The organism is Alkalibacterium kapii (assembly GCF_007988865.1).
Lineage (GTDB): Bacteria > Bacillota > Bacilli > Lactobacillales > Carnobacteriaceae_A > Alkalibacterium > Alkalibacterium kapii.
Window position 1 is genome coordinate 1 of sequence record NZ_BJUY01000011.1, and the last position, 57,671, is coordinate 57,671.

The window sequence follows — 57,671 nt, forward strand, 5'->3', positions numbered from 1 at the left end:
CCATTAAAGGAGGATGGCTTTTTTATATTTAATATTTTTTTACGAGACTAAATTGAAGATAAGGCTTGTTCCAACTCGTCAAGTCTATTCTTGAATACTTTCATCGCTCTTTCTAAATAGTCTTTATTTGTCATATCAACGCCAGCTTTTTTCATTACTTCAATAGGGTAATCGCTGCTGCCGGCTTTTAGATAGGATAAATATTTATCTAATGCTCCTTCTTCTTCATTTGAAATCTTGTCGGCTAAAGCAGTCGCTGCGCAGAAGCCTGTCGAGTACTGATAAACATAATAGTTATAATAAAAATGTGGAATCCGGGCCCATTCATATTGAATAGCCTCATCATCCTCTACAGACTCACCATAATATTTATTGTTTAGTTTTCTGTAACTCTCGCTTAAATAATCAGCCGTTAATGGTTTCCCTTTTGCAGCTTCTTCATGCATAAAATGTTCAAATTCCGCAAATTGTGTTTGGCGGAAAACAGTCCCTTTAAACCCATCAAGGTAGTGATTCAAAACATAAGCTCTGGCTTTAGGATCTTTGGTTTTTTCCAGAAGATAGTCTGTCAAGAGGTTTTCGTTTGTTGTTGAAGCTATTTCAGCCAGGAATATAGAATAATTCCCATAAACATATGGCTGGTTTTTTCGGGTAAAGTAACTATGTGCACTGTGTCCCAGCTCATGAACTAGTGTATAGAGATGATTGAGTGAATCATGCCAATTCAGTAAGATATATGGATTGGTATCGTACATACCTGAAGAATAGGCTCCACTTCGCTTACCTTTGTTTTCAACAATATCTATCCAGCGACTATTGAACGCCTGGTCAAGGACTGCTTTATACTCAGGACCTAGTGCATCAAGGCCTTCGAAGGTTTTCTCCTTAGCTTCTTCATAAGTGAACTTCAGACTGGCTTCGCCTGTGATAGGTGTATACAGATCATACATATGCAGTTTATCGAGTTTTAAAACTTTTTTTCTAAGCGCCATATATCTATGAAGTAATGGTAAATGTGCATTGACGACCTCAATGAGTGTATCGTGCACAGATTCTGGAATATGATTAGCTGATAACGCGCTTTCTCTTGCTGATTCATAATGATGAACATTGGCTTGATAATTATGATGTTTGACATTTGCAGATAATGTACTGGCAAACGTATTTTTGAAATTTTCATAAACGGCATACATTTTCATAAAAGCTTCTTTTCTTACTTCTCTATCAGTACTTTTGAGCAGTTCCCCGTATAGTCCATGAGACAACTGGACGTCTTTACCGTCTTCTCCTTTTACCATAGGAAATTCTAAATCGGCATTGTTCAGTACACTGAATGTCTGGCTCGAAGAGGTCAAGACATCACTCGCGGCTGCCAGTAGTGACTCCATTTCTGCTGATAGAATATGTTTTTTATTCGCAGTAAGCTGAGTGATATAGTGTCTGTACAGCTTTAAATCATTCTGTTCCTGGAAATAACGATTCAGTTGTTCTTCGGATAAAGCTATCAGCTCAGGTTCAAACCAAGATGTTGCCTCTTGTGATAAGACGGTCAGGTAGCGTGCCCGATCATTCATAGCCTGATATGTACTGTTACCCGTATCCTGGTCATTCTTTAAATGAGCATAGACATACAGTGCGCTTACTTTTCTTGATAAATCTAGAATTTTAGTCAACGCTTCTAAAAAAGCAGCACTGCCTGTTCCTAATTTCCCCTGGTATGCTTTAACTTCTTTCACTGATTTTTCTACTTGTTTATAATCTTCTTCCCATTTTTCATCAGATTTATATATAACAGTCAGATCCCACGTCTGTTCTGCAGGTATTTCTTCTCTTAGCGGCAATCGTTTTGTTTCAGCCATTAGTCATCCTCCTTGAATTTATCAATAAATTAATGATAACACAATTTGAAAAATAATAGAATGTCTTTCGCTTTATTAATTTAACACACGCTTTACTCATCAAATATTAATAGTTATATTTTTATGAGTCCTTACCCATCTGCAATCTCCTAAATCAGTCAAATACCCTTTACGGGTCAATATATTTAAAAATGTCATAAAGGGTAATAGTGTATCGATTTTTTCTAATTCAGGTAATGAATGAAAGGTGATATCGGTTTGTTTTTTCCATTCAGTTATTTTACGACTCAATCTATTTGGTGTAATTATTTCATTATACGGGATGTTTTTGACCCATAAATAAAGTAACAGTTTCCACTGATAAGAGAAAGTTCGGATCATCCACTCAGTTGAAACAGTGCAAAATACTACATCGGGTAAACTTTGAATTGATATTTTATTAAGGTACAGTAATTCAAAAAAACGTCTCGTCCTTTCATCTTTATAAAAGGATAACTGATACAATTTTTTTGTTTCCACAGTTTTAAGTTTCTTTACAGTATGATTCTGATCACACTGTAAAGAAAATATTTTCTCTACAGACTTTCTGTCACTATTGAAAGATAATCTGACCTTTTTGAAGTCAATGCTCTTATATAAGCTTCGTATATTTGTGATTATCATGATCTCTTTTTCTTTTTCATCTAGCTGCAGTAGATTGTACTGCCCGTGTTGGTTTAATGACAGATAATCATAATGACGCGTCGATAATTTTCGATCGACTTTCAACTTTTCCCCCAGTATCCACTTGACTTTTATATTATTTTCTATATAACCCTGTGTTCTCCTCCTGACTGTTTTCTTGGATATCGGACTACACTGAAATTCAATAGCCACAGTGGTCCCGTTATAGTCAATGAGTAAATCGGGACGCTGATTCATTCCAGGCAGAAACTTTTCCAACTCTACTTTTATCCCTTCTCTTTTAAACCATTCATATAGCAGAAGTTTCCCATTTATGTGTTCGCTTGACTCTCCTTCCGAAAACGAACAACACTCGCCCTCTTTCTTATGGGCAAAGTGAGACTGGATGGTCGATCCTTTTTTAAATATAACTTCTTCGTGACAGCCTGGACAGTAGCATTGTCCCTCTTTTTTAAAAGTTTTAGCTTTTACTAAGTGACCTTTTTTATCAATAGCTGTAAATATATTCCTTCCCCCCTTTTCTTCATATATTATATTTACATTTTAAAAATTTTTTCACGAAAAAAATGAAAAAAGACCTGCAGAAATATTATCCTACAGGTCTTTTATATTTTCTGAACTTACTTAAAATAATACCGCAATTGTTCCAGAGCAGTATTTTTCATGATGGTCCTAGCGTACTCACTTAAAACTTCAGGTGTTGTTTTTGTTTTTTCTCCAAATTCAAGCGCAACAGCCAGTTCTTCGTCGCTTGTATTTTGAGCCATTTCCTCTACAAAGAATACAATGTGAAGATAGTACGCATCCTTGTAGCTATAAAGCGTCGATATGCCACTTTCTAAATACAAATACTTGGATAAGGTTATCAATTTTTCAAAGCTATCAAAAGTGACGACTGAATCCTTTGTCTGACTGATCTCGTTTTGATAGTCTTCATCGTCATCTGTTAATTGCTGATCATGATTTTGATTCAGTTTATTTTTTAATGCATTGAGTGAATGGGTTTCTTCTTTAAAGTTTGCACCCTTGCTGATAAATAATTCGAGTCCATTATTATTGGGCATCACTTGAAAAGTAACAGCTTCAGATTCCTGAAATTCCTCATCGATATCAACTTCTTCTAATATGCTGTAAAAGAACTTTTCTATTTGCTTCTGGTTACCCAAAAGATCGAGAAAAGTCACACCACGTTCTTCTAAGTCAGTATTTTCGATAGTTACACGTATTGTATCTTCATTGATATGTTCTATTTCCATTATTCCACACCTCACATTTCATTGGAATAACCCTTTTTATAGAATAAATTCATTCTTTGATCGTTAACTTAAATAGACTGCACTCTTACTATTATACAAAAGGTATATTACAAAAACAAGTCACAACTATTCAACAAAGATGAAAGTTTTAAAAAGTTTTAAATTTTCATAAAAAGAACCGACAAATAATTGCCGATTCTTTTTTACTTTTATTTGATTGAAACTAATCGTTGCGCTTTTTGAAGTTCTATTTCTCTAATTTCACGTGGTACAAATTGACGAATTTCATCTTCATTATAACCAATCTGCAGTCTTTTATCATCAAGTATTATCGGTCTTCTAATGAGTGTTGGATTTTCTTGAATCAGAACGAACAGTTCTTTTAATGATAATTCATCAAGATCGACGTTCAACTCTTTAAATGCTTTTGATCGAGTAGATATGATATCTTCTGTTCCGTCTTCAGTCAATCTCATGATTGCTTTGATTTCATTTATTTCCAAAGGAGTATGAGACATATTTTTTTCCGTATAAGAAATGTTGTACTCTTCTAACCAAGCTTTCGCTTTTCTACATGATGTACAGCTAGGTGTGGTGAATAATGTAACCATTATGTATTTCTCCCTTCGATATTTTATGATTTATTATTTCCTAATGAAGCTCTCTACAATTATTATACTAACTTAAATGTGACAGTAAGTAAAGTCCTTTTGTCATTTTTTTGTCAATTTTTGTTCTTATTTATAAAAACAAGAACAAAACCTTTATATACCGGCATTTTTTCATTTTACAGTTAATGAAAAAACAGTCTAATTTATAATGATTATAAATTAGACTGTTTTTGATTATGATGTAACCATATTTTTAATAGAGAAGCTCGATCAGTTCATCCGCATCCATATTACCGAAATATTTTTTTATGTCGATAGTATTTACTGCTTCAGTTATTGCTTTTCGTGTATAAGGAATTCCCTTTAATTCATTTTCTACATCTTCGATTTCACCTAAGCCAAAGAAATCGCCATATATGCGAATATCGTCGATTCTTCCTTTTCTGACATTCATTTTCACTTCCACTGTACCGGCAGACAGTCTCTCGCTGCGTTCCATATCGAATTCAGGAGACTTTCCATAATTCCAATCCCAGTTAGCTGTATATTCATCAGCAAATGCTTCGATTTTTTCCCAATCATCTTCTGTAAGAACATACTCTTTCACATCTTCTTTCGTATCCGTATCGTAAAGATACAAGAGCAGCTTCTCTTTGAAGTCTTTAGCGTTCATCTGCTGGTAAGAGTCATCAAGGAAAGGTTTTATATTCGTAACTCTGCTGCGGATCGATTTGATGCCTTTGGATTCAAGCTTGTGTTTTTTGGGCTTCAACGCTTTGACTACGGCATCGATCTCTGAATCGAACATCAATGTTCCATGAGCAGTCATCCGTCCATTCTTCGAATACATGGCATTCCCTGAAAACTTTTTATCATTTATGACTAGGTCATTTCTACCTTTTAATTCAGCTCCTGAAACGCCCATTTGATGCAGAGCATCTATTACAGGAGAGGTAAATTTTTTGAAATCCCGGAACGAATTGCCATCATCTTCAGTTATGAAGCAGAAACATAAAACGCCCATATCGTGGTAGACGGCTCCGCCTCCTGAAAAGCGACGGACGACATCCACGCCATTTTCTTCAACATAGGCTGTATTGACCTCTTCATAGGTATTCTGATTGCGCCCGATAATGATTGCATTATCATTAATATAAAATAGAAGGATAGGCTCATCTAATTTAATCTCGTTCAATAAATAATACTCAATAGCTAAATTGATTTTGGGATCATGTATTTCTTTACCATTGCGTTCATTTTTTACATAATACATACGTTGTCTCCTCGCTTATATCGTTAGTGTCATTTCTTTTTGTGCTAATTCTACTTTAGCACTTGGGCATTCTTCTTTTGCATCTTTTACTAATTGTTTTGTATCACCATACTGCGGCAGATGTGTCAGCACCAGATGTTTCACATTGGCTTCGTTTGCAATTTTTCCGCATTCGCCCGCTGTCATATGCACGTGATGGTTTTCCTTACCTGCATAAAAATTACTATCTGCAAGAAGTAGATCAGTGTTTTCTGAAAAGGAGATAAGATCTTTCTTAAATCCAGTATCAGCAGTAAAAACAAAATTTTTACCTGTCTTTCTTTCCGTCACCCGAAAAGCATAGCAGGGAACTGGATGGATCGTCTTCATCTTTTCAATTTCAAACGGTCCGATCTGCAGCTCTGACATGTCCGTATAATCGATCCCCTGGCTGACATTCTCCAGTGTGAGTTTTGAAAAATACTCTTTGTCTTGTGAATGTCCATATATGGGCAGTATTTCTGGTTCTTCGTTCTGCTGATCTTTTTTTAATAGTCGTGTAAATTGAAGAACACCAAGATCAGCAACATGATCATGATGATAGTGAGAGATCAGAACGGCATCTAATTTCATCGGGTCGATATATTTTTCAAGCATAAGCAGACTACTGCTCCCCGCATCCAAGAGAAGATGAAACGCATCTGCCTCGATCAAGTAAGCGCTTGTTCCTACACCCTTCGTCGGATAGCCTCCATAATAACCAAGTATTGTTATTTTCATTATCCACGCCTTCTTTCCTTTTTGATTCATGTTAAAAAAATGCTCTATCATTTCAAGTAATCAATAGCTTTAAGGCTGATTTCGTTTGCCTGAGCTATACAATTGTTGATACCGAAACCTTTAATGCCATTCCCTGCGAGGTATAAACCCGGGTGTCTATCATTTAAAAATTTAAATAAATCTTTCCTTTTCTCTTCGTGCATCAAAGAAAACTGAGGAATCGCATTAGGCCATCGTTTGATTATTTTATAACTAGGAGGACTATTTACACCCAGCATGTCAGAGATATCACTTAGGATTTCAATTTCTATTTGTTTATTACTTAAAGACATTACTACACCATCCCCACTGCGTCCAAAATATACACCCAGCAGTTCTTCATCTTTATCCTTGAAGTGATTCCATTTTTTATTCAACCAGATTACGCTTTGAATATAAGAATTATTTCTTCTAACAGATAGCACACCATTCCCTATAGGTGGATTCGTTATAGAGCCTTTTGGAAAACTGAATAATAAAAACCCAATAGATCCCATTTTGATATCATTAAAATACTCACTGACTGCAATACTTTTGAATAATTCTTTATATGCATCAGGATCAGTTGCGACGATCACGGAATCAACTCTTAACTGTTCTTTTTTATTGACATCAAGTAAATAAGTGCCATTGATACTTTGCCTGATTTCAGTAACCTGCTTAGCATACTGTATGGCCGGGTTGACTTTTGCTGCCAATGCATTGGTTAAAACTTCTAATCCTTCGTTGAAAGTGGCATGCACCCCCTCTCCGTCCCATATCTCAGGATGATTTTCCAGCGCTTTAGACCAAGTCCCATGAGCACGTTCCAAGTGTACCAAAGGTTCATTAAAACCATGAATGCCAATTTCATCTATATCACTAGTATAAATTTTTGAAAAATAAGGTTCGGCTCCATACTCAGCCATTTCTTCACCAATACGCTGAGCCAGATATTCTTTAGTAGTGAGTTCTACTTTCGTATCTGAACCAGAAAAATATGTATTCTTCAAAAAAGCAAGTTTGCCCTGGAATGATATCAAGTCATATTTCCATATATCTGTACGTTTTACTGGAATCCCTTTATACGTTGGACAGTCAAAATTATAAAGTTTGTTGAAAGCAAAAATATCCTGCTTGCCGTTCTGGCTGAATTCAACCTTGTCCATAAGATTTAATTCTTCGATCAGTGCCAATGCTTCTGGGTGACGAGTATCGATCGATTCTGCTCCTAAATCAATAAAACCTTCACCAAATTTCATGGTATAAAATTTACCCCCCGGGCGAATGGATGACTCCAATACAATAAGTTCTAACGGGAGATTCTCTTTCTCGATCTGCTGCTGTAAGCGATACGCAATAGTAAGGCCAGTGATACCCGCCCCAATAATGGCAATTCTTTTTTTGTTTTTATCCACTAGACATACCCTCGCAAACTTTAATGTTATTTATAGACCAAGCTCATAAATTTTAAATAATATTCTATATTTGCCATAACTGCTTTTTCTATTTAAAGATTCAATCACCTTTATTATACCATGAAGAATAGACGCTTATTAAATTAATTTTCAACAATTACCCAATAATAACATAAGATAATAAAATAATAACAAATAGAATAAAAAAACCATATGGCAAAAGTTTTCACCTTCTGTCATATGGTTGATTTTCAATTACTTGTTTATTGCATCTTTAGCTTGATCAGTTAGTGTTGTGAATGCTTCAGCATCATTGACTGCCAAATCAGCCAGCATTTTACGGTTCATATCGATACCCGCCACTTTCAATCCATGCATGAATTTAGAATAGCTCAAACCATTCATACGTGCTGCGGCATTGATACGTGCGATCCATAGTTTACGGAAATTACGTTTGTTCTGTTTACGGTCTCTGTATGAATACATATATGATTTCATCACTTGCTGTTTTGCTACTTTGAACAAACGATGTTTAGCACCATAATATCCTTTAGCTAATTTTAATACGCGATTACGACGTCTGCGTGTCACGACGCCACCTTTTACTCGTGCCATTGTTTTTCCTCCTTCAATACAATCCTATTAAATCGAAATTTTTATTTCATGTAAGCTACTTGCTGTTTGATGCGTTTGTAGTCACTGTCAGAAACAAGTGCTGATTTACGTAATTTACGCTTTTGTTTCTGTGTTTTGTTTGCAAACATATGACTACGTTTTGCATGACTTCTTTTCAGTTTTCCAGATCCTGTTCTTTTGAAACGTTTTGCTGATCCTCTATGCGTTTTTTGCTTAGGCATTATATTTTCCTCCAATACTCTCGTCTATGATTTTAACCAGAGTCAATTATAGTCTGATTCTATTAGTTACTACTTCTCACTTTTTGGTGCGAGCATTAAGAACATGCTGCGTCCATCCATTTTAGCTTTAGATTCAACTTGTGAAACGTCGGATGTTTCTTCCGCCATACGTTCCAGTACGTCACGTCCAATTTCTTTATGAGTGATCGCTCTTCCTCGGAAACGAATAGAAACTTTTACTTTATCGCCTTTTTCCAAGAACTTTCGAGCGTTGCGCAATTTAGTGTTGAAATCGTGGTCATCAATCGTTGGGCTTAAACGAATCTCTTTAACGTTGATCACTTTTTGATTTTTTCTTGCTTCCCGTTCTTTTTTCTGTTGTTCATAGCGATATTTACCGTAATCCATGATACGAGCCACTGGGGGTTTAGCATTAGGAGAAACGAGCACTAAGTCCAAACTGGAATCTTCTGCTAATTTTAATGCTTTATTGCGTGAAATGACTCCTATCTGTTCACCGTCTTTACCTATCAATCGTACCTCTTTTGCGCGAATACGATCGTTGACAATCATGTCTTTAGCTATGGTGGTCACCTCCAAAGTATTTGCGAGAAAAACACAGAAAAAGGCGGATTTTCTATATCATATAGAAATCCCGCCTAATCTCCGCATAAAAACACAACTCATTGCGTTTAATTATATATACGTTCATATATGCCCAGAGACTAAAGTCACTTAGGCGAGAAGCGGGAGCTCCTGCTTTGTTTTCTCAACTTTTATATCTTAACATCAATTCAAGTTGATGTCAAACGTTTATTTGCTGATCTCTTTTTTCAGCATTTCAACAAACTCATTTATGTCTACCGTTTCTGTTTTCTTTTCCCCGTACTTGCGAACAGACACACTGTTATCTTCAATCTCACTATCCCCGATCACAAGCTGATAAGGGATTTTAAGTGTCTGGGCTTCCCTTATTTTATAACCCATTTTTTCATTCCGCATATCCACTTCTACTCTAAAGCCTTCTTTTGAAAGCTCTTCTTGCAAGTCTCTTGCATAGTCTCCATGGATGTCTAAATTAACAGGGATGATTTTAGCTTGGACTGGAGCAAGCCATGCTGGAAAAGCGCCTTTGTATCGTTCAATCAGATACGCAACAAATCTTTCCATGGTGGAAACGATTCCTCTGTGAATAACAACCGGCCGATGGTTGTCTTGACCATCTTCTCCTACATAGGTTAAGTCAAAACGTTCAGGCAGTAAAAAGTCCAGTTGTACTGTAGAGAGTGTTTCCTCTGTGCCTAGAGCTGTTTTCACCTGGACATCCAGTTTAGGTCCGTAGAAAGCCGCCTCACCCATCGCTTCAAAATATTCCAGTCCCATCTCGTCTAACGTTTCTTTCAGCATGCTCTCAGCTTTCAACCACATGGCATCGTCATCAAAATATTTTTCAGTATTTTCAGGATCGCGGTAGCTCAGGCGGAAACGGTAGTCTTTGATATCAAAATCTTCATAAACCGCCAGCATCAAGTTTACCACTCTTCTAAACTCTTGCTTGATCTGGTCTGGACGTACAAATACATGTGCATCGTTTAGTGTCATCTCGCGTACTCTCTGAAGTCCAGATAAGGCGCCACTTTTTTCATAGCGATGCATTTGACCAAGCTCAGCTATGCGAATAGGCAAATCACGATAACTTCGTATACCATTTTTATAAACCATCATGTGATGTGGACAATTCATTGGACGCAGGACCAGCATTTCTCCGTCTCCCATATCCATTGGTGGAAACATATCTTCATGATAATGATCCCAATGTCCTGATTTTTTATAAAAATCAACATTCGCCATTATTGGTGTATAAACATGTTCATAACCCAGTTTAATTTCTTTGTCAGTAATATAACGCTCAATGATCCGTCTGATCGTTGCTCCTTTAGGAAGCCAGAAAGGCAGCCCTGAACCCACTTCAGGATTAAGCATGAACAGATCAAGCTCTTTCCCTAGTTTACGGTGATCTCTCTGCTTTGCTTCCTCCCGCATTTTCAAATACTCTTTCAGGGATTTTTTATCAAAGAATGCTGTCCCGTAAATACGCTGCATCATTTTATTATTTGAATTACCTCGCCAATAGGCACCAGCAAGAGAGAGCAGTTTGAATACTTGTATGCGCCCGGTTGATGGGACATGGACGCCACGACAAAGATCTGCGAATTCACCTTGCTCATATATGGTAATCACTTCGTCTTCGGGTAAATCATTAATCAGTTCGATTTTATATGGATCGTTTTTAAAACGTTCCAAAGCATCTTCTCTACTGATTTCTTTTCTTATGATTGGAAAATTTTCTTTTACAATCGCCATCATTTCATTTTCAATTTTCCCTAAATCTTCATCGGTGATGGGATCGCTTGTATCTGTGTCATAATAGAACCCGTTTTCAATAGCCGGACCTACCCCAAATTTTGCATCAGGATACAACCGTTTAACTGCTTGAGCCATGAGATGTGCGGCTGAGTGCCTGAGTACAGACAAGGCATCTTCATGATCAGGTGTGATGATTTCAAGAAAGCCATCATTTTTTAAGGATCGGTTGTAATCTATCAATTCTCCGTTCCATTTTGCAGCTAATCCTTTTTTTTCCAGAGACTTAGCTATGCTTTTAGCCACTTCTTTGGGAGTCGCCCCTTGCTCAACTTCTTTGATTGTACCATCAGGTAAAGTCACTTTGATATAATCTGTCATTTTAATTCCTCCTTATATAACTAAAGACGTCCCATTGAATGAAAGAATTCATTCAATGGGACGTCTTTAGTTTACGTGGTTCCACCCAGTTTCATAGAAAGGGACAGAATCCCCAACTATCTTCGTTTCCCGTTAACGCCGGGAGTACGGCTATCTTTACTCATCGTTCAAAACAGCACTCAAAAGTGGTCTGTGACAGGTAATCTTGAGAATGTTCCAGCATTCATTCTCTCTCTGGAAAGATACATTGACACAGGTGTCTTTTTCTTCGTTTTATTTGTTTCGATAGTATCATAAGTTCACTGTCAACACAATACTTTCCGCTTATTTGTGTCTTCTGTTTTCCCCGGACATTTCAACTTCTTCTGTCAGAAATTTCACTCTTTCCATGATACGCTTGGCTTTCAATGGTTCATTTTCTCCGCGCTGTGATTGAGTTAAATGTTCATTTTCAAGTTGCTCCATATCAAAATTGGAAGTGAAAAATGTTGGAAGTTCCTGCTGCATACGGTATTGTAATATCACTCCAAGGATATCATCTCTGATCCATGATGACATGGAATCCGCTCCAATATCGTCGATCATCAGGATGGAGGCTCGTTTAAAACTGTCCAGTTTATCTTCTGTTGTGTTTTTACCTATTGAGTTCTTCATTTCAACAGCAAATGTTGGGAAATGAACGATTGTGGAAGGGTATCCCTGTTCAGATAATTCATGAGCAATCGCACCCAGTAAATAGGTTTTTCCCACTCCAAAGGCTCCGTATAGATATAAGCCTTTATGGAAAGTATTGGGAGAATCGAGGTAGCTTTCTACAAAGACCATGGCTTTTTCTAAAGCATGCTGCCTTCTTTTTGTGACATCGAAAGCTTCAAATGAGGCATTCTTCAAGTCTTTAGGCATAAAAACTGAGTGTATACGATTCTTTATTTTTTCTTCTGTTCTTTTATTGATCAGTTCAGTAGTTGGTTCATATACCACATCGATCCGGTGATTATTCAATATCAGCTTTGGGGTGTAGCCTGGAGCCAGTTCACCGGTCATTGTTTGAGACTTATGTTTTTCAGAAACAAATTCATAAAGTTTAGCCGCACTTCGTTCGATCGCATTCTTATCTAACACTTCTTTATGCATTGCTAAAAACTTTTTGACATCGGGATCACTGAAAACCTGATTTTTCATGATATCTCTAAATGTCTGATTCAGTTTCTTTGCATCCATCATTTTTTCTAATTGACTTTTTAGGCTCTCCATCATTTATCACCACTTTTCTGTTGCCGAATTTTTTTCAGTTTTTCTCTAAACGCTTCTTCCTCTTCCTGACTCAACCGTTCATCTTTTTCTTCAGACTCCATTGCCCATGAAGGCAGCGTTTCTCTTCGACTGGATACGTTGGATTTATAACTTTTTTTGGATCGGTACTGTTTTTTGCTGTTTTTTTCATTGACATCATCGTAAAACCCTTTAACCTTCAACATTGCATCTTCTGGTGATACAACATCACTCTGTGCCCAATCATTCGCAATTTTATTCGCTAAATTCTTTTCCAGCATCGGAGCATTTTTAACAATCAATATATAATTCATCAATATGTTGATGACACTTGTAGTCAGGGGCGAACGTTCAACTAATTCTTTTAATAACCATCTTTCATTAGAGGTGACATAACCGCCTTTTTGCTGTTTTATGGATTTCAGATACGCATACGGTTGAGTCTTTTCAGCGTGGAGTAGAATTTCGATTTCTTCTTGTTTAAACCCTTTTGCTTTTAATTGCCGGGCTCTTTTATCTTCGGATCGAGAGTGGTTCCGTTCATTTTTATGTTTTTTGGTTTCACCTAAAAATCGCTGATGAACGACACGCGTCAATTGTTTTTCGCTGATTTCTCCAGAAGTGATATCGGCTGATTCCAACACGATTTTCTGCATAGTCAATTCATTGATAGAATAAATCAGATGAAACGTTTCTATTAATTTTTTCACATCAGAAGTCAGTGATTGTGGGCTTATAAAATGCTTGTTGAGCCCTGCCAAAAAGAATTCCCAGTCAAAATCACTCTCTTTCAGCACATTATCCCCTAACGATGAAGGCTTATCTTGCTGATCACGTATATCAGTGGTTTTAAGGACATCGAAGTGATTCTCCATATTAAAATCGATCACTTCATGGAAGGACTTAGTGATTTCTTTGTACTTCTCAATATAATGACTCGTTTTTAAATACTTTGCTTTTAAATCTGAAACTAGTCGTTCGCCTAGTTTTTCAGTAAGCATCATTTTTAACATTGTATCATTGAAGAATTGTTTGGGTGTCAAAGGTGACTCGATGATGATTAAATATGCCTCTTCATTTTCTCTGTGTCTGTATACTTTAACAAGACCATAAGCTTCCAGTTTGATTCTTGCTTCATAATATTCTCTTATTCCTAGATCTATGTGTGAAAGAATATCTGAAAGAGGTAATTCTTTACTCTCAGATGCACTCAGGATCTCTTTGATTGCTAAATACAGACTAGCTGCCTTCAGACCCATCAGTGGCTGATATAAAGAGAGCACGGTCGATACGTCAAGATCAGATATAATCTCTGACCTCGTTAGTATGAGCGTATCTTTGGGACTTAAATTTTTCCACGGGTAACTCATTTATGCTTTTATCCTTTCACTCACTCTTTTTCCTTTTTTTTTCGAGTTCTTTCATCTCCTGCATGAAAACATCAATGTCTTTGAACTGACGATAGACGCTTGCAAAACGGATATAGGCAACGTCATCTAAATCAACAAGTTCTTCCATAACATATTCACCGATTTTTGTTGAAGGAACTTCGCTGACACCCAGGTCACGGAGTTTACGTTCCACTTTATTCACGATGTTCTCCTGGTCTTCTGCAGATACTGGCCGTTTCTCACATGCCCGGCGTATGCCCCGGAGTAGTTTTTCTCTACTGAATTCTTCACGGTTTCCATTCTTTTTAACAACTAAAATAGCACTTTGTTCGACCCTTTCAAATGTAGTAAATCTGAAAGAACAGTTGTCACACTCGCGTCTTCTTCTTATAGCCCGTCCATCTTCAGCAGGACGACTATCTATCACTCTGCTTCCATTGTGTCGGCATCTTGGACAATACATGTATTTCAGCCCTTTACTTTGGATTTCTTGTATCAATTATATCACATGACCAGAATCGTTACGACAGTCTATTTTTTTCAAGCCACTGATCTACCTGTTTTTTAGTCTGTTCTAAAGTGCTGTTATTATCTATTACGATGTCTGCTTTTTCTTTTTTTTCATTCAACGGCTGCTGGGATCTTATACGTTTCAGTGCATCTGCTTCTTTTAGTTCATCCCTTTTTTTTAATCGTTCCAACTGTGTGCTGCTGTCTGTGTAAACGACCATTACTTTATCAACGACTTTTTCATAACCCGCTTCATATAACAGAGGAATATCAACAACTATCAGCGAGTGATCCTTCTGCATCAATTCTTTTTTCTTTCTTATCAGTTCCTTGTAAATTTCTTTTTCGACAAGTTCATTTAAACGTTTAAGTTTATCCTGATCATTGAACACAATATCACCTAACCGTTTTCTATTGATTGATTTATCAGCGTCAAGTATTTCCTCACCAAAGTGCTCAATGACTTTTAAATAGGCAGGTTCTCCTGGTTCCAAAACTTTTCGGGCAATAATATCAGCATCTATAACAGGAAAACCCTGTTCACTAAAATATCGACTGACAGTAGACTTTCCACTTGCAATCCCACCAGTCAATCCTAAAATAAGCACGCGATATTCCCTCCTTACATCTTTTGACAATTCGGACAATAGTGTGTTCCCCGCTGGGCTACTTTAATTTTTTCTATTGTATTCCTGCAGCGGGAACATTTCTCGTTCGTTTTTCCATATACTGATAAATATGTTTGATAACTGCCTTCTGTTCCGTAGGCATTTGAATACGTTCGAATGGTCGTCCCACCATTTTCTACAGCACATCGTATTATTTTAATGATAGATTCTCTTAAGCGGCAGATTTCATCGTATTCAAGTTCCTTTCCTTTTTTCTCTGGATGGATATACGCATCATAAAGGATTTCATCAGCATAAATATTACCTATACCAGCTACGATCGTCTGATCGAGTAAACAGGCTTTAATCGGTCGTCCTGTCTTCTCCAAGGCCTTCACTAAATGACTGACAGTCAATGCCTCATCTGTGGGTTCCGGTCCAAGATTTATAATAGAAGGGTGATCTTTCAGCTTTCCTTTTTTTACTAAACTCATTTTTCCGAATTTCCTTACGTCAAGATACCTGAGTTCTTTTATGTTATCTAATTCAAAAACGACATGTGTGTGTTTTGTCAATGGTTCATCCCTATTTTCCAGTCGATACTTCCCTTCCATTCTTAAATGACTGATAAGAATATCACTGTCCAGTATAAACAGCAAAAATTTCCCCCGACGTTTTATATCAGTGATTATTTGTCCAGTTGTTCTGCGTTTAAACTCAGATACAGAAGGGTTTTTAATGATATTGTCCCAGTATACCCGGGTTTCAGTTATCGATTTGCCGACAACTAATTGCTTTAGTCCATTTTTTACACTTTCTACTTCGGGTAATTCAGGCATGCTTCAACTCTTCCTTTTTTATTGATCGAGTAAAAGAAGCGAGAATAATTCTCGCTTCAAATCATTTATTATTTTGCGTCATACCAGCTGTCACCGTAATTACTGTCAACTTTCAGCGGAACCGAAAGTCGAACGGTATTCTCCATAACTTCTTCAACAAGCTTTCCAAGTTTTTCAATTTCATTTTCCGGCACTTCAAATATGACTTCATCGTGCACTTGCAGGAGCATCGTTGCCTGCATATTCTCTTCTTTTATGCGTTTATCCATCTCGATCATTGCCATTTTTAGTATATCAGCAGCGCTCCCTTGGATAGGAGTATTCATAGCAGTGCGTTCTGCGAATGATCTGAGATTGAAATTTCTTGAATTGATTTCAGGAAGGTACCGTCTGCGGTGAAATAAGGTTTCAACATATCCCTGATTTTTTGCCTGACGAATGATATCATCGATAAACTGCTTTACTCCTGGGAAACGATCAAAATAAGTATCGATATACTCCTGTGCTTCTTTTCTTGTAATGTCCAGATTCTGAGAAAGACCGTAATCACTGATTCCATAAACGATCCCAAAATTAACAGCTTTAGCTTCACGGCGCATATTAGCTGTAATATCAGAGGCCTTGTCGATATCAAACACTCGCATAGCTGTTGTAGTATGAATGTCTTCATTATCATTAAATGCCTTGATAAAATGTTCGTCTTCTGATATATGAGCAAGTATGCGCAGCTCTATTTGAGAATAATCGGAGGCATAAATTTTCCATCCTTTTTCTCTTGGAACAAAGGCCTGGCGTATTTTTCGGCCTTCTTCCAGTCTGATCGGTATATTTTGAAGATTAGGGTCTACTGAACTTAATCTTCCTGTGCGAGCAACCGTCTGCAGATAACGGGTATGTATTTTACTCGTTTCTGGATCGATCACTTTTAATAAGCCTTCAATATATGTTGATTGGATCTTGGATATTTGACGGTATTCCAGTATATATTTAACAATTGGCGCCTGATCTTTCAACTTTTCAAGAACATCCTGTGCGGTTGAGTACCCTGTTTTAGTCTTTTTGATTACTGGATAACCCATTTTCTCAAAGAGAATGACACTTAACTGTTTAGGTGAATTGATATTGAATTCTTCTCCGGCTTCTTTGTATATTTCTTTTTCAACTCTATCAAGTGTCTCCTGGAATTCCTCTTTCATCTTCTCAAGTCGTTTCGCATCCACTGTAATGCCTTGTATCTCCATATCTGCAAGCACCATAGCAAGAGGCAATTCCATTTTTTTCAATAAATCTTCTTGTTCATTTTCTTTCAGTTCACTGTCAAGTTTTTCTGAAAGCACATTTATTGCTAGAACTTTTCGGGCTACATGGTCATGCATCAACGTTTCGTCTTTCGGTTTGCTTATTTTTTTGCCTTTGCCGTAAACCATTTCATCAGGTGACACATCTTGATAACCATGTTTCAGGGCAACATCCGCAAGATCTCCGCTACTGCTGTCTTCCGCTGTAAGCAGATAAGAGGCAAGCATAATGTCAAAAACTATCCCTTTTACTGTAAAGTCATTCTTTTTCAAAGAGACATAGGTTTGTTTAGCATCATAGACCACTTTATGCATTGATTCATCTTCGATCCACTCTTTAAAGGCTTCTGATCGAAAAGCTGTTTGTGGATCGGTCACATAGAGGTTGTCTTTTTTCCCCCACCCGATACTGATTATTTCGGCATAATGATAGTTTTCGTCCAGCATCTCAATATAAAGCGCCATCCCCTCTTTAAACATGGATGCATCGATTTCTTTGACAAAAGTAACATCGATTTCAACAGTTTCTTCGGCTAGCTCTTCCATGTATTCGCTCGTATCCAGTTTACTTAAATGTGAATTGAAATCCATCTCTTTGTAAAAAGAAATGAGTGCTTCCATATTCTGACCACTATAGTCCAGCTCATCAAGTGATAGCGTCACAGGGGCTTCCCGGTCGATTGAAGCAAGCTTTTTACTTAGAAAAGCTGTGTCTTTCTCGTTTATTAGATACTCTTTTCGTTTGGATTTTTTCATTTCATCAATGTGTTCATACAGATTCTCCACTGATCCGTATTCATGTAGCAGCTTCAGCGCAGTTTTCTCACCTATTTTCGTCACGCCAGGTATATTATCTGAAGCATCTCCAGCGAGTCCTTTCATATCTATTATCTGTTCCGGAGTTATTCCCATTTCTTCTTGTATGGAGGTTTTTGTATACTCTTTGAGATCTTTGACTCCTTTTTTGGTAATATCGACACGGACATGATCTGATGCCAATTGAGTCAAATCTCTGTCACCCGTTAAAATTACGACCTCAAATCCTTGTTCTTCTGCTTGTTTAGATAATGTTCCAATAATATCGTCTGCTTCGTAATTTACCAGTTCATAACTTTTTAGTCCGAACCCTTTTAACAAGTCTTTCATGTAGGGAATCTGCTCAGCAAATTCCGAAGGCATCTTGGAACGGCCGCCTTTATACTCTTCAAAGTATTCATGCCTGAATGTCGTTTTTCCGGCATCGAATGCTACAAGTGCATGGGTGGGTGCTTCTTTTTCTACAATAACTTCAAGCATGTTGTGAAAACCATATAACGCATTGGTGTGCAGGCCATTTTTATTTTTCATTCGTTCAAGTTGACTATGCAAGCCATAGAATGCACGAAACGCAACACTGTGACCATCTATTAAAAGCAGTTTTTTATTATTGGACAATTTATTCCACTCCCAGTTGTTTTTCCTAAGTCCATAGTACCAAAATTGGTGAGATAGAAAAAGAGAACGTACCTTGAAGTTGCGATAATGTCTGAAATATACTCTGCTTTTCAGGCATTCCCGCTCTTATGGTACCTTCTCTATGACTTTTAATTGATTGCTTCTGATTGACTCAGGATACGTTCAAAGGCGTGTTCAAATTTTTCAACATCCCCTGCACCCATGAAAATTACGACTTCGTTTTTATGCCTTAACAGCGGCGACATATCTTCCAGATTAATGAGTTCTTTTCCTTTTTCCGTTTTTTCCAGAAGATCCTGTATGGTTACTGCTCCTTCTTGTTCTCTGGCTGATGTAAATATATCACAAAGATAAACGGCATCTGCCATATCAAGTGCTTCTCCAAATTCATCCATCAACGCGATCGTTCGACTGAATGTGTGAGGCTGAAAAACAGCTACGATCTCCTTATCGGGATATTTCTGGTGGGCAGCATCTAATGTTGCTTTTATCTCAGCAGGATGATGAGCGTAATCATCGATGATGACCGTGTTCATCACTTTCTTTTCTGTAAAGCGTCTTTTCACACCTGCAAATGACTGCAGGCGTTCTTTAACTTCTTCTTGATCTAATCCTTCATAATGAGCAAAGGCAATAACGGATAAGGCATTTTGAATATTATGTCTTCCAAAAGACGGGACCGTGAATTTTCCATAAAAATCACCTCGAACATATACATCAAATGATGATCCATGAATGGAACGTTCAATGTTTTTTGCTTGAAAATCATTGCTTTCATCGAACCCATAATAGACAATCGGCACTTTAGCATTAAGTTTCTGCAACCTTACGTCATCACCGCAGGCAAATATCGCTTTTTTGATTTGTTGAGAAAACTCTGAAAAGGCATCCTCAACATCTTCGATGCTTTCGAAATAATCAGGATGATCAAAGTCAATATTTGTGATGATAGCATAATCTGTTTCATACGCGAGAAAGTGTCGTCTATACTCACATGCCTCCAAAGCAAAATATTCTGCATCTTTTACACCACTGCCTGTACCGTCACCTATTAAATAGCTCGTTTCTTTGATTCCACTCAATACATGAGCTAAAAGTCCAGTCGTACTTGTTTTGCCGTGGGATCCTGTTACAGCAATGCTCGTATATTGGTTGCTCAATTCACCTAAAAAGTCGTGGTAGCGTGTAACAGTAAGTCCCAATTCCTTGGCACGTACGATTTCCTCATGCGAGTCTGGGAATGCATTACCGGCAATCACTGTCATATTCTCTTTGATGTTATCTTTATCAAAGAGATACATCGGGATACCGGCTTCTTCTAAATTTTTCTGAGTGAAAAAATATTTTTTAATATCTGAACCTTGCACTTTGTAGCCTTTATCATTAAGAATCAGCGCTAAGGCACTCATGCCTGACCCTTTTATCCCCACAAAATGGTATATCGTGTCCTGTTTCATTTTAGTAGTCCTCCAATTGTATCTAAACAAGCTGAAATCATATCGTTATCTACTATATGATAAATGATTAAAAAAAGCTAGTCCATCGAGGTTAAAGTTTAAATCGGCATGCTTCAACTTTGTGAAAACACACTATGGTTCATATAGATTCTCATTATTATTAAAAAAGCCAGGCACGTGGTTTCGCTTCTGATTTTTTCCACCTTTTTCTTCTTCAATAATATCCTCCAGCGTACGGTTAAGACCATGTATTCTCTTTGCTTTGAGCTGTTTTCTGCTGTTTTGCTTTTTTTCTGCAAAGTCCTCTTGATTTTTTATTTTACCTAACCAGTCACTTTTCAATTCTTCAGTTATAAACGCTTCAAATAAAATTAAATCACGTCTATCTTTTTTCATCTCATCTTTTAATTGCTTATAATCTACGATTGGTCGAGTATCTTTTTTCGGTTTATGATACCCATAGATGGGAGAAGGAACTTTACTTGCTTCAAAAGGAGGAGAAATATAACCCTTACTTCTCTTATTATCCTGATTACTTAAATAATCTTTAAATCCTTTTTCTACAATTTCACGACTTTTTATATTTTCAGGAAGCGAATAGGAGCTGTCAAAAGAAACCTGCTTCTTTTTTTTATTTTTCTGATTTCTTTCACTGCTCTTTTTCATTTCAAAAAAGTCTGTATATTTAGAAGACATTGTTTCCCTCCTTAAATCTAAATGGTTTAGATTTGAAATTCAGCTCCTGTATCATGGCTATCATCCAATATCATGATTCCTTTATTTTGTTGAGGCAATCCAAGTTCTCGTTGAGAGCAGATCATTCCCTCACTGGAAACACCTTTCAACTCACCGGGCCATATGATCATACCATCAGGCATTACCGCACCAACCTTAGCGACAACAACTTTTATGTTTTCTTTTACATTGTCAGCGCCACACACGATTTGCAAAGTCTTGCCTTTATCTATTTCGGTCTGAGTGAGGTTTAGATGATCAGATCCTTCCACTGGTTCACAAGTCTTTACGAACCCCACGACAAAATCGGGACCATCCTTCGGTTCGATCATTTTGTTGAAACCGGCTTTTTTAATTATATCATTCAGTTTTTTTATATCCTCTTTTGATAAAGACACAGGTCCTGATTTTAAGTTGTTTATAGTCTGGGACGCATTAAATAAATTGTATCCCACTATTTTATTTGTCTTTTTATTTTTTATCTCTACTAAATCATCAACTCTACTAAATTCTTGTTCATCACTACTGCTTTTTTCAAATAATATCATCAATGTGTCATTTAATCCGTTGTTATTGTACGTACTTACAAACATTTCATTTCTCCTTAAATTTCGTATTTTCACTTATCTGATTTTCAACGTCTCCAAAGTGCTTCGGTCAAAAGCTTTAACCGTCTGATAAACCATTTCTCTTGCAGCTTCGTAATCATCGATCCGGAACAAGGATTGGTGGGTATGGATATAACGCGCAGGTACACCAATGACCGCACTCGGAATACCCCGGTTGAGCTGGTGTGCTGCCACTGCATCTGTGCCGCCTTTTGAAACAAAATACTGATAAGGGATGTTATTCGTTTCTGCTGTATCAAGTAAGAATTCTTTCATTTCTTTAGACAGTATCATTCCAGGATCCTGAATTCTCAGTAAAAAGCCTTCCCCCAGTCGTCCGAAGCTTTCTTTGCTGCCGTTTAAATCATTGGCAGGTGAACAATCCACTGCTATAAATGTATCTGGATCAAATTTCCTAACCGCTCCTTTGGTACCGCGGAGTCCTACTTCTTCCTGTACATTTGCTCCGGCAATAAGGGTGTTCGGCAGGGATTCTCCCTCAAGCATTTTCAAAAGTTCCAGTACCAGTGTCACACCAAAACGATTATCCCATGCTTTTCCTATAAAAGATTTTCCGTTGGCTGTTTCGATCGTTTCTACATCAGGTACGAGCGGATCACCGGGTTTTACTCCAAAAGATTCCGCTTCTTCTTTGGATTCGAAACCGCCGTCGAATAAAATATCCTCGATCGCTAATTTAGAAGACTCTTTATTTTTGAGCAAATGCGGCGGGACTGAAGATGAAACCACAGGATAATCTCCTGATCTTGTCTGCAAAGTAAAGCGCTGCGAGGAAACTACATAAGGATTCCATCCGCCTAAAGGGAGCACTTTTATCAGCCCTTTTTCCGTGATAGAAGAAACCATAAAGCCCACTTCATCCATATGGGCGGCGACCATCAATTTTGGCGCCTCTTTATTTTCTGATTTTTTCACGCCGAAAATACCGCCTAGCCCATCATAATCTATGTCATCCACAAATGGCGTCATTTCTTCACGCATAAATGAACGTATATTATGCTCGAAGCCGCTTGTTCCCTGCAATTCTGTGGTTCTTTTTATAAGTTCTCTCGTATTTAGTCTTTTTTGTTCCCTTGACATTTTTCAGTTCCTCTCATTGAGCATTTTAAGCTCCATTTTTAATTATTATACACAAAATCACACTGGATTTTAAGCTTTGGTATTCGTTTTCTGTTACACTTGCCTCATTTGTATGATAAAATGGTCATAACATACAAATTAAAGGAGGAGTCATTGTGTTCCAATCAAAAAAGAGAAAGTATTCCGATTATTCTACAGAAGAGTGGGGATTTGTTTACATCGTTTCTGCCTTGGCATTTCTGCTCGGCGTTTTTTCATTCAAGATGTACAGTAAAAGAAAGACGTTGAAAGCAGATGATATTTTAAAAAAGGTGAAAAAAGAATTTCTCGAAGAAAGTTCCATTGACGGTTCCTGGATAGAATTGACCAAAGTCCCCTGGAAAAAATTTGCCCATAAGACAGATGTTTACTACGGTGGTATCTCTCGTTATGAAGATAACGAATTGATACAATATGAATTTATCGCTGATGCCTACACAGGCAGTATATTAGATATTTACCGTGTATAATCATTGAATGAAATATGAAAAGAGTCGAATCGCTTTGCAAAGCGATTCGACTCTTTTCTGTTCTTACTGTCCGTCAAATGTAATAACAGCTTTATAAATCCTGTTCCCTTTTTTAGAAAATTTCTCTTCATACTCAGTCATGACGTTTTCAGTTACGTCACTTTGATGGAGGTCCAGATACACTTCTTTCAAATCAGCAGAATAAGATGAAAAACTGATCAGCGAGTATTCAAATAATTTTTGGTTGTCTGTTTTGAAATGAAGCTCTCCGTCTGGATTTAGTATCGTCTCGTAGACGTTTAAAAATGTTTTGTATGTTAAGCGTCTTTTCTCATGACGATTTTTTGGCCAGGGATCTGAGAAAGTCAGATAAATACGGTCAACTTTGTTTTTTTCAAAGTATTCAGCTAAATCACTGGCGTTTGCCTGAAGCAGCTGGACATTAGGCAGTTTTTCCTCGATTTGTTTTTCAAGTGCACTGACTATGACACTAGTCTGAAGCTCGATGCCAATGAAATTGATCTCTGGGTGTTTTTTTGCCATATTGATAATAAACTGTCCTTTTCCACATCCGATTTCTACATGGATAGGATTTTCATTCCCGAATCTTTCCTGCCATCGTCCTTTAAGTTCGAGCCCTTCAGTAACGACATATTGCTCATACTCAGCAAGTTTTTCTTTTGCGTAAGGTTTGTGACGCAATCTCATTTTAATTCTCCTCTACTTCCATTAAAAAAGTAGTCAGACTCAGAGGTCTGACCTACTTTTAATTTTTTATTTGATTTAATATCATCTGCAGTTTGAGTAACTCACTATTCATTCTTATATAATCCTGTTTCTGGTGGTGATATTTTAAATCGTTGAGCAGATTCAACAAGCCATACCAGTACATTTTTTTCCTTGAAATTTCCTCTCTGGAAAATTCGATAGTATCAAGCCAGCTATCCCAATTCAGAGGATCAATATAGCGCTCCATGAGCTGACTAATATCAAAACAAGCGTCCGATATGACAACTGAATCCCAGTCAACGAGATAAAGATGATTATCAGTAGACATCAATAAATTCTTATGCGAGATGTCACCATGACAAACGACTTTTTCATCGCTGTTTTTATCCTCAGGCATGTTCTCCTTGATATAGACTAAAGTTTCTCTGATTAAAGGATGATTTCTAAGGTCAAAAGCTAAATCGAAAAGTGTCTGTTCATATAGATCCGCAGCGTTCAGAACGATGCCACCTAATCTCATAAGCATACGTTTAAGACTATGAGACCCATGAACTTTTTTTATAATATTAAAAACATTGGTCTTATACATTTCCTTTTTATCAAGTGTACGTCCGCTGCACCATTCCTGAGCAGTCAAGACATCTCCGTTACCTGTTCTCTTTGTCCAGACAAGTTTTGGAGAAATGCCTTCGAGCGATAAAGCTGCTAAAAAAGGAGAAGAATTGCGTTTTAAAAACAAACGTTCTTCATTTCTTGTACCCATATATGCCTGACCTGTATCTCCACCAATAGGATGTAGTTGCCACCCCGATTCTCTCTCCAGCTCCATACTCACTCAATCCTTTTTTATTAGTCAAACAATAGTAACGACATTGATGCACTCTCTATTGTAAAAAGAAATTCAGTTATCGTCAAGCGCATGCACGTTCTTTTTATGGTAAATAACCTGGTATATTATTTTGCTGAATGTATTCAAAGTTTTTTTAATATAATATAAGCACTATCATATCTTTTAAAGTCAATATGAAACCAAACACGGTCACATGAACTATTGCATTCAATACTTTCTTGTATTCTAACATGGATGCTCTTCTCTATCCTTTTAAGCGTGCCGGCAGATAAAGATAAGTGAAGAATAAAGTAAAGACGCTGTTCAAAAATAGTAACCCAAGCACTGCGGTATTCCCCGCGTTAAAAGAAAACAGACTGTATACAAGTGAACTGATTACTAAAAGCATTAAAATCAGTTGTTGAACAGACTTCAATTTATTGCCACTGTTTGGGTATAGACGGAAATGAATGGATTTTTTAATGATCTGTTCTAAAGGAACCAGCTGAAAGCCTGTCAGATAGAGAAAAAGCACACTTATAACGCTATTAATGATCCAGTTCTCAGAGAAATATATAGCTATACTTCCAATCACGAGTAATCTTAAATACAAACCGCTGAAGTTATAATTTCTTATAAACATGCGGGAGAGATAATATATTTCAGGAACTTTTTTAAGTACAGGAATAGCGTACAGAAAATCCATACTTTTTAATCGTTTAACTCTGTGCTTAGAATAAGGTGTTTCTATAAATAGATTTATAATCGAATAAATTTTTTGAATACGCTTTTGTTCTGTTTCAATTAATTTTTCCCAATTCCAGCTTTCTCTCTCATCGGATTTAAACACGACAAATGAATATAAGAAGAATGATATAATAGAAGTGATAAAGCCTATTGAAACTGAGAAAAAAAGAAGGATCGTGAGACTAATCAGAAAAACGGATACCATGCTTATCAGAACGTTTTTATTGTTTGTCTTTTTATGCTGCTTCAAAGAATAATATATATACAATCCGTAAATAGTTTTCCAGATCACTAAAAACAGTAACCAGAAAACCAGTCCAATCCTTCCTGTATAATCAGTCTCTAAAAGTATGGGGGCCCCTACCCCTCCCAATAGGAGCATGTAGGAATTATGGAAAATTAGGCTGTGAACCATGTTCTTTTTCATAAGCTTATTCAACGCTTTTTCTTTCGGCAACAAAAAAACAGCGTCGGCGGGTTCAATAAGTGTTCGAATACTGCCTGAAAATACTGCAATGACAGTTATGATCATAAGGATCATCCTGGGTAAAACGGCCTCTACTTGAATAGATTTCAAGTAGTTCTGGTAGGCTAAAGCCGTTGCCCCACCTAGAAAGAGAACCAATATGACAAAGTGATCATTCAAGACATATTTTAAGTACTTAGACATCCTTTTATAGTAATTGGTTTGTCTTTCTTTGAATAAATCAGTGATCGTCATTTTAGAAAACCTTCTTTATCTGCTAATCGTGTATAGATGTCATCCAATGAGGCATCTCTCATGCCAAATTTTTTTCTCAGCTGTTCCAGCGTCCCCTTGGCATAAATCTCACCGTTATTGATAATTATAAATTTATCGCATATTTTTTCTGCATTAGTCAGCACATGCGTTGACATCAGCAGTGAAGCACCTTCTCTTTTTTTCTGTTCCATCATCTGGATCAGATCTCGTATCGCTATCGGATCAAGCCCCAAAAATGGTTCATCAATAATATAAAGCGACGGTTCAGTAATAAATGCGCAAAGAATCATCACTTTTTGCTTCATCCCTTTGGAAAAATCACTTGGAAACCATTCCAGTCGATCCTGCAGCCGGAACTTTTTCAGCAAAGGAGTCGCCCGTTCCATAGCAGTGGATAATTCGACATCATAGGCCATGGCGGTGATTTCAATATGCTCTTTCAGAGTCAGTTCATCGTAAAGTAGAGGGGTCTCTGGAATAAACCCGATTTTTTTCCTGTATCGTTCAGGGTCTTCTTTCAACGTTTTTCCATCCAATTGCATCTGCCCATTGAAAGGTTCCATTAATCCAATAATATGTTTGATGGTTGTACTTTTTCCGGCTCCATTCAAACCAATGAGACCAACCAGTTCTCCATCGCCTATACTAAATGACACATCTTTGATCACAGGTGTCCTGCTGTAACCACCTGTTAAATTTTCAATCCTCAGACTCATCCAAACGTTCCTTTCTTTCCTTATTATAGTTATTTTACCATATTATAATGTCAGAAAATTAATTTCCATGCTTCTTTTTATTAATTACCTCTATTATATGATAAACTGGATACAGACAAAACGATTGAAAGAGGGTTAATATGGACGATTGTATTTTCTGCAAAATTATTGAAGGAGAGATCCCTTCCCGTAAAGTATATGAAGATGATGATGTAATTGCTATTTTAGATATATCTCAAGTCACTAAAGGTCATACACTAGTTATTTCAAAAGAGCATGTCAGAAATATCCTGGATTACTCAGATGAAATGGCTGCCCGTGTTTTCAGCAAAGTTCCTAAAATAGCTAGAGCAGTCAAGCAATTCGACCCCGACTGCAAGGGCTTAAACGTATTGATGAACAATGAAGAAATAGCGGGTCAAACTGTCTTCCACAGTCATATCCATTTATTACCAAGGTACAGTGAATCAGACGGTTTTGGCTTGAAATGGAAAGACCATTCAGACGATTACTCTGAAAAAGAATTAGACCAAATCATGACCGATATTAAAAATGAATTAAACGAATAAAGGAGGATTCATATGAAACATTTTATGTTAGGTACTCTATCCGGTGTAGTTGTGGGAGGTCTTTACGGTTTGATCAAAACTCCCCGTTCCGGCAAAGAAAATCAGGAAGCGTTGAAAAATTATGCAGATGAAACTTCCGATCATCTTTCAGTCGTCTCTGATAATGTAAACGATTTGAAAGATTCCATTAATGCACTTAAAAAAGAAATATCGTTCGTCCAAAACGATGTCATGGATGAAATGACACTGATAGCCAAAGAATTTCAGCATGAAGCTGAACCACGTTTGCGCAGGATTCAGGAGAAAACTGAAAAGATGCAGACAGAAGTTAAAAAAACGACTGATAACCTTACGAACTAAATTTATCACTTACATTAAAAACACCTTTTCATTACCAGCTCCTTGTAACAAGTGCTGAGGTGAAAAGGTGTTATTGATTTTATTGTATTTTTACAAGTACCGGTTACTCAGCACTCTCTGAATCTTCTTCAGATGACTCAGTGTCTGAATCTCCATCTGTTTCTGAATCTTCACCATCCGTCTCTTCTACTTCAGGAGTTGGTAAGAACTGCTGCATAGCTCCAGCTAATTCATCATCAGCTATCTGTACGTTGGCATTCTGTACGACCTGGCTGATGGACTCTTGAACGATTTCCTGATCCTGCATGTAACCTTCAATGATCATGTCTTCAATCGTTTCTCGTTCTTCTTCAAGTGTCCCTTTTTCTCCTTTTTCCACCATTTTAATAATGTGGTAGCCAAATTCAGACTTTACAGGCTCCTGAGTTATTTCGCCTTCTTCAAGTTTAACTGCAGCCTCTTCAAATTCAGGAACGAAACGTCCAGGCTCCAGCGGCAATTCGCCACCTGCATCGATCGTACCGGTATCCGTAGAATATTCAGTTACAAGTTCACTAAAGTCTGCACCATCATTTAACTGATCAATGATATCTCTGGCAAGATCTTCTTCTTCAACCAGAATATGGGCTACTGTGGCATCCACAACATATTCATCGTACGCTTTTTGAACCTCTTCTTCAGTCATATCTGTATTTTGAATAATGGCTTCTTCAACATAAAGTGACGTTCTTATATTTTCTTTTACATCTTCTGCAGATAATCCTTGTTGAGCCAGCATTTCTTCAAAAGCATCAACACCACCGTATTGCTCTGCTTCTTCTTCAAATTCGGCATTTACCTGTTCATCTGTTACGTCATCTTCGAATTCATTTTCCAAGATATCTTCCAGAAGCATTTGCTGAAGCATTTGCTGTCCATAAGTCAAACCGCCTTGTGTTGGTTCATTTTTCATTCGTTCGTATAATTCATTCTCACGAATTTTCCCTGCTTCGGTCGATGCGACTTCTTCTCCTTCATCATTTGCACAGCTGGCAAGTAACAAACTCGAGCAGGCCATCGCGCCTACTAACCATTTTTTCATACTCATTCATACACATCCTAAATTTACTTTTATTTCCTCTTATTAACGAATTAACAAGCGGTACCTAGATAAATATACCATAGCTGATAAAAAAATGAAAACGTATAAACGAAACTTTCATTTTTTCACTAACATTTCATAAAACATTCGCTTTTTATTCTGATAAAGAATCAGGATGGGCAAATGTCTTTTTATAGAACGAGCGATTGTTCATAGCCCATATACGTTCTGAAAATTCTCCGGGTTCTGTTTTCTTTAGTGCGGAGGAAATCATATTCATTTTCGCATCGATCTGATCAATGTAATGGATCATCTCAGCTTCAGGTATAAGTGGCCTGACAGGTGAACCATACTCCAGCTCACCGTGATGAGCGAGCAAGGTATGCTTGAGCAGTAAAACATCCTCGTTATTCTCGTCGATTTTCAGCTCATTGCATGCTTTTACGATCTCCTCATTGATCATCACAATATGACCCAGCAGTTTACCTTCTAGAGTATACTCTGTAGCGGTTGGCCCACTTAATTCCACCACTTTTCCTACATCATGCAAAATCACCCCTGAAAATAACAAGGAAATATCCAGTTCGGTGTATATTTCAGATAAAGCGCGAGCGATACGCAGCATACTGACTGTATGATAGGCCAGCCCACCCATGAAGGCATGATGATTCGTTTTGGCAGCGGGACTTTGAAAGAAATCATGCTGATACTTTTTCATTATAAAACGAACGATCCGATTCATATTAGCATTAGTGATATCAAAAACAGCATGGTTAAATTCTTCAACCATTTTATCCTTATTGATTGGCGCGCGTTCCACATACAATTCAGGATTATTGGGTTCATCATTTTTCGCTAGTCGAATGGCTTTGATACGGATCTGTGGATTTCCTTTATATTCCTCCCGCTTACCTTCAAGTTTAATGACGGTTCCAGGTTTGAAAGTTTCCACATCTTTTGGCTTTGCATCCCAATAATTAGCGCTTATCTCACCGCTTGTATCCTGAAATATGAAAGATAAGTAAGGCTTATTCGTTCGTGTTAATTTTTCTTCTGCAGATTTTATAAGAACATACAGACTTACCTGTTCGTCTTTATGATAATCATATATCTTTTTCATAACATATCGCTCCTTAGTCAACTTATTAGTTTAAGTATACGCATTTCGACTCTTTTGTGAAAGACTTTACGCGTGGATCAAAAGAGAAAAAAATGACTTGAATCGTTTCATCAAATTCAGAAAGCAGTTGATACATATTCTGGACACGCTGATTATCGAGATTGACAAATGGATCATCGATCAGAATAGGAAATGTCAGCTTATCTTTAGCTGTTTTTATAAAAGCGAGTCTAAGCGAAATATATAAAGGTTCCACTGTCCCTCTGGATAAATCTTTACTTCCCCATTTTTTGCCAAGTTTATCGACGGCAAACAGATCCTCACCCTCAAAGAAAAGTTTCTGATATTTATTATCAGTCAAAAACTTGAAATACGATTCAGCAACTGATAATGCCTGAGGCAGACTATCTTTTTTTGCATAATGCAGTGTTTTTTCAATAATCCCTGCTGCAGTCTTAAGTGCTGTCCACTGTTCAACGGTCTCCTGATAATAACTTTTTTCATTTTCAAATTTCTGAAGGAGATCCGTGTATAGCCCCCCATCTTCAAGCTGCTTTATTTTCATTTCATCTGACATTATTTTTTTCTCAATATCTTTTTGCTGCTTGACTAACATTTCACGATCTTTATTTAATCTGTCCCTATTGGCATTCAGATTTGTCAGTTCAATTCTGATATCATCCTGCCCTTCCTTTACAGGAAGTTTTGCCTTCAGTATTTCTAACTTGTTCTTTTTTTCCTGAATTGTTTCTTGTTCTGAATAAAGGTCGTATATATCTTCTTCCCTTTCAATATTCAGAGATTCCAGGAATTGTTGTTTTGCCTTCTTGAGATCATTTATTTTTTCAACAAAATAATTGATGTCATGTTGAACCGCTTCGGTTTGTTTAATATAATCCTGCATCGCTTGTTGTTCTTTTTTTATTTCTCTGTAGATATTCCGCATCTCTTTAAATTTCTCTATCACATTTTCTGCCAGGAAGGTACGGTGCAAGGTATTTTCAAACTCGTTCAACTGTTTATTTAAATGCGTTTCTATCGCTTCTACTTCTTGTCTCAGCGTTGAAGCTTTTTTAATAAGACCTCTTAAATTTTTATAAATAGCTCGTTTTTCGCTTATATTTAAAAGTGAGATTGATTCTGCAAATGAATGATCTTTTTTCCACTGGCTAAAAGCTTGCTGAATCTGTTGTTTCGCAGCTTCAATTTCGCTGATTTGGTCTACTGATGATCTGAGATCAGATTGATAGACATCATTCATAGCCAAAAGCTCTTTCCATTGATGGCGCAGATTTCTTTGTTCATAAAAGAGCTGTTGATCTTTTTGCTCATTTTGTTTTGAGTTCATATATTTGCGCAGCCTTACGTAAGCAATCATCAGAAACAATACAAATGTCACGGCAGCATACAATAAATCCACTGTGACTAAATAAACACTTGAAATAAAAAGTATCAACAGAGGAATTACTGAAAAGAAAGTGAGTCTTCTTTTTTCTTGTAAAGATCCTTGTTCACTGTTCATTTCATCCAATGCTGCAAAATCAGATAAGGGCAATAACTTCGGTTCGATTTTATCAATCATCTCATTATTGATAGTGATTTTATATTGAAGACTTTTTTTATTTTCCTGAAGTTCTGTGAGTGACTTGTCTAATTTTTGCAATCGTTCATGTGAGGCATTCAAATAATCGATATCTGATGGTTCGAGTTCATCAGGTATTGAATCAGAAAATGGGATATTTTCTCTTATTTTCAACTCTGTTATTGTTTGTTCAACATTTGATAAATCTTTCTTTTTAAGTTGTAATAAATGGACTTTATCTTCCCAGAAATCCAGCTTGTTCTCGAATTGTTTGAGGCTGTCTTCATTTTCCTGATACAGGATCAGTTCTTTTGAAGGCTTAAACTGATCCTGCAGACTTTTTTGTTTAAGTTGACGTTCATCTATTTTCATTTGATACTCTACGATGTCATTATTCAATTGTTTCCATTGATAAAGGCCGTCTTTCGGCAACTTCAGGTCAGATTTTCCTTTTAAATACTGTTCGATAGATTCAGCTTCTTCCAAGGTTTCTTTATGCGTCGATAATTCAATTAGATAATTCAAATCTTTTTCTATACCAGTCAGCTTTTGTTCGATTTTTTCCCTTTGATCCTTTTTCTCTAAATGATTTTTTATTAAATTTATATAAGCTTCGTTTCTTTCCTTTGCTTTTTCTACCTCGATCTGTCTATTTTTCAGTTCCAGCTGAAGCTGATTGATCTTTGGATTTCTTCCCATCGGTTTAAATAATTTATCGGCTTGTGCATTGTAGTAATCTGCCTGCTTTAAATACTTCTCATGTCCTAAGGCTCCAACGCTCAAAAAGAAGCGACTCAATTGTTCCCTCCCCATATTCTGGATATCTTCAATCCCTTTCAAGTCAAAGGAATAGATGCTTTCATAGAATGAGCGGGATTTGTTGTGAAAAATCATCTGCAAAAGTGAGTCACTTCCAGTGGTGCCATCTTCAAGTTGTACATGGACATCTCCCGTTACTTTTCCTGATACACGCTCGATACTCACTTCCCCGTATCGTTCATCCAAAATAATGATTTTCCCCCCATAGCGGCTACTTTCTTTTGGCTCATAACGTTTTAAAGAACTATGCCTGGTAGGAAAGCCAAAAAATACACTGTGTATAAAAGACATCAGGGTTGATTTTCCTGCTTCATTTTCACCAAAGAACAAATGAAACGACGCGTCGATATCGAATTCAGTATCTATCCATTTTCCATATCCATAAATGATCAATTTTTTAATTTTCATGGCTGATTTCTTCTCCTAAATCCTGCATCAGTATCTGTTTTGCTAAATCCAAGCTGGTTTCTTTTATATTTTCCTGATCTTTTTCAACATATTTTGCATAGGCGTACTTCGAGAAAAAGTCGTGCGTTATTTTTTTGAATTCATCTTCTTCATCGATAGCTTTCAAGGCTTTCCTGAAAGCCATTGGATAAGCGTTAACGAGCGAAGAAATCAGGTCTTCGTTATTTTCATGTGTGATTTTCGATGAAACAATATACGTAAACGAGGTGTCCTCAATCACCTGTAAATTGTCTAAAAAAACTGGATCCTGAAGTCTTTCGACTATTGTTTCCGGTGTATTTTTGGAGATTTTCAAATTTAAATCGATAAGAGTATCCGAGTATTTTTTATTGGGGAGTGATTTTTTTATTTCATCAAATATTTCAGCCATTGACTTAAATAGTGTTAAATCTAATGCGATCGATTGCCATTTAATATCAGCAGTAGGAATAAACGTGACACTTTCTCCAGTTGTTTTTAATTCGATCAGCAAACAGCCCTTTTCGCCTGTTTCATTTTTATGTCTCCCCTGGGTGTTACCACTGTAATAAATGAGCGGTTCTTTAGAAAGCTGTTGTTTTTTATGGATATGTCCCAGAGCCCAATAGTCGTAATCTTTCTCTCTAAGTTCATTGAGTGTAAAAGGCGCATAACGTGCATGCGCTGTATTATGTCCTTCCATAAATCCGTGCAGTATACCTATATGAAAATCACTAGTATGGTCGCGAGAGGGATACTCAGTGATTTTTCTTTCTTTTACCCAGTTTCGGTCATAACTGAAACCACTGATTGCTACTTTTTCATGACGTCGTGTCTCAATAAGTTCTGTTTCAACTTTTGGTCCGAACACAAAAACATTCTCAGGCAGTGATAAGTGCAGTTCATCATTGGTCAAATAATCATGATTGCCATGTATGATAAACACATCAATGTCTGCCTCATTCAAGCGTTCCAGTTCTTTACGCAAAAAGACCTGAGCCCGAATACTCCGGTCCTCCAAATCATAAATATCGCCTGCTAGCAGAACAAAGTCTACCTGATGATAAAGAGCAGCATCAATAAGATTTTTAAATGAATTAAACGTGGATGCTTTTATTCTATCAAATAGTGCTTCAGGAATATTTTTCAATCCTTTGAACGGACTGTCCAAATGTATATCTGCTGCATGTATGTATTTCACCATTTTTCATTCATCCTTTTACGGGGCACGTATGTTCTTAACTGTTTTTAGGAAAAGGACTCACTCAAAGAGCAAGTCCTTCATGTTAGTTTTATTGATATAATTCTGAAACGGGTCTCAAGACTGTCTGATTGATGTCATCTATCATTTGTCCTACACGCTTTTCAGCTTCAAGTAAATCAGTGATCAGAGCATTCTCACCAATCTTTTTTGAAACTTCTTGTGCCTGTTGAGCTTCCTCTTCAGTAATTTCCTGACCACTCATTTGCTTTTGCTGGATCATTTGCTGAACTTGTCTAAATTCATTGAAGACTTTATTTGCTTCTTCATCTTCTTTTACTGATTTGAAAGCAGACTTGAGACTTTGAAATTCATCAGTCTTTCTTAAATCCTGTTCTAGTTGGTTAGCCGTGTCATAAATATTTACGGACATTCTATCATCCCTTCAGTTTACGTTCTTAAATGAACGTTTTTTCTTCCTTTTTAAGTGTATCATGAATAGAAAACAGTTACCAGAAAAGTTTGTTTTAGTTCGGTTCACTCGCCTCGCATTTTATTTCTGAATCGATCAAATATATTTTCTGTTTTGTCTTTGAATAGTGAGGCGCCTTCTTTAAATAACTCGCCTGCTTTTTCCATTCCGCCTGTTACTTGTTCAAGGAAGGTTTCCTCTTGTTCTTCTTTATATTCTACGCCGGCTTCTTCGACCAGGAATGTTGTTTTTTCAGTGTACGGAAGTATGCTTTCCATTTGATCTTTCAGCACCATCCCTATCCCTTTTGAGCTGTAGGTACTTAGATGATGATCATTATGGTCATATCCTGCCCAGCTGGCCAGTACGATATCCGGTGTATAGCCAACAATCCACTGATCATTGGCACCAACGTCAGTATCCGTCTGAGTGGTTCCTGTTTTACCAGCGATTTTATACCCAGCAGGCTGATTATTTCGGGCAGTTCCAGATTCAAAAACACTTAACAGCATACTGTTCATTTTATCAGCGACAGATTGGGAGAGAACGCGGGTCTTTTTGACTTCTGTATTATCAACGACTATAGCTCCTGTAGCATCAACGATTTTTGTGATAAAGTGGGGCGCAGCTCTGACTCCGTCATTTGAGAACACACTATACGCACTTGCTATTTCTAAAGGCGAGACACCTTTATTCCACCCACCACCTAATGCGAGTGTCCCAAGAGTCCGTTCACTACTATCGACATCTATGCCAAACCTTTTCAGCTTGCTGACACTTTTCTCAATACCGATTTCATTGAGCAGCCAGACTGTCGGCGCATTCAGACTATTAGACAAGGCCTCGTACATGGGCACTTCACCCTGATACGTGCCTGACAAGTTGGTAGGTGTGTACTCTGTTTCTCCGTATGATAGTTCTTCATCAATAAGCATTGAATAAGGAGTATAACCTTCTTCTATCGCAGGAGCATAAACACCTAAAGGTTTGATTACAGAACCTGGTTGCCTATAGCTTTGTGTTGCCCTATTCAATCCTCTAAAAGTATACTCGCCTCTTCCACCAACAACCGCTTTTACGCCTCCACTTTTAGGATCCAAGGCAATCGATGCACTCTGAGATAAGGTTCCGTCTGCAGCTGTTTCAAATAAATGATCTTTCTCATATACTGCATTCATTTCCTGCTGGTAAGCTTGATTTAAAGACGTGTAGATCGTATAACCATTATTCAGTAAATCTTCTTCATCTATGCCATAGTCATTACTGGCTTCATTTATTACTGCATCAAAGTAATAAGGGTAACGATAACTATCTTCACGGTCATATTTATCAGATAAATCAAGCCCTGTATTCTGATAGGTCTGTTTCTCTTCAGCAGTCAGTACCTCTGTGTTTTCCATTAGTTTAAGGACGACATTCCGACGTTCGATTGCTCTTTCATAATCATCGATCGGATTATAATGACTGGGAGCTTTCAGCATTGCAGCAAGCGTAGCTGCTTCTGGTACAGTGACTTCATCAGCAGATTTTCCAAAATATTTTAAAGAAGCATCTTCAACACCCCAAACACCATTGCCGAAGTAAGCATTGTTTAGATACATTTCAAGAATATAATCCTTACTGTAATTTTTCTCTATTTCAATCGCGAGAAAAAGCTCCTTGAGTTTTCTCATAACCGTTTGATCAGCAGAAAGATAGGCATTCTTAGCAAGCTGCTGGGTGATCGTACTTCCACCGCCTACAATCTGCCCCCTATTGATCACATAACCAAAAGCTGCGCGACCTAACCCAATCGGATCGAATCCTTTGTGCTTTTTAAAGCGCTGATCCTCTGTAGCAATCACTGCATCTTTGATATTTTCTGATATCATTTCTGTTTTGACATAGGTTCCTTTTTGAGCATAAAGTCTTCCTGCTTCTTCACCAGAATCATCTATCACTGTGGTGGGTTGGGTTAGTCCAGCATGTAATGAGTCAACATCTGCGCTTTCTGCTAAAATGGCCAGATAGACACTGAAAAATAAAGCAGTCGTCAGAGAAAGCAGGATCATCCACTTCGTTAAATGCAGCTTTTTCCACTTCTTAGCCAACAAAAAGAATAGATGCCGGATTTTTGGTGAGATCTGCTTTTTTACATTACTCAAGTGATTCTTCATTTTATTTTTTACGTTATTTTCATTCATAATTATCCCTCAATGATCTGTTTCTTTATCTTTTATATTCAGGTTAACATATTTAAACCAACTGTCTATCCGACCTAAGAAGGATAAATCATCTATTTATTTAACGCTTTTGTCAGTTTTTCCAAAATAAGATTTATTTCTTCATTGTTCTTCGCTCTAGCACCACTTGCTAAGGGATGACCACCGCCATTATGCTCTGTTGCAATTTTATTGATAACTACTTCTTTAGATCTCAAACGTACACGGTAAGTACCTTCAGGCTGTTCAACAAACACTACCCACATCCTTACACCAGCGATATTTCCGAGAAAAGGTACAATAGGATGGGTATCTCCATCTTCAATGCCCAGTGACTTCAAAATATCCCGAGTCAGAATGATGTGCAGCAGCCCTTTTTCTGATAATGTAAAGTTTTCTAAAACATACCCCATCAGTTTACCAGTCTGAGGCTCTATTTCATTCATTTTATTGTTCAGTTCTGTATGAGAAAAATTGAATGTCATCAACTCTCCTGCCGTTTTCATGGTATATGGCGTAACATTATCATACAAAAAGCGATTAGTATCTCCCACCATACCGGCATAAAGAAGACGTGCAGCCTTTTCAGTCATTTCGATCTCATCTGGAAAAGTCAACCACAAATCAGCTATCATTTCACTACAGCTGCTTGCTCTCGTGTTGACCCATTCCACTTCCCCGTATGGATCATCAAGGGGATGGTGATCTATTTTGATCCATTGCTTAGCCATCTTGTAAAGCTGCCCATCTATGCGCTCAATATTGGCTGTGTCAGTAACTATAACGAGCGCTTGGTCATATAGATCTCTTTCCACTTTATCCATGGTATCCAGATAATTAAGATGGTCCACAGAGGTTCCTGCGGCATAAACTGTTTTTTCAGGAAAAGTCGCTTTGATTATTTCTTTCAAACCGCATTGTGATCCAATAGCATCGGGATCCGGCCTGACATGTCTGTGGATAATTATTGTGTCCCACTTTTTTATAATGTCCCAGATATCTTTTTTCATATCGTAATCATGTATATTTTCCGATTTCAATTTCATTTTTCTACTCCTCTTTTAAACTACTTTTTCTGAATAAGCTGACAGATGATCATTGCCTTGGCAGCTAAATCATTCTCTGAATAGATTTGTACATCCAGCCTGGCAGAACGTCTGTTTTCATCGAAAATGACTGGCTTTATCTTTAATGAGTTACCTAAGTGTATCATATTAAAATAATGGAGATTCATCTGTTCTACAACTAAATTTTTCTTTTTCAGCTTTGATAAATAGTTATAAACAGACTCCGTGATCACTTCACTCAGTACGCCAAATGATATCGTGCCCATACTGTCTATGGACTGCGGAGTCACTTGAAATGTATAATTGTCGTCACCGGATTCACGAATCACCTGATTGATCTGATCAGCGATCGTATCTCCCGACTGGGGCTGTTTTTGAATCGTCTGCATGGCTTTCATGATGTCCTGACGTGATATGATCCCAACAAGGGTCATGTCTCCAGAAACGACCGGCATCACTTCCAGTCCATCCCAGATCATGGTGTGAGCAATTGATGCAACACTCATATATTTTTTTGCATAATCCGGATTTTTGGTCATTACTTTCTCGACTTTAACAGTATCTTCCTGACCTACTACGTCTTTAGCAGTAACGATACCAGCTAGTCTCATATCCGGTAAAACGACTGGAAACCTGGAATGTTTACTTTCCTGATTCAATATACGGTAAGCATAAACGGTATCATCCTTTTTCAAATACTGCGTTCTTTCGATTGGTGTATAGATCGTATGAACCTGCAGTATTTCTTTTTTTATTAATTGGTCTGTCATAGCCCGGTTGATCATTGTTCCCACAGTAAATGTGTCATAAGATGTGCTGAGTAACGGAAGTTTTTTCTGATTAGCGAGCTGAATGACACTGCTGCTGGGTTTAAACCCTCCAGTAATCAATACAGCGGCTCCATTGCGTAATGACAGCTCCTGCGCCTTGTCTCTGTTCCCGACAATCATTAATGATTTTTCTGAAATATAACGAAGCATCGCCTCTTCCGTCATGGCGCCTATCGTAAATTTTGTCAACGTTTTATCCAATCCTAAAGAACCGCCATGAACTTCTCCATCAATAACTTTTACGATTTCTCTGTAGGTAAGATTTTCAATGTTGTCATTATTTTTTGGTTCGATTCGGACTGTACCTACTCGTTGTATAGTAGATACGAGCCCAATGTTGTCTGCCTCTTTAATTGCACGATACGCTGTTCCTTCACTCACTTTCAGTTCTTTTGCTATCAATCGAACAGATAGTTTCTCTCCTACAGGCAAGGCTTCGATAAATGCTAAAATCTGTTCATGCTTTGTTTTCATTTAAACTCATTTTTCCTTTCTACAGGGTTTACTCCCATAAAGGTAACGGGATATTCTCGAATACGATAGAGTCTAGACCAGTTACTGTTATACCCAAAAGTCTTATACTTAAGTCCTGACTTTCTTCTTCCCATATTGACACAGCGATCTGAAACAACATCTCTTCACTGTCAATGAAATCCGGGAAAGTTCGCCGTCTTGTATACGTTTGAAAATCTTCATATCGTATCTTTAACACAACTGTTTTCCCATGTTTCTGTTTTTTATTTAAGTTTTTCATTACTTTAACTGATAACTCTCTTAAAGCACCAATAACTTCATTTTCTGATACCAGGTTATGAGAAAATGTTGATTCTTTTCCTACGGATTTTGGCTCGCGATTATTTTTCACTTCACTGTTGTCGATTCCACGTACTTTTCTGTAAAGCGAATGACCCATCTTACCGAAATGTTCGACCAGCTCAAGTTCGTCTTTGCTGTATAAGTCCTGGCCAGTATAGATACCTATTCCATGCATTTTTTCTACAGATTTTTCTCCTACACCGTGATATTTTTCTATAGGTAGTTTCATTAAAAAATCATGTGCTTTATCCGGTGGTATCACTGTTATTCCATTTGGCTTGTTGAAATCCGAAGCTATTTTAGCTAAAAATTTGTTGTAAGAAACACCTGCTGAACAGGTTAAATTCAATTCCGTATAGATCTCTTTTCTTATTCTTTCAGCAATGATGGTTGCACTTTTGTGGTTGATATGGTTAGTCGTTACATCCAAGTATGCCTCATCAAGAGACAAAGGCTGTATTTTATCTGTATATCGCTGAAATATTTGATGCATTTTTCTAGATGCTTCTTTATACAGTTCAAAATTCGGTGGAACAAAAAGAGCTTTGGGGCAGAGCTCAAAAGCTTTCTGTGCACTCATAGCTGAATGAATGCCGTATTTTCGGGCTTCATAATTAGCTGTTGTCACAACGCCCCGCCCCCCAGTATCTTTGGGATGCTTGGCTATAACTACGGGCTTATCAGAAAGAGATGGATTCTCTCTGATTTCCACAGAAGCATAAAATGCATCCATGTCGATATGGATGATTTTTCTGGAAATATTCCTTTCAGGTTCATCAAATATCAAAATACCATAACGCACAGCTCTCCCTCCAATCTTATTCGATAAATACATTATACTAAAAATAAAATGAAATCACGAATCTACTAGAAGGCGCCAGTTAAACCTTTTATTACAAGAAAAAACAAGCAGAGACATAATGACTCTACTTGTTCCAATATTATTATCATCTTAACAAGTCATCAAATTCCATCTCGTCGAGAGAGGATACACTATAGACTTGCGCTTTGAGTGAAGCATAATTGAAATAATCATTAACATTTATAGACATGATATCTCTAACTTCCTGATAATATCTTTCCCGTTTTTTATGCTTCCACAAAAAATGGTTGCAATATTCCCACAAATCTTCAATACTGACTTGATTATATCCATTTTGAGCAAACTCATTCAATTTCTGTTTCAACCAGACATCGTATCTGTGAAAATCTTTAGATATCAAGTTCAAGAGTCTACCTCCTTCGCCTAATAGAAAAGAATCTGCGCAAATGCCCTTTCTATCTATTCATCGTCAGCTGAATCATCTGGGGTATTTGTTCCTAATTCTTCAACTTGTGGCGCTGAGACAGTATCGGCTATGGTAACGATCCGTGCAACTGCCCGACGTTCGAAGGTCAAATAAATCCCTTCGCAGTCAATGACTACTGTATTATCCGGTTCAATGATTTCATCTACGACGCCATGTAACCCACCTATCGTAACGATCGAATCACCTTTTTTCAGTGAGTTCAACATGTTTTGCGTTTCTTTTGCTTTCTTTTGCTGTGGTCTGATCATCAGTACATACATCAGTCCCATAATAACTATAAAAGGAAGCATTGCTCCAATTAGGTCCATTTAAACACTCCTCCGTTAATTTCGTATTTGTCAAAAGTTTCCAACTGTTTACATATTGATCGGTCAGATTAATATGTCATTACATACCTTAGCAAATTTTCCTCTAAATTACTAGGAAAAACAGCGAACTTTAAAAGTTTTTCGCATTCGGTTCGTTATAACCGTATTCTTCAAAAAACTGATTTCTAAACTCCAAAAGATTGTCTTCCCGGATAGCCTGACGGACATTTTTCATCAAATTAAGCAGAAAATACAGATTATGGTAACTCGTCAATCTCAGCCCTAATGTTTCATTGGATTTGATTAAGTGTCTTAAATACGCGCGAGTATAGTTGCGACATGTATAGCAGTCGCATTTTTCATCCAGTGGCCTGAAGTCTCTGGCAAATGCTGCATTCTTGACAACCAGTCTCCCTTTGCTCGTCATTGTTGTGCCATTTCTGGCGATTCGTGTCGGCAGGACACAGTCAAACATATCCACCCCCCGCATGACTCCTTCGATCAGTGCGTCAGGTGTGCCTACTCCCATAAGGTAACGCGGTTTATCTTCAGGCAAAAGCGGAGTCGTAAAATCTAGCACCCGATACATTTCCGATTTTGGTTCCCCAACAGACAACCCTCCGATAGAGTAACCGGCAAAATCCATACTCGTTAAGTCTTTGGCTGACTGTTTCCTCAAATCTTCAAATCCTGCTCCCTGTACAATACCGAACAGGCCTTGAGTGTCTTTCCTTTTGTGGGCTTCCAGGCCTCTTTCCGCCCATCTTGAGGTCCGTTCCACCGATTTTTTGACATAGTCGTAACTTTCGTCAAAAGGCGGGCATTCATCAAAACTCATCATGATATCTGAGCCCAGCTGGTTTTGAACATTGATGGCTTTCTCGGGTGATAAAAAGAGTTTAGAGCCGTCTAAATGACTTCTAAAATGGACACCTTCTTCTTTTATATCTCTAAGGTCTGAAAGTGAAAAGACTTGAAATCCGCCTGAATCTGTGAGGATACCCTTATCCCAGTTCATGAATTGGTGGAGACCACCGGCTTCTTCTACAATATCTGAACCCGGTCGCAGCCAGAGATGATAGGTATTGCTCAGTATAATACCTGCCCCCATTTCTTCCAGTTCTTCAGGAGCAATCGTTTTGACTGTCGCTAAAGTTCCTACAGGCATGAACATAGGGGTATCAAAGGTGCCATGTGGAGTGGTTATAGTCCCTAGACGTGCACCTGTGTGCTTTTCTTTTTTTTCTAATTTATATGTGACTGGATGATTACTCATGTCGATATCTCCTAATCTTTTTTCTATATTATTTAACAAACATAGCGTCTCCAAAACTGAAAAACCGGTATTTTTCTTCTACTGCATGTTTATACGCTTCAAGTGTAAAATCTCTACCGGCAAAGGCACTGACCAGCATAAGCAAGGTCGATTTTGGCAGGTGAAAATTAGTTAAAAAAGCATCCACTGTATTAAAAGTATAACCTGGCGAGATGAAAATATCTGTCCATCCACTCGCTGCTTTCAACGTGCCTGCATTATCTCTTCCGATGGTCTCCAGTGTGCGTATGGAAGTTGTCCCCACAGCAATGATGCGTCCGCCCTTTTCCTTTGTTTCATTTAATTTTTTTGCAGCTGCCTCTGACAGCTGATAGAATTCCGTATGCATCTCGTGTTGATCTATGTCTGAAACACTCACTGGCCTGAATGTTCCTAAGCCAACGTGCAGGGTGAGAAAAACGATCTCGATACCTTTTTGTTTGATTTTATCGAGGATGTCCTCTGTAAAATGCAGTCCCGCTGTAGGTGCAGCAGCAGATCCGTTTTCTTTGGCATAAACGGTTTGATACCGCTCCTGGTCATCAAGTCGTTCTTTAATATATGGAGGCAAGGGCATTTCACCCAGGCTTTCCAATATTTCAAGAAACACACCATCGTATGAGAACTCTACTATCCTGCCGCCGTGTTCCAATTCTTCAACAACTGTTGCTTTAAGTCTGCCATCTCCAAAAGAAATAACAGTATTTTTTTTGGCTTTCTTGGCAGGTTTCATCAATGTTTCCCATTTGTCGCCGTCTGTGTTTTTCAGCAGCAGCAGCTCAAGGTGAGCATGTGTCTCCTCTTTAATTCCATGTAAACGAGCCGGAAGGACTCGCGTATTGTTCATGACCAAGGCATCGCCGGGATTCAATTCATCTATGATATCATCAAACTTTTGGTCTTTTATCTCTTTGTTTTCTCTTGAGATGATCATCATTTTTGATGCTGACCGGTTTTTTAAAGGTGTTTGTGCAATCAATTCTTCTGGTAACTGAAAATCAAAATCTTTGGTAGATAAACCCATTCTGTCTCTCCTTTTAATCTAATCAATCATTCATTAAAAAAGTCAATTCAAGATGCTCATAAGCTTTTTGTGTTGCCATTCTCCCTCTTGACGTACGCTGGATAAATCCTTCTTGAAGTAAAAAAGGTTCTACCATATCCTCGATCGTATCAATCTCTTCACCAATATTAGCCGATAAGGTATTTAAACCAACAGGTCCCCCATCATAAAGCTTGATCAAAGTCGACAGGAATTTCTGATCGACGATATCCAATCCCTGATGATCCACTCGAAGCAGATCAAGTGCTTCTTTGGCAATCGTTTCCGTCACGACCCCTTGACCTTTAACTTCAGCATAATCACGCACTCTTTTTAGCAGGCGATTAGCGATCCTTGGCGTCCCTCTAGACCGGCGGGCAACTTCATAAGCCCCTTCTAAATTGATTTGTGATTGTAATACATGAGCTGATCTTATAACGATATCTTTTAACTCATCTATTTGATAATACTCCATATGGGCAAGAATACCAAACCGATCTCTTAAAGGCGCAGACAGCGTTCCTGCTCGAGTAGTTGCTCCGATCAGAGTAAAGGGGGGTAAGGGAAAATGCACAGGATGTGCTGTATCGCCTTGTCCGATTATGATATCAACAAAAAAATCTTCCATCGCTGAATACAGCATTTCTTCAGCAATACGCGGCATCCGGTGAATCTCATCTATAAAGAGGATACCTCCAGGCTCCAGATCATTTAAAAGTGCAACGAGGTCTCCTGGCTTTTCGATCGCGGGTCCACTGGTCGTTCTTATATCAGCCTTCATTTCATTAGCAACAACCATGGCCATGGTCGTCTTCCCAAGTCCGGGAGGCCCATATAGAAGAACATGATCCAATGCTTCTTCTCTTTTTCTAGCCGCTTCGATATAAATGGCTAATTCTTTTTTTATCTTTTCCTGACCTAAATAATCAGAAAGTGACTGCGGTCGAAGTGTTTTTTCAAGAGAAAATTCACTCTCATTTAAAAGCTCATCGGAGGTAATGTGCTGATTGTCTTCCATATCTTTCTCCTTTATACGCTTTGACTATAGCTACTTTTTCATTAATTTACTTAGTGCTTCCCGTATATATCCATCTGTCGTACGAGATGTCTCTGTATCTATCTGCTTACGTACTCTTTTCACGTCCCGATTAGTATAACCTAGAGCTAGCAGTGCCTCCATCGCTTCTTCAAAAGCGGTATTCTTTGAATAATTTTCTGCCATTTTAGAGGGAACAGTGTCTGTATCTGATGTACCGAATTCCTGTAGCTTCCCTTTTAAATCCAGGACGATTTGAGCAGCTGTCTTCTTGCCGACTCCAGGAAATTTTGTTAAAAACGTTTTGTTTTCTTCTTCGATCGCTCTAACAAAGCCACTATGATCTTCATTCGCCAGAATAGCCAGGGCAGATTTGGGCCCGATTCCTGAAACGTTGATCAATTTTAAAAACAGATTTTTTTCCTGTGTTGAAATAAATCCAAAAAGATTCATGGCATCCTGTTTAACATCATGATATATATACAGTATTACCTCACTATATAATTTTTCTGATAGCCGGAAAGGATTTGCCATCAATACCTTGTACCCTATATCATTCGATTCCAAGACAATATAGCTTGGATAAATATGTTTAATGACTCCCTTTATGTATTCATACATATAAATTTCCTCATTCCATCTAATGTCGATCCATACTATTATAACATAAAAACACCTGTCCATTAAATAACTCTCTGAACAGATGTTTCTCTTTCGATCTTTTAATATGTCTTTTACTCAAATTCGGCTAAATAAACAGCGTACCCTTTTTCTTCCAATTCACTCTTAGGGATAAACCGCATTGCTGCAGAATTGATGCAATAACGCAGTCCCCCTTCAGCCTTAGGTCCGTCTGTAAAAACATGCCCTAAGTGAGAATCAGCTTCTTTACTTCTCACTTCTGTTCTTTCCATACCAAATGTGCGGTCTCTTTTTTCTTTTATCGTTCGTTTCTCGATCGGTTTTGTAAAAGAAGGCCATCCGCAATCAGCATCATATTTGTCCTTCGAAGAAAATAGAGGTTCTCCGCTGACGACATCGACATAAATGCCTTCCTCGTAAAAATCATTGTACTTTCCAGTACCCGGTCTTTCTGTTGCGTTGTTCTGTGTGACTTCATATTGTTCTGGTGTTAATTCTTTTTTTAATTGTTCTTTATCTTTATATTTATCCATATTTTTTCTCCTTTAACCTTTTACTTGAAAAGATTCCCCAATGCATCTTTAGCTTTATCGACTGTACTGTTTCCACTGTCAGAGGAGTCACTGGAATCATCAGAGCCACCGAAGACTGAAGACAAGATATCTCCATAGCCAGAGTTTGATGACTGCTTTTTAACATTATCTGTCAGTCCACCAAGTAATTGGGATACGCCAGAACCAGTGAGTGACTGGCTGTTTGAACTGCGTTTAGCAATCATACTTAAAGCCAAAGGTGCCAGCATGGATAAAACGGATTTAACTTTTGATGTCTCGGTGCCCGTTTTTTCAGCGACTTTCTTTTCAACACTTTCTTTCTTTGAACCGAAAGCCATATCTAGTAAACGGTTCCCTTCACTTTCGTCTGTGTTTTTTAATAAGTGATCCAAATTATCTGTGTTGTCATCTGCATGTCTTGAAGCGCTGTTAGCAAGTTCTTCAGAAACTTTCGTATCTTTCGTTGTTTGCTTATTCAAACCGTCCATAATCATCGGCAAACCCATCTGAGCGATTTTCTGAACGGTTGAAGTATCTGTGTTTGCTCGTTTCGCTACTGAACTCATCGTGTCTTTGTTTCCTAACTGGTTCATGATCATCGATACAATATCCATTTCTCTAACCCTCTTTCTTAATGATTGTCATAGTTCTATTATAATTATAAGGAACCCGACGACACTTTATCAAAGATTTAACCTTATTAAGAGGATCACAGTAAAAAAGACTCAGAAATCAATGAGAATCTTGGATACGTTTAAACATCTTTTCCATATCGGTCGTGGTGAAATTTACTGTAACCGGTCTACCGTGAGGACAGTTGTAGGGGTTTTTAGTCTGACTTAATTGCTCCAAAAGAACTCTCGCTTCATCGTCTGATAAATAATGATTGGCTTTGATCGATCGTTTACAGCTCATCATAATGGCAGTGGCTTCACGAAATTTACTGACGGTCAGGGTCGCTTTTTCCAGGAAAAAGTCAATCATTTCTTTTATCGTATCTTCTACCTGCCCAGCCGGCATCCATGTTGGGTGCTGTCTTATAATGAAACTGTTTTGACCAAAATCTTCAAGATAGACAGAAGCTTCTGCCAGCTTATCTTTGTTCTCCCGTATGATGACCGCTTCATTAGAAGGATACTCAACAACTATCGGAATAAGAAGTTCCTGAAGTTCTGTCCCAGTTTGATCGATCGTTTCCCTAAAATATTCATATTTTATACGTTCCTGAGCAGCGTGCTGATCAATGATGTATAAGCCTTCTTCATTTTGAGCAAATAAATACGTCCCATGCATCTGACCAATATAATCTAAATCAGGAAACTGTTTTGTCTGCTCAGTCTTTTCATTCTCTTTTTCGACTGTTTTGAGTATTGGCTCTTTATGACCCATCTCACTCGTATAGGATTTACTGTTTCCATTATGGCTATCAGCATGCTTATCCATATAATCATTAAACGATTCATCCACAAACTGATTAAATCCAGTAGGGCTTTTTGCTGTTTCATCTTTGTTTACACTATTTGAAAAAGGTTCTATATTATGTTCGTCTTTTTGACTTAACGTATCTCGTGTCTCTTTTTCTTTGAAATCAAAGCGTGTCTGTTCATCTTTCGGTTCTTTCCATGAACGTTTATTGCGCTGATTCAAGTTATCCAGGGCATTGGGTATCCTAACTTCCTCATCCATCCGCTTCCTTATTGCAGAACTGATCAGCATCCCAAGCTCTTTCTCATTACTGATACGTATCTGATGTTTGGTTGGATGCACATTGACATCTAAAAGCTGCGGATCCAGCGTAACATTAATTATGGCGATAGGATAGCGGCCAATCATCAATTTCGAGCCAAACCCTTCAACGATCGCTTTGTTCAGTGCATAATTCTTGATATATCTTCCATTGACGATAATCGTAATATATTTGTTGGTGGCTCTCGTCACTTCCGGTAAAGATACATACCCCGTCACTTTGAAATCAAATGAACTTTCTTTGATTTCACGCATTTTTTTTGCGATATTTACTCCATATACGCCTGCAATGGCTTGTCTCTGTTCACCATTCCCGACCGTCTTGATCATCGTGTTTCCATCAGAAACGAGTTTAAAAGCTATTTCAGGATGAGCCAAGGCTAAGCGATTAATGGTATCATTAATGTGCGCAAGTTCTGTCTGTAAGGTTTTTACGTATTTTAATCGTGCAGGCGTATTGTAAAAAAGCTCTTCTACTTTTATATTTACTCCTTGCCGTGACGAAGAAGTTTTCTGTTCGATCACTTCGCCGCCATGCAGAATAACTTGCGTTCCAGCCTTACCTTTTTCAGCAGATTCAAACGTTATTTTAGAAACTGAAGCAATACTGGGCAGGGCTTCACCTCTGAAGCCAAGTGTTCGTATTCTAAATAACTCTTCGTCTGTTATTAGTTTTGATGTGGCATGACGTTCAAATGCTGAAATCACTTCTTTTTTGGCAATCCCCTCACCATCATCAATAACCTGAATACTTTTCAGTCCTGCTTCTTCGACAAATATTTCAATTCGTGAACTTTTAGCATCGATTGCATTCTCCACAAGCTCTTTTACAACGGAAGCCGGTCGTTCGATGACTTCACCGGCTGCGATCTGATTGGCTAATGTCTTGGACATGATTTGAATTTTAGTTGTCATTTTATTCATCCAACTTTCATTACTTGTCAGTTAATTTCTGCTGCAGTTCATTTAAGATCTGAATAGCATCCAGCGGAGTTGTGTTTAAAATATTCATCTTTTCAATTTTTTCGATGACTTCTTGCTCCTTCTTGTCAGGCACTTCAAATAAATCCAACTGTTTTTGTGATCCTTCTGAACTCTCTTCTTCAACAATGTGTGTTTCCTTTTCTGCGTCAACTAGATGTTCTTCTTTCATTTCCAGTTCTTTTAGTATACTTTCCGCACGCTTTAATAAAGGAGCTGGTAATCCTGCCAATTTAGCAACTTGTACACCATAACTTTTATCAGCTGCACCAGGAAGCATCTGATGAAGAAATACAAGTTCGCCGTCTTCTTCTACTGCACCCACATGAACATTTTTCAGTCCCGGTAATCGTTCATCCAGAACAGTCAGTTCATGATAGTGTGTGGAAAACAGTGTTTTAGCTTTAATTTTATCGTGAACATATTCGATAATGGCTTCAGCAAGCGCCATCCCGTCATAAGTCGCTGTCCCTCGTCCGATCTCATCGAACAAAAGTAAACTCTTACGTGTGGCATTAATTAAAGCCTGATTGGTTTCTGTCATCTCTACCATAAAGGTACTCTGACCACCAATCAGATCATCCATTGCACCGATACGTGTATACAAGCGGTCAAAAATCGGTAAGCTGGCTTTTTCAGCGGGTACAAAACAACCCATCTGCGCCATAATGATTGTGAGAGCCAGTTGACGCATATACGTACTCTTACCTGACATATTCGGCCCGGTTATTAAAAGGACAGCTGTGTCATCCACTAACTCAACATCATTTGGGACATAGGTCTGTTCTCCCATCACTTTTTCCACAACAGGATGTCTGCCCTTATAAATTGCTACATCCTGGCTATCAAGCGAGAATGTAGGTCTTACATAATCATATTCTTCACTAATTGTAGCAAAACTCTGAAGGACATCAATCTGGGCAATGATTTTCGCTAACTTTTGCAAACGGTCTATCTGATCCTTCACCTGATCTCTAACACCAGTGAATAATTCATACTCCAGATTTTTAGATTTTTCTTCTGCTTCAAGGATCAAGGCTTCCTTTTCTTTCAACTCAGGTGTGCTGTAACGCTCGGCATTCGTTAATGTCTGTTTGCGTTCATAGCGCCCTTCTTCAAGTTTAGATACATTAGCTTTGGAAACCTCTATATAATAGCCAAAAACCTTATTAAAACCAATTTTCAAATTTTTTATCCCAGTAGCTTTCCGCTCTTTTTGTTCCAGTTCGGCCATCCACTGCTTACCACTGGTCATGGCTTCTTTATATTTATCCAGTTGTTTATTGTATCCAATTTTTATGATTTCGCCATCTGTTATGGATAATGGCGGCTCGTTTTCAATAGCCTGATCAATCAGTTCCTTAACATCTTGAAGGGGATCAAGCTTGTCCAAGTAAGCTGACCAGCCATCTTCTTTATTAAGCAGCTGTATGATGTCTTTGATCAGCGGGATCTGTTCCAGTGACTGTTTTAGCTGAACAAGATCACGTGCATTAACTGTACCAAATGCCGTTCGTCCTGCCAGTCTTTCCAAGTCATAAACTTTTTTCAGTATATCTTTTAAATCATTTCTTTCAAAGAAGTGATTAAGCAAGCTTTCTACGTAATCCATTCTTTCTTCGATTTTATTTTTTTGAATCAGCGGTTTATCCAGCCAGGTTTTCAACATCCGTCCACCCATGGCAGTTTTGGTTTCATCCAGCAGCCACAAAAGTGTGCCATTTTTATTCCCATCTCTCAAAGACGCAGATAATTCCAAGTTTCTTCTGGCTTCCTGGCCAAAGATCAAATACTGATTCGTTTCATACTCCGTGATCTCTTGAATATGATCCAATCGTCTCATTTGCGTTTCAGCTAAATAAGAGAGCATCAAATCGATCACTGGCTTAAGTTTTGACTCCTCAAAAGGTGCTGTTAAGTGTGTCAAAGTATGCGAGTTATTTTTGTTTGATGCATGGGAAATGGATACGTTCCATCTGCTTTTCAGTGTTTCCTGCAAACTCAAAAGTTTTCCCGGCAGAAAAACAACCTCCCTGCAATTCACAGAAGTAAGTTCTCTGATGACTTCATTGAACCCCTCTACGTGAGTAACTCTCATTTCTCCTGTCGTGAGATCGGCTAATGTGATTCCCATAATGTCTTTTAGTTCCATTACTGCAGCAATATAATTATTCTCTTTGGCATCAACGGTTTTCGATTGCATAACGGTCCCTGGTGTAATGACCTGAACCACTTCACGTTTGACCATCCCCTTGGTCGTTTTGGGGTCTTCAACTTGTTCACAGATAGCCACTTTATGTCCCATGCCTATTAATGTATCGATATACCCTTTTGCCGAATGATGGGGAACACCGCACATAGGGATCTGCTCGTCTGCATTTTTATTTCTACTTGTCAACGTCAATTCCAGTAAGCGGGACACTTCCACAGCATCTTCAAAAAACAATTCATAAAAGTCACCTAATCGATAAAATAAATAGGCGTGCGGATACTGTTTTTTTATATTTAGATATTGCTGCATCATAGGTGTTTGTTTCGTCTTTTGAGGCACTGCTATCACTCTCTCATTAATTTCTATAGTTCAAATAATGTCATATCATCATCGATGCGAATCGTTTCTATTTTTTTTGCTTTACCCGTTTGATCATCTATTTCAATCAGACAGGCATTGAGTCTGCTTCTCCCACGACTTGGAAGTTCAAATCTCTGCGGGAGCTGAGTTGTAAATTTATGTAGTATCGGTTCTTTTTTCATTCCCAGGATACCATCATAAAACCCTGTCATTCCGACATCTGTCAGATAAGCTGTCCCCTTAGGAAGGATACGTCCATCATTCGTCTGGACATGTGTATGGGTGCCGATAACGGCAGATACCTGACCGTCCATAAACCAGCCTATCGCTTCCTTTTCACTAGTTGCCTCCGCATGAAAATCAATAAATATATGTTTGGTTCGTTCAGCTGCTTCTTTGACAAGCTCGCCACCTACCCGGAAAGGGTCCTCATATTCCCCCATAAAAGAACGGCCATGTAAATTGATCACAGCTAGCTCCAGCTGATTGATTTTGATATAAGCTATGCCTCTTCCCGGAACATCGGCTGATTGAGGATAATTAGCTGGTCTGATCATTTTCTTTGCATCATTGATGAAATCAAAAATCTCTCTTTTGTCCCATGTATGGTTACCAAGTGTTACAAGATCAACACCTGATTGAAGTATTTCTTTATAATTTTTTTCTGTGATCCCCCGACCATCCGCAGCGTTCTCTCCATTGGCTATCGTTGCTTGCGGTTTGTATTTCTCTTTCAATTTAGGAAGCCATTCACTTAACTTTTTCCTTCCCAAAGATCCAACAATATCTCCGACAAACAATATTTTCATAACTGTTCCCCTTTTCTTCTCGCTTAGCCTATTTTACCAGTACTCATACGATGAAATCAAAATAGAGTTTTTAAAGATTACAAGTTATTATGTTAGTATGTTTGTCTTTTTATTCACTGTATCTTTATTCAAATTTTAAAATTTAATCTGATAGTAAAAAGGTCAGTCAAAAAGATAAACTTTCTTGACTGACCTTTTATTAATTTTTATTTAGCATATTCGATTGCTCTTGTTTCGCGTATTACCGTTACTTTAATATGGCCAGGATAGTCCATCTCATTTTCGATCTGCTTGCGTACATCTCTAGATAACTTGGCTGCCATGTTGTCATTCAGCTCATCTGGTTTAACGATAATTCTAACTTCTCTCCCAGCTTGAATTGCATAACTCTCCTTGACACCTTTAAAGCTGTTAGAGATTCTCTCTAGATTTTCAAGTCTTTGTAAGTAATTCTCCAAGGATTCACTTCTTGCGCCCGGTCTTGCAGAAGAAATAGAATCTGCTGATTCGACTAGGACAGCAATAACTGAGGTTGCATCAACATCACCATGATGAGATGCAATCGTATTAATAACTGTTTCGTTTTCTTGATATTTCATTGCTATCTGAGCGCCTATTTCGACATGCGAACCTTCGACTTCACTGTCTAAAGCTTTTCCTATATCGTGAAGCAACCCGGCACGTTTAGCTAATTGAACATCTTCACCTAGCTCAGCTGCCATTATACCAGCAAGTTTTGCGACCTCGATTGAATGACTCAATACATTTTGCCCATAGCTTGTTCTAAAGTGCAAACGTCCGATAATTTTCATTAAATCAGGGTGAATTGAATGAATGCCTAACTCGAACATCGTCTCTTCACCAATTTCTCTAATTCTCTCATCCATTTCTTTACGTGATTTTTCTACAGCTTCTTCGATTCTACCAGGATGGATACGACCGTCAGATATTAATTTTTCTAACGCCATTTTAGCAATTTCTCTTCTAATTGGATCATATCCACTTAGAACGACCGCTTCTGGTGTATCATCAATAATCAAATCCATGCCTGTCAGACTTTCGAGTGTCCTTATATTTCGACCTTCGCGTCCAATGATGCGGCCTTTCATATCATCATTTGGTAAATTGATGACACTAACCGTTGATTCAGTAACCTGATCTGCAGCACAACGCTGAATTGCCTGAGTAATAATATTCTTAGCTTTTTTATCAGCTTCGAATTTTGCCTGATCCTCGTAGCGTTTCACCATAATTGCCATATCACGTGTTAGTTCTTGTTCTGCCTGATTAAGGACGATAGATTTTGCCTCTTCTTCTGATAAGCCCGCAATAGTTAGGAGTTTTTCATTTTGTTCTTCTAATAACTCTTCTGCGGCTTTTTCCAGCTCTTCCACTTTTTTCTGACGAGCAGTTAATTTATCTTCCCTGCTTTGCAATGAACTTTCTCTTTTATCTATCGTTGTCTCTTTACGCTCTATATTATCTTCACGCTGCGCAATTCGATTTTCTTGCCGAGACACTTCAGATCGGCGTTCTTTTAGCTCCCACTCTATTTCTGTTCGATAAGAATGGATTTCTTCCTTTGCCTCCAGCAACGCTTCTTTTTTCAAAGTTTCAGCTTCTTTATTTGCGTCTTCAATAATGTTTTCAGCTGTTTGTTTGGAATCGGCTAATCTCTTTTCAAAACTTTGTTTCGTAAAATAAGATCCTGCGACTAAACCAATAATTAAAGTAACGATAGCGGCGGCTATTGAAAGTAAGTCCATCTAATCACCTCCGTATCATTATTTTAGATTTTTTCATGCATTAAAAATAATTCGATATCTCATTTTCTGATAATATCATATTTAATTTGTAGTACACGATAATGGGTTGCTTTAAAAAATCAAAGCAGCACACTAAACTAATTTTATAGTTCTTTCGTTCTTCTGTCAACATTGATTTTGCATACGTTCTTTGATTCTATCTTATATCGGGGAATCAGTATATTTTAAAAAAAAGATTGAATTCCTGCCCACACATTAGTGAGTCTAGAAATTCAATCCAATTCAGTGCAGAATACTTACTCTAATTCCAAGGTTTCAGCCATCGCTTCTTCCTCTTCGGTTTTTTCTACGACGTCAGACTCATCACCCACACCATAAGCAGTTCTGACTTGTTTTTCAATTTCGATCCTTAAGTCAGGATGATCTTTCAAATATTGTTTCGCATTTTCCCGTCCTTGTCCAATTCTTTCTTCACCGTATGAATACCATGCTCCGGCTTTAGTAATGATATCGGCATCAGCCCCCATATCAACGATTTCTCCGATTTGAGAAATTCCTTCTCCATACATGATATCGACTAAAGCCGTTTTAAATGGTGGAGCCACTTTATTTTTGACAACTTTTAATTTAGTGCGGTTACCCGTCATATCAGATCCAGATTTAATGGACTCGCCGCGGCGTACCTCAAGTCTTACAGAAGAATAGAACTTTAATGCTCGACCGCCTGGGGTGGTTTCTGGATTTCCAAACATCACACCGACTTTTTCACGGATCTGGTTGATGAACAAAGCAATTGTTTTTGTTTTATTAATAGAACCAGATAACTTACGTAAAGCTTGAGACATCAAACGGGCCTGCAGTCCAATGTGTGAATCGCCCATTTCTCCATCGATTTCAGCTCTAGGTACCAAAGCTGCTACTGAGTCGATGACAACAATGTCTACAGCTCCACTAGAAACTAGGGCATCTGCTATTTCCAATGCTTGTTCTCCTGTATCAGGCTGAGATAATAGTAGTTCATCAACGTCTACGCCTAAAGCTCTGGCATATTTGGGATCCAAAGCGTGCTCAGCATCAATAAATGCGGCAATTCCGCCATTTGCCTGAACAGAAGCGATCGCGTGCAGCGATACTGTCGTTTTACCTGAACTTTCCGGTCCATACACTTCAATAATTCGTCCTCGTGGATACCCGCCTATACCCAAAGCAACATCTAATGCCAATGAGCCACTGGGAACAGTCTTCACTTGTGTATCTACCTTTTCGCCCATTTTCATTATTGAACCTTTACCATATGCTTTTTCGATTTTTTTAAGTGCTGTTTCTAAAGCTTTTGCACGATCATCTGCCATTAATTTTCCTCCTAGGATTACTTTTTCGATTAATGCTTTACTGTTTCGAGTCATCTATATTATTTACTCTCTATATTCTAATCTTACATAATCAAAAAATCAAGCCTTTTTCGAACATTTATTCGCTTTAAAGATTCTTGTCACATTTAGCATCATTTTTTGTTGGCAAGTTTAGTATAAAGTGTCTTACCATATCCAGTGCATTCAAAACAGCTAATTTCCGATTTTTATTTCGTCTATAATCAAAATGAAATCGTTGAACGTTTGTATCTTCACCCTTATATGACAAACCTATAAAGACGGTGCCGGGAATCTGACCTTCTAATGAACCAGGTCCTGCAACACCTGTCAATCCTATGCCGATATCAGCATCAAATATTCTACGAGCATTCTCCGCCATTTCTACAGCACATTGTTTGCTGACTACGCCAAATTCATCTATCGTTTCTTGATTTATATTCAAGACTTGGTGTTTTTTATCCTCACTATAGGCAACAACTCCTCCTTCAAATATTGAACCAGCTGATTCTCCAGATGTTATCGCGCTCATAAATGCTCCCCCAGTGAGACTTTCTGCTGCAGTAATCGTTAAGCTGCGTTCTAAAAGTAAATCCTTCACCACGTCTGTTAGTTTTTTTTCACCGTAACCAAAAAAATAACTGTTCAATTTATTCAATACCTTCATTTGAATCTCATCGATATAATTTTCAGCTTCTTTTCTAGTATCAGCTCGAACGTTGATTTTCACGGTGACTTCTTCTTCACAGCTGTTGATGGTTACAACCACTTGTTCGTATTTATTAATATCCTCACCTATTCTTTCAACTAGTTCGGCTTCAGTTATTCCAAAAAAACGTAACTTACGTGACTCAAACACCTGAGTATCTATAAATCTTTTGATCAACTCCTCTTTCAAATAATTTTTTACCATAGGACGAAATTCATCTGCTGGACCTGGTAAAAGTACATATTGATGGGACCCCTTAGTCAGTATCATCCCAACGGCAATCCCGGTATCATTCTTCAGCGGAGTAGATCCAGCAAGTATCAAAGCTTGAAGCTGATTATTTTCAGGCATTTTTAATTCTGAATTTTTGTGATAAGTAATAATTCTTTCTTCGGTTTCTTTGTGTAAAATCAAATCTGTTTCAAGATAACTGGATAACGTCTGTTTTGTAATATCATCTTCAGACGGCCCTAACCCTCCAATCAGAATAATGAGTTCTCCACGTTCTTCTGATTTTTTTAAAGACGCAATTATATCCTGAGTATAACTTCCTACAGTAACTTGACTACAAACGTCTATACCTAGCGACGTTAACTCATTGGATATAAATGCAGCATTTGAGTTCACTACCTTTCCGGTTAAAAGTTCTGTGCCTATTGAAATAATTTCAGCTTTCACTAAAATTCCTCCTAGTATAACTATTGTCAATTTAAATTATTTCTCACTTTTTATTTTATCATAAGTGCGTTTTTTTAGTTTTAGATGATCACAAAAAAAGAGTTTAAAAGCATATACCTTTAAACTCCTTTGTTTTTTATTTTTTTTTGAACGTTCCTTTAAACACAAATCGTGCTTCATAGAAATATAATATTCCTGAATAAATAGTGAAAAACAAACAAATATACAATAGTATGATACCAATCGGAATTCCTGTAAATGCAACTGGGAAGTTATCAAGAAACAGGAAAATGATAGCCAGCATCTGAGTATTTGTTTTTATTTTTCCCGGCCAGCCGGCAGCCATGACTTGCCCGCCTTGCTCAACTAATAATAAACGTAAACCCGTCACAGCTAATTCTCTGGAAACAATAATGGCAACGATCCAAGCGGGAGCCAGTGACAATTCTATTAAAAAGACCAAAGCTGTCATGACTAACATTTTATCTGCAAGAGGATCGGCAAATTTTCCAAAATTAGAGACGACGTTCAATTTTCTTGCTAAGTATCCATCCAGCCAGTCAGTAAAACTTGCGACAGAAAAAACTATAGCAGCAAGCAATAAATCAAGTTCGATAGAAGAAGACAATACTTCAATTGTTTCCCACTCAAAGGGCAAAATCAAAACTATAATAAATACGGGAATTAAAAAAATACGGAAAAGTGTTATTTTGTTTGGTAAATTCACTCTAAAAAGCCTCCTGATTCCTAAAAAATAGACCAGTTATCTCAGTGTAAAACTGGTCTAAAGATATTACTTATTCAAACTCTATGGTAACTTCTTGTCTGACTGCTTCGGTTCCCGATGTATTATAAGGCACTTGTTGGTCGTTAAGTGTAATATCAGTTACAGAGGCATTACCAATAACAATGTCGATCCTATTAACTGTATCATCGAATTGAGCTGAAAGCGTCTCGCCATCAACAATAAGGCCTGCAGAAGTTTCACCGTCTACATTGATACTTGACCAGGACTGACCACCTTCTGCCCTTAAGACGATCGTTTGTTCAAGTGGAAGGGCGCCAGATACAGTATAGGTCGTTGCAGTTTCTGTACTGCTAACTTCAGTCAGAACCTGTTCCTGATTTTCTGCAGCATTTTCCCCTGCTTTTTCTTCGTCAGCGGTTTCTTTATCATCTGTCTGCTCTTCAGCCGTTTCTTGATCGTCAGCTGCTTCATCTTGGTTGCTGGCTGCTTCTTCATTATTGTCAACTTCTATAACT

General features: G+C 37.8%; 53 protein-coding genes (1 of these 53 running past the window's edge). 3 read left to right on the forward strand and 50 right to left on the reverse strand.

The window, feature by feature from the left end; genetic code table 11:
• Positions 1-47: 47 nt before the first annotated feature.
• The 21 genes from pepF to pepA form a co-directional block, all read right to left on the reverse strand.
• Complete coding sequence (pepF, locus tag AKA01nite_RS05160) at positions 48-1,859, reverse strand: oligoendopeptidase F (RefSeq protein ID WP_146924256.1); 1,812 nt, start codon at positions 1,857-1,859, stop codon at positions 48-50.
• Between the two features lie 99 nt (positions 1,860-1,958).
• Positions 1,959-3,077 (reverse strand): competence protein CoiA, encoded by a 1,119-nt coding sequence (locus AKA01nite_RS05165; RefSeq protein WP_146924257.1) that lies wholly within the window; start codon positions 3,075-3,077, stop codon positions 1,959-1,961.
• A gap of 86 nt (positions 3,078-3,163) precedes the next feature.
• On the reverse strand, positions 3,164-3,799 hold the full coding sequence (locus tag AKA01nite_RS05170) for an adaptor protein MecA (RefSeq protein WP_146924258.1): 636 nt from the start codon (positions 3,797-3,799) through the stop codon (positions 3,164-3,166).
• A 209-nt stretch (positions 3,800-4,008) separates the two neighbouring features.
• Complete coding sequence (spxA, locus tag AKA01nite_RS05175) at positions 4,009-4,410, reverse strand: transcriptional regulator SpxA (protein WP_146924259.1); 402 nt, start codon at positions 4,408-4,410, stop codon at positions 4,009-4,011.
• Positions 4,411-4,663: 253 nt separating this feature from the next.
• On the reverse strand, positions 4,664-5,683 hold the full coding sequence (lplA, locus tag AKA01nite_RS05180) for a lipoate--protein ligase (protein WP_146924260.1): 1,020 nt from the start codon (positions 5,681-5,683) through the stop codon (positions 4,664-4,666).
• Between the two features lie 15 nt (positions 5,684-5,698).
• Positions 5,699-6,442 (reverse strand): MBL fold metallo-hydrolase, encoded by a 744-nt coding sequence (locus tag AKA01nite_RS05185; protein WP_146924261.1) that lies wholly within the window; start codon positions 6,440-6,442, stop codon positions 5,699-5,701.
• Positions 6,443-6,489: 47 nt separating this feature from the next.
• Positions 6,490-7,878 carry a protoporphyrinogen oxidase gene (hemG, locus tag AKA01nite_RS05190; protein WP_186805106.1) on the reverse strand — a complete coding sequence of 463 codons (1,389 nt, stop codon included), beginning with the start codon at positions 7,876-7,878 and terminating at the stop codon, positions 6,490-6,492.
• A gap of 255 nt (positions 7,879-8,133) precedes the next feature.
• The gene (gene rplT / locus AKA01nite_RS05195) at positions 8,134-8,493 is read right to left on the reverse strand and encodes a 50S ribosomal protein L20 (RefSeq protein ID WP_146924263.1); all 360 of its coding nucleotides are present in this window, start codon (positions 8,491-8,493) and stop codon (positions 8,134-8,136) included.
• A gap of 41 nt (positions 8,494-8,534) precedes the next feature.
• Positions 8,535-8,735: a 50S ribosomal protein L35 gene (gene rpmI, locus AKA01nite_RS05200; protein WP_146924264.1), complete on the reverse strand. Its 201-nt coding sequence runs from the start codon at positions 8,733-8,735 to the stop codon at positions 8,535-8,537.
• 69 nt (positions 8,736-8,804) lie between these two features.
• Entirely contained in the window at positions 8,805-9,308 is a 504-nt protein-coding gene (gene infC, locus AKA01nite_RS05205) for a translation initiation factor IF-3 (protein WP_146924304.1), read from the reverse strand.
• Between the two features lie 240 nt (positions 9,309-9,548).
• A complete protein-coding gene (gene thrS, locus AKA01nite_RS05210; protein WP_146924265.1) occupies positions 9,549-11,480 on the reverse strand; it encodes a threonine--tRNA ligase in 1,932 nt (643 codons plus the stop codon).
• A 324-nt stretch (positions 11,481-11,804) separates the two neighbouring features.
• Positions 11,805-12,734, reverse strand: coding sequence for a primosomal protein DnaI (gene dnaI / locus AKA01nite_RS05215; RefSeq protein ID WP_146924305.1), 930 nt, complete (start codon positions 12,732-12,734; stop codon positions 11,805-11,807).
• Complete coding sequence (locus AKA01nite_RS05220) at positions 12,734-14,122, reverse strand: replication initiation and membrane attachment family protein (RefSeq protein ID WP_146924266.1); 1,389 nt, start codon at positions 14,120-14,122, stop codon at positions 12,734-12,736. Before AKA01nite_RS05220 ends, dnaI begins: the two co-directional genes overlap by 1 nt.
• Before the next feature lie 16 nt (positions 14,123-14,138).
• Positions 14,139-14,606, reverse strand: coding sequence for a transcriptional regulator NrdR (gene nrdR, locus AKA01nite_RS05225; RefSeq protein WP_146924267.1), 468 nt, complete (start codon positions 14,604-14,606; stop codon positions 14,139-14,141).
• 58 nt (positions 14,607-14,664) lie between these two features.
• Positions 14,665-15,261, reverse strand: coding sequence for a dephospho-CoA kinase (gene coaE / locus AKA01nite_RS05230; RefSeq protein WP_146924268.1), 597 nt, complete (start codon positions 15,259-15,261; stop codon positions 14,665-14,667).
• A 14-nt stretch (positions 15,262-15,275) separates the two neighbouring features.
• Entirely contained in the window at positions 15,276-16,100 is an 825-nt protein-coding gene (gene mutM / locus AKA01nite_RS05235; protein WP_146924269.1) for a DNA-formamidopyrimidine glycosylase, read from the reverse strand.
• Between the two features lie 68 nt (positions 16,101-16,168).
• A complete protein-coding gene (gene polA / locus AKA01nite_RS05240) occupies positions 16,169-18,832 on the reverse strand; it encodes a DNA polymerase I (protein ID WP_146924270.1) in 2,664 nt (887 codons plus the stop codon).
• Positions 18,833-18,981: 149 nt separating this feature from the next.
• Positions 18,982-20,310, reverse strand: coding sequence for a UDP-N-acetylmuramate--L-alanine ligase (gene murC / locus AKA01nite_RS05245; protein ID WP_146924271.1), 1,329 nt, complete (start codon positions 20,308-20,310; stop codon positions 18,982-18,984).
• Between the two features lie 132 nt (positions 20,311-20,442).
• A complete protein-coding gene (locus AKA01nite_RS05250) occupies positions 20,443-21,006 on the reverse strand; it encodes a hypothetical protein (protein ID WP_146924272.1) in 564 nt (187 codons plus the stop codon).
• Between the two features lie 26 nt (positions 21,007-21,032).
• Entirely contained in the window at positions 21,033-21,638 is a 606-nt protein-coding gene (gene ytpR / locus AKA01nite_RS05255) for a YtpR family tRNA-binding protein (RefSeq protein ID WP_146924273.1), read from the reverse strand.
• A gap of 30 nt (positions 21,639-21,668) precedes the next feature.
• Entirely contained in the window at positions 21,669-22,754 is a 1,086-nt protein-coding gene (gene pepA / locus AKA01nite_RS05260) for a glutamyl aminopeptidase (protein ID WP_146924274.1), read from the reverse strand.
• A 239-nt stretch (positions 22,755-22,993) separates the two neighbouring features.
• On the opposite strand from pepA, the gene AKA01nite_RS05265 reads away from it, so the two are divergent.
• A complete protein-coding gene (locus AKA01nite_RS05265; protein ID WP_246117000.1) occupies positions 22,994-23,263 on the forward strand; it encodes a PepSY domain-containing protein in 270 nt (89 codons plus the stop codon).
• 63 nt (positions 23,264-23,326) lie between these two features.
• Here AKA01nite_RS05265 and trmB read toward each other — a convergent pair whose 3' ends face one another.
• The 4 genes from trmB to AKA01nite_RS05285 form a co-directional block, all read right to left on the reverse strand.
• Complete coding sequence (gene trmB / locus AKA01nite_RS05270; protein WP_146924275.1) at positions 23,327-23,971, reverse strand: tRNA (guanosine(46)-N7)-methyltransferase TrmB; 645 nt, start codon at positions 23,969-23,971, stop codon at positions 23,327-23,329.
• A gap of 58 nt (positions 23,972-24,029) precedes the next feature.
• On the reverse strand, positions 24,030-24,821 hold the full coding sequence (locus AKA01nite_RS05275) for a phosphotransferase family protein (RefSeq protein ID WP_146924276.1): 792 nt from the start codon (positions 24,819-24,821) through the stop codon (positions 24,030-24,032).
• Positions 24,822-25,086: 265 nt separating this feature from the next.
• The gene (locus AKA01nite_RS05280; protein WP_146924277.1) at positions 25,087-26,289 is read right to left on the reverse strand and encodes an ABC transporter permease; all 1,203 of its coding nucleotides are present in this window, start codon (positions 26,287-26,289) and stop codon (positions 25,087-25,089) included.
• Positions 26,286-27,026, reverse strand: a complete 741-nt coding sequence (locus tag AKA01nite_RS05285; protein ID WP_146924278.1) for an ABC transporter ATP-binding protein — start codon at positions 27,024-27,026, stop codon at positions 26,286-26,288. Before AKA01nite_RS05285 ends, AKA01nite_RS05280 begins: the two co-directional genes overlap by 4 nt.
• Positions 27,027-27,166: 140 nt before the next feature.
• Here AKA01nite_RS05285 and AKA01nite_RS05290 point away from each other — a divergent pair, with 140 nt between their 5' ends.
• Together AKA01nite_RS05290 and AKA01nite_RS05295 are read left to right on the forward strand one after the other, a co-directional pair.
• Positions 27,167-27,595, forward strand: a complete 429-nt coding sequence (locus tag AKA01nite_RS05290) for an HIT family protein (protein WP_146924279.1) — start codon at positions 27,167-27,169, stop codon at positions 27,593-27,595.
• 12 nt (positions 27,596-27,607) lie between these two features.
• Positions 27,608-27,955 carry a YtxH domain-containing protein gene (locus tag AKA01nite_RS05295; RefSeq protein ID WP_146924280.1) on the forward strand — a complete coding sequence of 116 codons (348 nt, stop codon included), beginning with the start codon at positions 27,608-27,610 and terminating at the stop codon, positions 27,953-27,955.
• A 103-nt stretch (positions 27,956-28,058) separates the two neighbouring features.
• Here AKA01nite_RS05295 and AKA01nite_RS05300 read toward each other — a convergent pair whose 3' ends face one another.
• From AKA01nite_RS05300 to AKA01nite_RS05420, 25 genes are all read right to left on the reverse strand, one after another.
• Complete coding sequence (locus tag AKA01nite_RS05300) at positions 28,059-29,042, reverse strand: peptidylprolyl isomerase (protein WP_146924281.1); 984 nt, start codon at positions 29,040-29,042, stop codon at positions 28,059-28,061.
• 148 nt (positions 29,043-29,190) lie between these two features.
• Positions 29,191-30,156: a 3'-5' exoribonuclease YhaM family protein gene (locus AKA01nite_RS05305; protein WP_146924282.1), complete on the reverse strand. Its 966-nt coding sequence runs from the start codon at positions 30,154-30,156 to the stop codon at positions 29,191-29,193.
• A 25-nt stretch (positions 30,157-30,181) separates the two neighbouring features.
• Positions 30,182-32,965 carry an AAA family ATPase gene (locus tag AKA01nite_RS05310; RefSeq protein ID WP_146924283.1) on the reverse strand — a complete coding sequence of 928 codons (2,784 nt, stop codon included), beginning with the start codon at positions 32,963-32,965 and terminating at the stop codon, positions 30,182-30,184.
• On the reverse strand, positions 32,955-34,187 hold the full coding sequence (locus AKA01nite_RS05315) for a metallophosphoesterase family protein (RefSeq protein ID WP_146924284.1): 1,233 nt from the start codon (positions 34,185-34,187) through the stop codon (positions 32,955-32,957). Before AKA01nite_RS05315 ends, AKA01nite_RS05310 begins: the two co-directional genes overlap by 11 nt.
• An 88-nt stretch (positions 34,188-34,275) precedes the next feature.
• Positions 34,276-34,617: a YlbF/YmcA family competence regulator gene (locus AKA01nite_RS05320; RefSeq protein ID WP_146924285.1), complete on the reverse strand. Its 342-nt coding sequence runs from the start codon at positions 34,615-34,617 to the stop codon at positions 34,276-34,278.
• Between the two features lie 104 nt (positions 34,618-34,721).
• Positions 34,722-36,839: a PBP1A family penicillin-binding protein gene (locus AKA01nite_RS05325; RefSeq protein ID WP_146924286.1), complete on the reverse strand. Its 2,118-nt coding sequence runs from the start codon at positions 36,837-36,839 to the stop codon at positions 34,722-34,724.
• Between the two features lie 92 nt (positions 36,840-36,931).
• Positions 36,932-37,903 carry a DHH family phosphoesterase gene (locus tag AKA01nite_RS05330; RefSeq protein WP_246116996.1) on the reverse strand — a complete coding sequence of 324 codons (972 nt, stop codon included), beginning with the start codon at positions 37,901-37,903 and terminating at the stop codon, positions 36,932-36,934.
• A 20-nt stretch (positions 37,904-37,923) separates the two neighbouring features.
• Positions 37,924-39,228: a DRTGG domain-containing protein gene (locus AKA01nite_RS05335; RefSeq protein WP_146924287.1), complete on the reverse strand. Its 1,305-nt coding sequence runs from the start codon at positions 39,226-39,228 to the stop codon at positions 37,924-37,926.
• 28 nt (positions 39,229-39,256) lie between these two features.
• Positions 39,257-40,372, reverse strand: a complete 1,116-nt coding sequence (gene dinB, locus AKA01nite_RS05340) for a DNA polymerase IV (protein ID WP_246116997.1) — start codon at positions 40,370-40,372, stop codon at positions 39,257-39,259.
• Positions 40,373-40,517: 145 nt separating this feature from the next.
• Complete coding sequence (locus tag AKA01nite_RS05345) at positions 40,518-40,799, reverse strand: post-transcriptional regulator (RefSeq protein WP_246116998.1); 282 nt, start codon at positions 40,797-40,799, stop codon at positions 40,518-40,520.
• Positions 40,800-40,852: 53 nt separating this feature from the next.
• Complete coding sequence (gene yajC, locus AKA01nite_RS05350; protein WP_146924289.1) at positions 40,853-41,188, reverse strand: preprotein translocase subunit YajC; 336 nt, start codon at positions 41,186-41,188, stop codon at positions 40,853-40,855.
• A 130-nt stretch (positions 41,189-41,318) separates the two neighbouring features.
• Entirely contained in the window at positions 41,319-42,464 is a 1,146-nt protein-coding gene (gene tgt / locus AKA01nite_RS05355) for a tRNA guanosine(34) transglycosylase Tgt (RefSeq protein ID WP_146924290.1), read from the reverse strand.
• Positions 42,465-42,492: 28 nt separating this feature from the next.
• Entirely contained in the window at positions 42,493-43,527 is a 1,035-nt protein-coding gene (gene queA, locus AKA01nite_RS05360; RefSeq protein ID WP_146924291.1) for a tRNA preQ1(34) S-adenosylmethionine ribosyltransferase-isomerase QueA, read from the reverse strand.
• 22 nt (positions 43,528-43,549) lie between these two features.
• Positions 43,550-44,563 carry a Holliday junction branch migration DNA helicase RuvB gene (gene ruvB / locus AKA01nite_RS05365; protein WP_186805107.1) on the reverse strand — a complete coding sequence of 338 codons (1,014 nt, stop codon included), beginning with the start codon at positions 44,561-44,563 and terminating at the stop codon, positions 43,550-43,552.
• Between the two features lie 30 nt (positions 44,564-44,593).
• Positions 44,594-45,202: a Holliday junction branch migration protein RuvA gene (ruvA, locus tag AKA01nite_RS05370; RefSeq protein ID WP_146924292.1), complete on the reverse strand. Its 609-nt coding sequence runs from the start codon at positions 45,200-45,202 to the stop codon at positions 44,594-44,596.
• A 113-nt stretch (positions 45,203-45,315) separates the two neighbouring features.
• Positions 45,316-45,756: a peptide-methionine (R)-S-oxide reductase MsrB gene (msrB, locus tag AKA01nite_RS05375; protein WP_146924293.1), complete on the reverse strand. Its 441-nt coding sequence runs from the start codon at positions 45,754-45,756 to the stop codon at positions 45,316-45,318.
• Between the two features lie 20 nt (positions 45,757-45,776).
• Positions 45,777-46,391 (reverse strand): DUF937 domain-containing protein, encoded by a 615-nt coding sequence (locus AKA01nite_RS05380; protein ID WP_146924294.1) that lies wholly within the window; start codon positions 46,389-46,391, stop codon positions 45,777-45,779.
• Between the two features lie 118 nt (positions 46,392-46,509).
• Positions 46,510-48,438, reverse strand: a complete 1,929-nt coding sequence (gene mutL, locus AKA01nite_RS05385; RefSeq protein WP_146924295.1) for a DNA mismatch repair endonuclease MutL — start codon at positions 48,436-48,438, stop codon at positions 46,510-46,512.
• Positions 48,439-48,457: 19 nt separating this feature from the next.
• Positions 48,458-51,055 carry a DNA mismatch repair protein MutS gene (gene mutS, locus AKA01nite_RS05390; protein WP_146924296.1) on the reverse strand — a complete coding sequence of 866 codons (2,598 nt, stop codon included), beginning with the start codon at positions 51,053-51,055 and terminating at the stop codon, positions 48,458-48,460.
• Between the two features lie 23 nt (positions 51,056-51,078).
• Entirely contained in the window at positions 51,079-51,885 is an 807-nt protein-coding gene (locus tag AKA01nite_RS05395) for a TIGR00282 family metallophosphoesterase (protein ID WP_146924297.1), read from the reverse strand.
• A 206-nt stretch (positions 51,886-52,091) separates the two neighbouring features.
• Positions 52,092-53,651 carry a ribonuclease Y gene (rny, locus tag AKA01nite_RS05400; protein ID WP_146924298.1) on the reverse strand — a complete coding sequence of 520 codons (1,560 nt, stop codon included), beginning with the start codon at positions 53,649-53,651 and terminating at the stop codon, positions 52,092-52,094.
• A 296-nt stretch (positions 53,652-53,947) separates the two neighbouring features.
• Complete coding sequence (recA, locus tag AKA01nite_RS05405; protein ID WP_146924299.1) at positions 53,948-55,003, reverse strand: recombinase RecA; 1,056 nt, start codon at positions 55,001-55,003, stop codon at positions 53,948-53,950.
• Between the two features lie 127 nt (positions 55,004-55,130).
• A complete protein-coding gene (locus AKA01nite_RS05410) occupies positions 55,131-56,408 on the reverse strand; it encodes a competence/damage-inducible protein A (RefSeq protein ID WP_186805108.1) in 1,278 nt (425 codons plus the stop codon).
• 136 nt (positions 56,409-56,544) lie between these two features.
• Positions 56,545-57,135: a CDP-diacylglycerol--glycerol-3-phosphate 3-phosphatidyltransferase gene (gene pgsA, locus AKA01nite_RS05415; RefSeq protein ID WP_146924301.1), complete on the reverse strand. Its 591-nt coding sequence runs from the start codon at positions 57,133-57,135 to the stop codon at positions 56,545-56,547.
• Between the two features lie 70 nt (positions 57,136-57,205).
• Positions 57,206-57,671, reverse strand: the 3' portion of a protein-coding gene (locus AKA01nite_RS05420; protein WP_146924302.1) for a helix-turn-helix domain-containing protein. The gene runs 446 nt beyond the window's last position; 466 of the gene's 912 nt are visible here — the last part of the coding sequence; the start codon falls outside the window, past its right edge; it ends in the stop codon at positions 57,206-57,208.

Excerpts from the sequence above, each read along its gene's own strand:
- AKA01nite_RS05170 (WP_146924258.1), bottom strand. The coding sequence starts at position 3,799 with ATGGAAATAGAACATATCAATGAAGATACAATACGTGTAACTATCGAA.
- AKA01nite_RS05395 (WP_146924297.1), bottom strand. The coding sequence starts at position 51,885 with ATGAAAATATTGTTTGTCGGAGATATTGTTGGATCTTTGGGAAGGAAA.
- AKA01nite_RS05300 (WP_146924281.1), bottom strand. The coding sequence starts at position 29,042 with ATGAGTATGAAAAAATGGTTAGTAGGCGCGATGGCCTGCTCGAGTTTG.
- tgt (WP_146924290.1), bottom strand. The coding sequence starts at position 42,464 with ATGAGTAATCATCCAGTCACATATAAATTAGAAAAAAAAGAAAAGCAC.
- AKA01nite_RS05275 (WP_146924276.1), bottom strand. The coding sequence starts at position 24,821 with ATGGAGCTGGAGAGAGAATCGGGGTGGCAACTACATCCTATTGGTGGA.
- AKA01nite_RS05280 (WP_146924277.1), bottom strand. The coding sequence starts at position 26,289 with ATGACGATCACTGATTTATTCAAAGAAAGACAAACCAATTACTATAAA.
- pepF (WP_146924256.1), bottom strand. The coding sequence starts at position 1,859 with ATGGCTGAAACAAAACGATTGCCGCTAAGAGAAGAAATACCTGCAGAA.
- rplT (WP_146924263.1), bottom strand. The coding sequence starts at position 8,493 with ATGGCACGAGTAAAAGGTGGCGTCGTGACACGCAGACGTCGTAATCGC.
- dnaI (WP_146924305.1), bottom strand. The coding sequence starts at position 12,734 with ATGGAGAGCCTAAAAAGTCAATTAGAAAAAATGATGGATGCAAAGAAA.
- trmB (WP_146924275.1), bottom strand. The coding sequence starts at position 23,971 with ATGAGATTGCGTCACAAACCTTACGCAAAAGAAAAACTTGCTGAGTAT.
- murC (WP_146924271.1), bottom strand. The coding sequence starts at position 20,310 with ATGAAACAGGACACGATATACCATTTTGTGGGGATAAAAGGGTCAGGC.
- nrdR (WP_146924267.1), bottom strand. The coding sequence starts at position 14,606 with ATGTATTGTCCAAGATGCCGACACAATGGAAGCAGAGTGATAGATAGT.
- AKA01nite_RS05220 (WP_146924266.1), bottom strand. The coding sequence starts at position 14,122 with ATGAGTTACCCGTGGAAAAATTTAAGTCCCAAAGATACGCTCATACTA.
- spxA (WP_146924259.1), bottom strand. The coding sequence starts at position 4,410 with ATGGTTACATTATTCACCACACCTAGCTGTACATCATGTAGAAAAGCG.
- pepA (WP_146924274.1), bottom strand. The coding sequence starts at position 22,754 with ATGTCAAGGGAACAAAAAAGACTAAATACGAGAGAACTTATAAAAAGA.
- AKA01nite_RS05325 (WP_146924286.1), bottom strand. The coding sequence starts at position 36,839 with ATGAATGAAAATAACGTAAAAAATAAAATGAAGAATCACTTGAGTAAT.
- AKA01nite_RS05335 (WP_146924287.1), bottom strand. The coding sequence starts at position 39,228 with ATGAAAACAAAGCATGAACAGATTTTAGCATTTATCGAAGCCTTGCCT.
- infC (WP_146924304.1), bottom strand. The coding sequence starts at position 9,308 with ATGATTGTCAACGATCGTATTCGCGCAAAAGAGGTACGATTGATAGGT.
- AKA01nite_RS05310 (WP_146924283.1), bottom strand. The coding sequence starts at position 32,965 with ATGAAAATTAAAAAATTGATCATTTATGGATATGGAAAATGGATAGAT.
- mutM (WP_146924269.1), bottom strand. The coding sequence starts at position 16,100 with ATGCCTGAATTACCCGAAGTAGAAAGTGTAAAAAATGGACTAAAGCAA.
- queA (WP_146924291.1), bottom strand. The coding sequence starts at position 43,527 with ATGGGTTTATCTACCAAAGATTTTGATTTTCAGTTACCAGAAGAATTG.
- ruvA (WP_146924292.1), bottom strand. The coding sequence starts at position 45,202 with ATGTATGAATACATAAAGGGAGTCATTAAACATATTTATCCAAGCTAT.
- AKA01nite_RS05320 (WP_146924285.1), bottom strand. The coding sequence starts at position 34,617 with ATGTCCGTAAATATTTATGACACGGCTAACCAACTAGAACAGGATTTA.
- AKA01nite_RS05295 (WP_146924280.1), top strand. The coding sequence starts at position 27,608 with ATGAAACATTTTATGTTAGGTACTCTATCCGGTGTAGTTGTGGGAGGT.
- AKA01nite_RS05305 (WP_146924282.1), bottom strand. The coding sequence starts at position 30,156 with ATGAAAAAGATATATGATTATCATAAAGACGAACAGGTAAGTCTGTAT.
- AKA01nite_RS05250 (WP_146924272.1), bottom strand. The coding sequence starts at position 21,006 with ATGTCTTCTAAATATACAGACTTTTTTGAAATGAAAAAGAGCAGTGAA.
- mutL (WP_146924295.1), bottom strand. The coding sequence starts at position 48,438 with ATGACAACTAAAATTCAAATCATGTCCAAGACATTAGCCAATCAGATC.
- yajC (WP_146924289.1), bottom strand. The coding sequence starts at position 41,188 with ATGGACCTAATTGGAGCAATGCTTCCTTTTATAGTTATTATGGGACTG.
- rny (WP_146924298.1), bottom strand. The coding sequence starts at position 53,651 with ATGGACTTACTTTCAATAGCCGCCGCTATCGTTACTTTAATTATTGGT.
- ruvB (WP_186805107.1), bottom strand. The coding sequence starts at position 44,563 with ATGGAAGACAATCAGCACATTACCTCCGATGAGCTTTTAAATGAGAGT.
- AKA01nite_RS05285 (WP_146924278.1), bottom strand. The coding sequence starts at position 27,026 with ATGAGTCTGAGGATTGAAAATTTAACAGGTGGTTACAGCAGGACACCT.
- AKA01nite_RS05290 (WP_146924279.1), top strand. The coding sequence starts at position 27,167 with ATGGACGATTGTATTTTCTGCAAAATTATTGAAGGAGAGATCCCTTCC.
- AKA01nite_RS05185 (WP_146924261.1), bottom strand. The coding sequence starts at position 6,442 with ATGAAAATAACAATACTTGGTTATTATGGAGGCTATCCGACGAAGGGT.
- lplA (WP_146924260.1), bottom strand. The coding sequence starts at position 5,683 with ATGTATTATGTAAAAAATGAACGCAATGGTAAAGAAATACATGATCCC.
- recA (WP_146924299.1), bottom strand. The coding sequence starts at position 55,003 with ATGGCAGATGATCGTGCAAAAGCTTTAGAAACAGCACTTAAAAAAATC.
- msrB (WP_146924293.1), bottom strand. The coding sequence starts at position 45,756 with ATGGATAAATATAAAGATAAAGAACAATTAAAAAAAGAATTAACACCA.
- AKA01nite_RS05380 (WP_146924294.1), bottom strand. The coding sequence starts at position 46,391 with ATGGATATTGTATCGATGATCATGAACCAGTTAGGAAACAAAGACACG.
- AKA01nite_RS05330 (WP_246116996.1), bottom strand. The coding sequence starts at position 37,903 with ATGAAATTGAAATCGGAAAATATACATGATTACGATATGAAAAAAGAT.
- AKA01nite_RS05315 (WP_146924284.1), bottom strand. The coding sequence starts at position 34,187 with ATGGTGAAATACATACATGCAGCAGATATACATTTGGACAGTCCGTTC.
- thrS (WP_146924265.1), bottom strand. The coding sequence starts at position 11,480 with ATGACAGATTATATCAAAGTGACTTTACCTGATGGTACAATCAAAGAA.
- ytpR (WP_146924273.1), bottom strand. The coding sequence starts at position 21,638 with ATGTTTGTAAGTACGTACAATAACAACGGATTAAATGACACATTGATG.
- rpmI (WP_146924264.1), bottom strand. The coding sequence starts at position 8,735 with ATGCCTAAGCAAAAAACGCATAGAGGATCAGCAAAACGTTTCAAAAGA.